43 protein-coding genes (1 of these 43 running past the window's edge) are annotated in these 57,671 nt (G+C 41.5%); 4 read left to right on the forward strand and 39 right to left on the reverse strand.

Annotated features, from left to right (window positions below; genetic code table 11):
- Window positions 1-263: 263 nt before the first annotated feature.
- From DW019_RS11380 to DW019_RS11420, 9 genes are all read right to left on the reverse strand, one after another.
- On the reverse strand, window positions 264-719 hold the full coding sequence (locus DW019_RS11380) for a hypothetical protein (protein WP_118443461.1): 456 nt from the start codon (window positions 717-719) through the stop codon (window positions 264-266).
- Between the two features lie 79 nt (window positions 720-798).
- Window positions 799-1,512, reverse strand: a complete 714-nt coding sequence (locus DW019_RS11385) for a DUF4367 domain-containing protein (RefSeq protein ID WP_118443462.1) — start codon at window positions 1,510-1,512, stop codon at window positions 799-801.
- Entirely contained in the window at window positions 1,505-2,038 is a 534-nt protein-coding gene (locus tag DW019_RS11390) for an RNA polymerase sigma factor (protein WP_182431116.1), read from the reverse strand. Before DW019_RS11390 ends, DW019_RS11385 begins: the two co-directional genes overlap by 8 nt.
- Window positions 2,039-2,127: 89 nt before the next feature.
- Window positions 2,128-3,069: a transketolase family protein gene (locus tag DW019_RS11395; RefSeq protein WP_117479120.1), complete on the reverse strand. Its 942-nt coding sequence runs from the start codon at window positions 3,067-3,069 to the stop codon at window positions 2,128-2,130.
- Window positions 3,057-3,893, reverse strand: coding sequence for a transketolase (locus DW019_RS11400; protein WP_022377161.1), 837 nt, complete (start codon window positions 3,891-3,893; stop codon window positions 3,057-3,059). Before DW019_RS11400 ends, DW019_RS11395 begins: the two co-directional genes overlap by 13 nt.
- Before the next feature lie 29 nt (window positions 3,894-3,922).
- Window positions 3,923-4,579 carry a fructose-6-phosphate aldolase gene (gene fsa / locus DW019_RS11405; protein ID WP_022377160.1) on the reverse strand — a complete coding sequence of 219 codons (657 nt, stop codon included), beginning with the start codon at window positions 4,577-4,579 and terminating at the stop codon, window positions 3,923-3,925.
- Window positions 4,580-4,677: 98 nt separating this feature from the next.
- Window positions 4,678-6,222 carry an aryl-sulfate sulfotransferase N-terminal domain-containing protein gene (locus DW019_RS11410; RefSeq protein ID WP_118443464.1) on the reverse strand — a complete coding sequence of 515 codons (1,545 nt, stop codon included), beginning with the start codon at window positions 6,220-6,222 and terminating at the stop codon, window positions 4,678-4,680.
- Window positions 6,219-7,997 carry an EAL domain-containing protein gene (locus DW019_RS11415; RefSeq protein WP_118443465.1) on the reverse strand — a complete coding sequence of 593 codons (1,779 nt, stop codon included), beginning with the start codon at window positions 7,995-7,997 and terminating at the stop codon, window positions 6,219-6,221. The genes DW019_RS11410 and DW019_RS11415 overlap by 4 nt, the downstream gene beginning before the upstream one ends.
- A gap of 29 nt (window positions 7,998-8,026) precedes the next feature.
- Window positions 8,027-9,634, reverse strand: a complete 1,608-nt coding sequence (locus DW019_RS11420) for an MBL fold metallo-hydrolase (protein ID WP_117479124.1) — start codon at window positions 9,632-9,634, stop codon at window positions 8,027-8,029.
- A gap of 145 nt (window positions 9,635-9,779) precedes the next feature.
- On the opposite strand from DW019_RS11420, the gene DW019_RS11425 reads away from it, so the two are divergent.
- Window positions 9,780-10,466 (forward strand): DNA alkylation repair protein, encoded by a 687-nt coding sequence (locus DW019_RS11425; protein WP_117479125.1) that lies wholly within the window; start codon window positions 9,780-9,782, stop codon window positions 10,464-10,466.
- 47 nt (window positions 10,467-10,513) lie between these two features.
- On the forward strand, window positions 10,514-11,437 hold the full coding sequence (gene arcC, locus DW019_RS11430; RefSeq protein WP_022377154.1) for a carbamate kinase: 924 nt from the start codon (window positions 10,514-10,516) through the stop codon (window positions 11,435-11,437).
- Between the two features lie 501 nt (window positions 11,438-11,938).
- Here arcC and DW019_RS11435 read toward each other — a convergent pair.
- The 17 genes from DW019_RS11435 to DW019_RS11510 form a co-directional block, all read right to left on the reverse strand.
- Complete coding sequence (locus DW019_RS11435) at window positions 11,939-13,162, reverse strand: M15 family metallopeptidase (protein ID WP_118443466.1); 1,224 nt, start codon at window positions 13,160-13,162, stop codon at window positions 11,939-11,941.
- Window positions 13,163-13,192: 30 nt separating this feature from the next.
- The gene (locus tag DW019_RS15145) at window positions 13,193-13,366 is read right to left on the reverse strand and encodes a DUF6472 family protein (protein WP_022377152.1); all 174 of its coding nucleotides are present in this window, start codon (window positions 13,364-13,366) and stop codon (window positions 13,193-13,195) included.
- Window positions 13,356-14,483 (reverse strand): hypothetical protein, encoded by a 1,128-nt coding sequence (locus tag DW019_RS11440; protein ID WP_118443467.1) that lies wholly within the window; start codon window positions 14,481-14,483, stop codon window positions 13,356-13,358. Before DW019_RS11440 ends, DW019_RS15145 begins: the two co-directional genes overlap by 11 nt.
- A complete protein-coding gene (locus tag DW019_RS11445; RefSeq protein ID WP_182431117.1) occupies window positions 14,480-15,706 on the reverse strand; it encodes an ABC transporter permease in 1,227 nt (408 codons plus the stop codon). The genes DW019_RS11440 and DW019_RS11445 overlap by 4 nt, the downstream gene beginning before the upstream one ends.
- Window positions 15,657-17,207, reverse strand: a complete 1,551-nt coding sequence (locus tag DW019_RS11450; protein WP_118443469.1) for a hypothetical protein — start codon at window positions 17,205-17,207, stop codon at window positions 15,657-15,659. The genes DW019_RS11445 and DW019_RS11450 overlap by 50 nt, the downstream gene beginning before the upstream one ends.
- A gap of 57 nt (window positions 17,208-17,264) precedes the next feature.
- Window positions 17,265-17,936 carry an ABC transporter ATP-binding protein gene (locus DW019_RS11455; RefSeq protein WP_182431118.1) on the reverse strand — a complete coding sequence of 224 codons (672 nt, stop codon included), beginning with the start codon at window positions 17,934-17,936 and terminating at the stop codon, window positions 17,265-17,267.
- Complete coding sequence (locus tag DW019_RS11460) at window positions 17,929-18,471, reverse strand: phosphatase PAP2 family protein (RefSeq protein WP_182431119.1); 543 nt, start codon at window positions 18,469-18,471, stop codon at window positions 17,929-17,931. The genes DW019_RS11455 and DW019_RS11460 overlap by 8 nt, the downstream gene beginning before the upstream one ends.
- Window positions 18,472-18,482: 11 nt before the next feature.
- Window positions 18,483-19,757 (reverse strand): family 10 glycosylhydrolase, encoded by a 1,275-nt coding sequence (locus DW019_RS11465; protein WP_118443472.1) that lies wholly within the window; start codon window positions 19,755-19,757, stop codon window positions 18,483-18,485.
- A 1-nt stretch (window position 19,758) separates the two neighbouring features.
- Entirely contained in the window at window positions 19,759-20,628 is an 870-nt protein-coding gene (locus tag DW019_RS11470) for an AraC family transcriptional regulator (RefSeq protein ID WP_118443473.1), read from the reverse strand.
- Window positions 20,629-20,975: 347 nt separating this feature from the next.
- The gene (locus tag DW019_RS11475) at window positions 20,976-22,112 is read right to left on the reverse strand and encodes an ATP-binding protein (RefSeq protein WP_147353028.1); all 1,137 of its coding nucleotides are present in this window, start codon (window positions 22,110-22,112) and stop codon (window positions 20,976-20,978) included.
- 258 nt (window positions 22,113-22,370) lie between these two features.
- A complete protein-coding gene (locus tag DW019_RS11480) occupies window positions 22,371-24,098 on the reverse strand; it encodes a [FeFe] hydrogenase, group A (protein WP_118443475.1) in 1,728 nt (575 codons plus the stop codon).
- A gap of 2 nt (window positions 24,099-24,100) precedes the next feature.
- Window positions 24,101-25,990: an NADH-quinone oxidoreductase subunit NuoF gene (locus DW019_RS11485; RefSeq protein WP_117479136.1), complete on the reverse strand. Its 1,890-nt coding sequence runs from the start codon at window positions 25,988-25,990 to the stop codon at window positions 24,101-24,103.
- Window positions 25,980-26,465 carry an NAD(P)H-dependent oxidoreductase subunit E gene (locus DW019_RS11490; protein WP_022377116.1) on the reverse strand — a complete coding sequence of 162 codons (486 nt, stop codon included), beginning with the start codon at window positions 26,463-26,465 and terminating at the stop codon, window positions 25,980-25,982. Before DW019_RS11490 ends, DW019_RS11485 begins: the two co-directional genes overlap by 11 nt.
- 211 nt (window positions 26,466-26,676) lie before the next feature.
- Window positions 26,677-27,555, reverse strand: a complete 879-nt coding sequence (locus tag DW019_RS11495; protein WP_022377115.1) for a carbohydrate ABC transporter permease — start codon at window positions 27,553-27,555, stop codon at window positions 26,677-26,679.
- A complete protein-coding gene (locus tag DW019_RS11500) occupies window positions 27,556-28,533 on the reverse strand; it encodes a sugar ABC transporter permease (RefSeq protein ID WP_118443476.1) in 978 nt (325 codons plus the stop codon).
- Between the two features lie 87 nt (window positions 28,534-28,620).
- On the reverse strand, window positions 28,621-30,021 hold the full coding sequence (locus tag DW019_RS11505; RefSeq protein WP_117479138.1) for a carbohydrate ABC transporter substrate-binding protein: 1,401 nt from the start codon (window positions 30,019-30,021) through the stop codon (window positions 28,621-28,623).
- A gap of 103 nt (window positions 30,022-30,124) precedes the next feature.
- Window positions 30,125-31,135 carry a LacI family DNA-binding transcriptional regulator gene (locus DW019_RS11510; protein WP_118443478.1) on the reverse strand — a complete coding sequence of 337 codons (1,011 nt, stop codon included), beginning with the start codon at window positions 31,133-31,135 and terminating at the stop codon, window positions 30,125-30,127.
- A 515-nt stretch (window positions 31,136-31,650) separates the two neighbouring features.
- Here DW019_RS11510 and DW019_RS11515 point away from each other — a divergent pair.
- A complete protein-coding gene (locus DW019_RS11515) occupies window positions 31,651-34,089 on the forward strand; it encodes a glycosyl transferase (RefSeq protein ID WP_118443480.1) in 2,439 nt (812 codons plus the stop codon).
- A gap of 56 nt (window positions 34,090-34,145) precedes the next feature.
- On the opposite strand, the gene DW019_RS11520 is transcribed toward DW019_RS11515, so the two are convergent.
- The 8 genes from DW019_RS11520 to DW019_RS11555 all read right to left on the reverse strand — a co-directional run bounded on the left by DW019_RS11520 (window position 34,146) and on the right by DW019_RS11555 (window position 47,554).
- A complete protein-coding gene (locus tag DW019_RS11520; RefSeq protein WP_118443482.1) occupies window positions 34,146-35,879 on the reverse strand; it encodes an ABC transporter ATP-binding protein in 1,734 nt (577 codons plus the stop codon).
- A gap of 2 nt (window positions 35,880-35,881) precedes the next feature.
- Window positions 35,882-37,606, reverse strand: a complete 1,725-nt coding sequence (locus DW019_RS11525) for an ABC transporter ATP-binding protein (protein ID WP_022377109.1) — start codon at window positions 37,604-37,606, stop codon at window positions 35,882-35,884.
- Window positions 37,590-39,809 carry an ABC transporter ATP-binding protein gene (locus DW019_RS11530; protein WP_117479143.1) on the reverse strand — a complete coding sequence of 740 codons (2,220 nt, stop codon included), beginning with the start codon at window positions 39,807-39,809 and terminating at the stop codon, window positions 37,590-37,592. The genes DW019_RS11525 and DW019_RS11530 overlap by 17 nt, the downstream gene beginning before the upstream one ends.
- A gap of 23 nt (window positions 39,810-39,832) precedes the next feature.
- Complete coding sequence (locus DW019_RS11535; RefSeq protein WP_022377107.1) at window positions 39,833-40,375, reverse strand: DUF1854 domain-containing protein; 543 nt, start codon at window positions 40,373-40,375, stop codon at window positions 39,833-39,835.
- Entirely contained in the window at window positions 40,372-42,696 is a 2,325-nt protein-coding gene (locus tag DW019_RS11540) for an ABC transporter transmembrane domain-containing protein (RefSeq protein WP_022377106.1), read from the reverse strand. The genes DW019_RS11535 and DW019_RS11540 overlap by 4 nt, the downstream gene beginning before the upstream one ends.
- Window positions 42,697-42,852: 156 nt before the next feature.
- Complete coding sequence (locus DW019_RS11545) at window positions 42,853-43,455, reverse strand: TetR/AcrR family transcriptional regulator (RefSeq protein WP_022377105.1); 603 nt, start codon at window positions 43,453-43,455, stop codon at window positions 42,853-42,855.
- A gap of 10 nt (window positions 43,456-43,465) precedes the next feature.
- Window positions 43,466-45,457, reverse strand: coding sequence for a hypothetical protein (locus DW019_RS11550; protein WP_182431120.1), 1,992 nt, complete (start codon window positions 45,455-45,457; stop codon window positions 43,466-43,468).
- A gap of 18 nt (window positions 45,458-45,475) precedes the next feature.
- Complete coding sequence (locus tag DW019_RS11555) at window positions 45,476-47,554, reverse strand: efflux RND transporter permease subunit (protein ID WP_117479147.1); 2,079 nt, start codon at window positions 47,552-47,554, stop codon at window positions 45,476-45,478.
- Window positions 47,555-47,735: 181 nt separating this feature from the next.
- Between DW019_RS11555 and DW019_RS11560 the strand changes: the two genes are divergently transcribed.
- Window positions 47,736-48,635, forward strand: coding sequence for a S8 family peptidase (locus DW019_RS11560; protein ID WP_118443486.1), 900 nt, complete (start codon window positions 47,736-47,738; stop codon window positions 48,633-48,635).
- Here DW019_RS11560 and DW019_RS11565 read toward each other — a convergent pair.
- The 5 genes from DW019_RS11565 to DW019_RS11585 all read right to left on the reverse strand — a co-directional run.
- Window positions 48,618-50,882, reverse strand: a complete 2,265-nt coding sequence (locus DW019_RS11565; protein ID WP_118443488.1) for a glycogen/starch/alpha-glucan phosphorylase — start codon at window positions 50,880-50,882, stop codon at window positions 48,618-48,620. The two genes, DW019_RS11560 and DW019_RS11565, sit on opposite strands and share 18 nt — an antisense overlap.
- A 24-nt stretch (window positions 50,883-50,906) precedes the next feature.
- Complete coding sequence (locus DW019_RS11570) at window positions 50,907-52,586, reverse strand: Ig-like domain-containing protein (RefSeq protein ID WP_118443490.1); 1,680 nt, start codon at window positions 52,584-52,586, stop codon at window positions 50,907-50,909.
- A gap of 98 nt (window positions 52,587-52,684) precedes the next feature.
- Window positions 52,685-54,736, reverse strand: a complete 2,052-nt coding sequence (locus tag DW019_RS11575; RefSeq protein WP_117479151.1) for a leucine-rich repeat protein — start codon at window positions 54,734-54,736, stop codon at window positions 52,685-52,687.
- Window positions 54,737-54,761: 25 nt separating this feature from the next.
- Window positions 54,762-55,067: a thioredoxin gene (trxA, locus tag DW019_RS11580; RefSeq protein ID WP_022377098.1), complete on the reverse strand. Its 306-nt coding sequence runs from the start codon at window positions 55,065-55,067 to the stop codon at window positions 54,762-54,764.
- Between the two features lie 18 nt (window positions 55,068-55,085).
- On the reverse strand, window positions 55,086-57,671 hold the 3' portion of the coding sequence (locus DW019_RS11585) for a TetM/TetW/TetO/TetS family tetracycline resistance ribosomal protection protein (protein WP_118443491.1). The gene runs 45 nt beyond the window's last position; only the last 2,586 of its 2,631 coding nucleotides appear in the window; the start codon falls outside the window, past its right edge — the gene reads right to left on this strand; its stop codon occupies window positions 55,086-55,088.

A 57,671-nucleotide genomic window follows, 5' to 3' on the forward strand; every position in this document is an offset into this window, starting at 1 on the left:
CAAGTATAATTTTTTTCAAAAACCTCTTGACTATTTATAGTTTGTCACCTCCTCCTAACTTTATTAATTTGTCTCTTTTAATTGCTCCTATTAATAATAACGTTCCAAGAAGCAAAAATCTGACAAATATTTTTCACATTCAATTTTCACGTTCCCATTTGCAATCATAACACAAAATACATCGCATAAAACATAAAAGTCATGAACGGTCGTTTTTGGGGTATGAACGGTCATTTTAACCCATATTTTCACAACACATGATATTACTTATACTGTTTTTTACCAGTTGTTTTCGTAATAGTTTCCTTTTTCCCACTCTTAGTGAATACAGCAGTGCATTTGCATCGATAAGTACCTTTTGCTGATAACTTATAACTATCTGCAAACAACAAATTTGATGCATTTTTTGTCTTTTTCCATGTTTTTACTGTTTTCCACTTTTTGGTGCTTGAAGTATATTTTTGCAAATTAAGTTCTACATCTATTTTTGATGTCGCACCTTTAGCCATTGACCTCACTTCAACATTTGCCGTGCCACTTGAAGAAATTGAAAACGAAGGTTGCAAAATGGCAGCATTTTCACTTTGCAAAATTGGTCCAATCTCCAATGCCGGTTCACTAATCTCAGCAGCTTTTGCTTGCATATTTACTGCAAATAATGCACTCATTCCCAGCAAACATACCATTCTTTTTGTGTCTCTTTTGATTTTCGTAATCATAAAAAATCCTCCTTATATATCGTTATACTAATAATAACGATACAAAAGGAGGAAATCTGACAAAAAATTTTAATTTTTTTTATTTCTGGTACAAACTATTTGCCATTTTCAATAATTCTGCCTTATAATTTCCTTTCTTAATAAGCAGAATCATATAGTTATATTCCTTATCATCCCACATAATCCATTCTTCATTTCCTTTTATATAATAATATGCCTGATACCCCATAACACTTGTTTTAATTTTTTGTTCATATTCAGAATCTGTGTAAATTTGGTCTCCTTCCCTAACTTTACCACGGCTATACTGTAATGTATTCTCTTTTCCATCTCTCCATTCATCATAAAGTGCATTTCCCGACGAAAGTTCATCATGGGAATAATACCGAAATCCCTTCGGCACAAATGTAGGTTTCTCATGAATGACGTCCGGCAGGCTCTCCTTCGTTTTTTCATCCTGATTCTGACCAACATACTCCCTTACTTCCAATTTGTCCTTTGAATCATACGAAAGCAGATATTTCCATGCATTAAAACCAAACACCTTCGCACTGACTTGATTAGCAGCAGCTAAGGAAAGAATCACAATCACTACGGCTGCCGCTTTACGGACGGTATACGCCAGACGCAGATGGCTGCCAAAATATTTTTCGCTCCAATTTAAACGTTTCCATCGTTTCATGAATTTTTTTGAAAATTCATGATTATAATCTTCGTCTTGCGATGGATGAAATGAATTCATCTCCTGATATACACAGGTCGTCAAAAATCTCTTGATACTCTCCTCATTCATTACCGAGCCACTCCTTTCGAATGATTGCAATGCCTCTTGCAATCCTCTTAGACACCGTGTTCTGCTTGATATTAAGAAGTTCAGCAATCTCACTTACCCCTAATTCGTTGACATAACGAAGAATCAGAACCTCCGCATACAGTTTGGGAATCTTGTGAAACACTTCCATCATCTCGCTTTCGCCGTAACCACTTTCGTGCTTACAAAAAAACGGGCTGGTTTCAAACTCATCCATCTCCTGCACCTTTTGATTTTTCCTTTGGTTTTTCCGATATAGGTCAATTGCCGTCCTCTCAACTATAATAACGAGGAAACTCTTCGTTTTCTGACAATCTATTTTATCAATTTTATCTAAATTTTTTATAACCTTTTCCCACGACGTCAAACAGGCGTCTTCTGCATCCTGCGGATGATGCAAAACACGCATTGCTACGACGTACATAAGCCGGTTGTATTTTTCATACAATAACTCCAGTTTTCTTTTGTCCTGCGGTGAGTCCACCGAGGCTAGAAGTATACATAACATATCTCTACCCATTCCTTTGAAAAAAGGCAACAAACCGGCGCATCCGCTGATTTATTGCCTTTCTATCATCTCACATATAGCACACTTTCTTATTTACAAAATGCTTTTACTTTTTCATAAATGCTGTCTGCATCCAAGCCATATTTCTTAACAAGCTCTACTGCCGGACCAGATTCACCAAATACATCATTAACACCGATTTTGCAAACCTTTGTCGGACATTTTTCAGCTAATGCATCGCATACAGCACTTCCCAGACCACCGATAACAGAATGTTCTTCTACCGTTACCACTTTGCCGGTTTCTTTGGCTGCTGCCACGATTAACTCCTCATCCAAAGGTTTAATTGTATGAATGTTAATCACTTTGGCATCAATGCCGTCTGCGGCCAGTTTCTCTGCTGCTTCCAGACAATTGGATACCGGAAGTCCGGTTGCAACAATCGTTACATCCTTACCTTCACGAAGTACAACACCTTTGCCAAGTTCAAATTTATAATCCGGCTTATCGTTAATTACCGGCACAGCCAGACGTCCAAAACGAAGATAACATGGACCGTCATGCTCATAGGCAGCACGAACGGCTGCTTTTGCTTCTACATCATCCGATGGAACAATTACTGTCATACCGGGAATCGTACGCATCAGTGCAATATCTTCATTACACTGGTGTGTCGCACCATCTTCACCTACGGAAATACCGGCATGTGTTGCGCCGATTTTCACATTCAGATGCGGATAACCAATGGAGTTACGAACCTGCTCAAATGCACGTCCCGCAGCAAACATCGCAAAAGAACTTGCAAATGGAACTTTGCCTGTCGTTGCCAGTCCTGCCGCAATTCCCATCATGTTACACTCAGCGATACCACAGTCAATATGGCGTTCCGGGAAAGCCTTTTTGAAAATACCGGTCTTTGTGGCAGCCGCAAGGTCTGCATCCAGTACAACAAGGTTATCAAATTCTGCGCCAAGTTCTGCTAATGCATTACCATAACTCTCACGAGTAGCAATCTTTTTTACTTCTGACATAAAGACTCACCTGCTTTCTCTAATTCTTCCATAGCCTGTGCATACTGCTCATCATTTGGTGCAGTACCATGCCAGCTACACTGATTTTCCATGAAGGAAACTCCTTTTCCTTTAACGGTTTTTGCAATAATAGCCGTAGGCTGTCCTTTGGTCTGTTTTGCTTCATCAAAAGCTGCCTTTAAGGCATCGAAGTCATGACCATCCACTTCAATTACATGGAAACCAAATGCTTTGAATTTCTCATCAATCGGATATGGTGAACATACATCATCAACTGCACCGTCAATCTGTAAGCCGTTATTATCCACGATGGCAACAAAATTATCCAGTTTTCTGTGGCTGGCAAACATTGCTGCCTCCCAAACCTGTCCTTCCTGAATTTCACCATCACCAAGAAGTGTGTAAACACGATAATCATCATTACTTAATTTAGCGGACAACGCCATTCCGACTGCTGCCGAAATTCCCTGTCCCAAAGAACCGCTCGACATATCCACACCAGGAATATGCTTTTTATCCGGATGTCCCTGTAAATAGGAACCAACGTGGCGAAGTGTCGTCAAATCCTCAACCGGGAAAAATCCACGGTTTGCCAGTGCTGCATAGTAGCCGGGAGCCGTATGTCCTTTACTAAGCACGAAACGGTCGCGGTCTGCTTTGTCCGGATTTTTAGGGTCAATATTCAATTCTTCAAAGAAAAGATAAGTAAAAATGTCTGCTGCTGACAAGGAGCCGCCCGGGTGGCCTGATTTTGCACTATGAACCCCAGTTACAATCCCCTTACGAACTTCAACAGCCATTTTCTGAAGTTCTAACTTATTCATAATCAATCTCCTTTTTATTACTCACCAAATTATTCACCAAAAACAGCAATATAATCTTTCTGGAATTTCTCAATACCGATATCAGTCAACGGATGTTTTGTCATCTGCTCAATAACACCATATGGTACCGTAGCAATATCAGCACCTGCCAATGCACAATCCGTAACATGAATTGGATTTCTTACGCTTGCTGCGATGATTTCTGTCTCGATTCCATGTACGGAAAAGATTTCAGCGATGTCACGAATCAAATCGATACCAGGCTGGGAAATATCATCCAGACGTCCTAAGAATGGAGATACATAAGCAGCTCCTGCTCTTGCTGCCAAAAGTGCCTGATTGGCACTGAAAATCAATGTAACATTACATTTAATTCCCTCCGAAGCAAGTACCTTTGTTGCTTTCAATCCTTCTACTGTCATTGGGATTTTAACTACCATGTTCTCATGAAGTTTTGCAATTTCTCTACCTTCTGCAATCATACCCTCTGCATCTACGGTTGTTGCTTTTACCTCACCACTGATTGGACCATCAACAATGGATGCGATTTCTTTCAATACATCTTCCTGACTTCTTCCGCCCTCTTTGGCAATCAGGGATGGATTTGTAGTAACACCACAAATAACCCCCATCTCATTTGCTTTTTTGATGTCCTCAATTTTCGCTGTGTCAACAAAAAATTTCATTGCGTATACCCTCCTAAAAGTAATTTTATATCATATGCCCATTATACATCTTTTGCGCATATAATCTCAACCATTTTTTATTCCTATGGACAACTTTTTTAGATTCCATAGAAATACATACCGGAAAGCGTCAGTTTCTGAACCGAATCCAGTCCGCTTCCATAGTTATACCGGCGAATCGCTTTACCGTCGGACCCCATTTCCAAATAGGTTCCTGCCGTACCGCAAACAATCACATAATTATTTCCGCACTTTTGTAACAAGCTTCCGCTTTTTGCCTCAACTGCCGTGGCCGACGCTTTTTTCTGCACCGTCTTCTTTGCCACATCCGCCTGCCACTCAACGGCAAGATACTGATTTCCTTCCTGCACTAACATCGCAGGTATTGTTTCGTTTTCCTGCGATAAAAGCATAGATTCTTTTGTATTCCAACCGGTAAATTTCTTATTATCATTTATCTTTTTCTTTGCTGTTACCTTTTTCCATGCCGCCTTTTTTCCGACAACAAAAGAAATCTTAGGTTTTGCCGCCGTAATGGCATCCAAATAAATTACCCCGGAAGGATTCTTTGCCACCACGCCAATCGAACCACTTTGCGGCACAGTTAATGAACCGGTCTGAATATCTTTCTTAAACCGGTACACAACCCGTGTTTTCCCTGTCTGGAAAGATGTTGCCAGTAAATACTCATTTTTTTTCTTCTTTCCAAGCCAGTATACTTCATTATATCCGTCGTAAGAAAAATCACGGATTTTCCCATAGCCTTTCATCTGAACGACGCCCGTCACCCTGCCAAGAGCAGATACTTTCGCCACCTTATCTTCTGAAATCTGATAAAGAATGCAATCATCCGAAGCCGTTATGCGGTGACCATGAAATGACTCTGTCGGAATCAAATCACGCAGAATTCCTTTATTATCATAAGCTGCAATCCACGGTGTCCCGGATGGAAAAACATAATACATACCGTTTGCTAACGTAGATTTGGAATAGCCATCACTTACCGTAATCTTTTGTGGTATGCCGGATGGACTGCCTGCTGTTGTGTACTGATAGTTTTTTGTCTCTCTCGTATTTCCGGTTGAATCAACTAATTCCATCACAATAAAATTCGTTTTCCCCGGAAGCAGACCTTCCACCAGAAATTCATGTTCTTTGGCTAAATTATTTTCCTGTCCGTTATTGACATAACGGATATGGTCTGAAATCGTCTCATCTTCAACCGTGATGGTATACCGTACCATACAGCGGAATGAAGTGTGAAAATAAAAATAAAAACTATTTTCCATCGTACCAAATGGATTTTTCGCTATAATCGGATTATCAAAATCCGCATCGGTGCGCTTAATCAACCGGTCTAAACGTGCTCTTGCTTCATTGGAGTTTGAAACCTGATACACGGAATTTGACTCAAAATTAAGAACATTTTTGTCTTCGCCGTCCGTTGCTAAAACCGTAGCTTTATCCGGCATGTCATACTGATAAGCGCGATCCGTCTGATTATCACTTTGCTCTTTTGCCATACGTTTTTTAAATTCGTTTGACGGACCTCCTTCGCGTCCTTTGAGAAAAAAATACGCTCCGGCCGTCAATCCGGACAAGATAAGCAACGTCACAATAATTAATTTTCCTGCCTTTTTCATCCGTATATCTCCTTATCCAGCAATTTTTCAAACTCTTCCATCGGCATTGGTTTTGCATACAAATATCCCTGCGCCATGTCACAGCGGATGCCTCGAAGATAATCTGCCTGATTTTCTGTTTCAACCCCTTCACAGACAACGGTTTTATCCAGTTCCTGTGTCAGTTCCACCGTTTTTCTAATAATAATTTTACTCGTCTCGGAACTCTCTGTCTCATCTAAAAACGACTTGTCAATTTTAATGATGTCAACCGGTAACTCCTTCAATAAATTAAGAGAAGAATACCCCGTTCCAAAATCATCAATGGACCAGCGGATGCCAAGATTCCGAAGCTCTCCCATCATCTTCGCCAAATCTGTCAAATCATCCCTAAAAATCCGTTCCGTCAACTCTAACTCAATATAACGAGGCGGCGTATCATATTTTTTCAAAATGTCCGCCACTCGCTTCACATAATCTTTTTCCTGTAATAAGACACGCGACTGGTTAATCGAAATCGGCACACAATGTCTTTTTTCCTGAAGCCGTCTCTGAATCATGCGACACACTTCACTAAGGATAAAAAAGTCCAATTCAACAATAAAACCATTTTTTTCAAAAATCGGAATAAAATCATCCGGGTAAATCATTGAGCCGTCTTCCCGAATCCAGCGTACTAATGCCTCAGCACCTACAATCTGTCCGGTTTCCAAATTATATTTGGGCTGTATAAATGCCTTAAATTCATGTTGCGCCATCGCATTTTTCATGCTCTGCTCAATTTTCCCTGCACGAATCAATTGTGTGTACACTCTCTCGTCATACACAGCAATATGAGAAGTCGTATTCGTCCGCAGACTTTTTCTGGCAAGATTGGCATACTCCACCATCTTCTGAATCGGCGGATGTTCCTTGTCAATGCGGTAAACACCAATACCAAGCCGCGGATAGGCATCCGAATATTCGTTTCCGATTTCCACTACAAAACGATTGCATAACTCATTGAGCATATTGCGGAATGTAGAAAAATCCTGATAACAGGCAAGTGCTACAAAATGGTCTGCCACACTGCGGCAGCAAAGCAATATACATTTGCTCGATGCCATAATCATCTTCGCCGTATCCGCCAAAAGTTTATCCGCCTTCTGCATACCATACAAATTATTTACCCGTTCAAAATTACAAATATCCGTACAAATAAGTGCATAGTTTTTTTCTTTTGAAATATCTTCTAACTGTCTGGCAGCTCGCTCTTTAAATGCTCCTAATTGAAGCACACCTGTTACCGGATCCTGTATATTCTCTCCGCCTTCTTCTGAAAATTGTTTCTGCCTCTCTTTTAGTACCTGTGTGTCATCCCACAAAGCAGTCTTTCTAATCGCGGATGTATGTATTGATACAATGGAAAACTTTCCATCCTCTTTGCAAATCATCATGGAAAAACGCAAATTCGTATAATAAACATTATCCTGCACCGGCAGACGCAGTTCCAATTCTCCGGTCACCTGATAACAATTTCCGGAAACCTGACTGACATCTGCCGATATCACTTTCATAACACATTGCTTTGGTACTTTTTTTATTTCTCTCTCCAGAAGGTTTTCAAACTCCTGACGGTTGTGTGCCACAAAATTAGATTGCGAACCAAGCCACGTTACATCCTCACCGACATACGCCAGCATGTCTGACATATTATGTCTGACATAATAAGAATAAAAATGACATAAAGCAATCTGCTTTACCTTTTCTGCATTGAGCCGTTTAATCTCTTGTTCACGACTTTCCTGTGTGGTCACAACCTCACCTCCTCTTCTTCTTTTTCTAATTACGGACGGTCCCACTTATCACAAAGTGCCTGAATCTGGTCTGTGAACTTCGCCGTATCCTTATTACTCAATCCCTCATTCTTACGAATTACCGAAATCAGACGCTGTCCTGCCGTCAATAGACGCTGGAACATATCGCCGGAACGTTTCTTCGCTGCCGCTTTCTTCTTCACAGCAACCGGAAGTGCTTCTTTTACAAACTCGCCCTGTATCAAGTCAAAAACTGTACCACTGTACGGTGCCACAGCGTTATAACCGGAATCGGTAAGTGTTCTCGCAAATTCATCGCATACCTTATCCTCTCCATGAACGACAAATACACGTTTTGGCGGTTTATCCGTAAAACTGTTAATCCATTTTAATAATCCATTTTTATCTGCATGCCCGCTGATGCCGGCAATTTTCGTAATCTCTGCTTTGACCTCAATCACTTCACCAAACAGTTTTACTTCTTTTGCCCCCTCAAGCAGTGCACGTCCTAATGTACCTCTGGTCTGATAACCAACAAACACAATCGTACTCTCCGGACGCCATAAGTTATGTTTTAAATGATGGCGGATTCGACCTGCCTCACACATACCGGATGCCGACAAAATAACTTTTGGCTGCTGGTCAAAATTAATTGCCTTACTGTCATCGCTTGTTATAGACAATTTCAAGCCCGGAAATCCAATTGGGTTAATTCCCTTTTCTACAAGTGCTTTTGCTTCTTCATCAAAACACTGCTGAACATTTTTACCGAAAATATTCGTTGCTTCCACAGCGAGCGGACTATCCACATACACTTCAAAATCCGGATGCGTCTTCACTAACTGCTGCTCCTTAATCTGACGTAAGAAATATAACATCTCCTGTGTTCTGCCGACTGCAAAGGATGGCACTACCACATTACCGCCACGGCGGAAAGTGTTTTCAATAATTGCTGCCAGCTCTCCAACATAATCCGGTGCTTCTTCCCCATGCAGTCTGTCACCGTATGTAGATTCCATAACAACATAATCTGCCGCTTTTGTATAAATCGGGTCTCTGAGAATCGGCTTATGTGTGTTTCCAAGATCTCCGGAAAAGACAACCGTTCGTTCTTCTTCGCCCTCTTTTGCAAATACTTCAATGGAAGAAGAACCAAGCAAATGTCCCACATCGGTAAATCGAATGGTAACCTCATCGCAAATCGTAACTTTTTTATCATACTCACACGGAACCAGCAGTCGAATTGCACCTAAGGCATCTTCCATCGTATACAAAGGTTCATAAATTTCACCGCCGGAACGTCTTGCTTTCCGGTTCCGCCACTCTGCCTCAAACTGCTGGATATGAGCACTGTCACGAAGCATAATCTGGCTCAAATCCACTGTCGCTTTTGTTGCGTATACCTGACCGCGGAATCCTCTGGCAAACAACATGGGAAGAAGACCCGTGTGGTCTATGTGTGCGTGTGTCAGCAAAATAAAATCAATCTCTGATGGATTTACCGGAATCTCCTGATTTTCAAACAAATCCTGCCCCTGCTCCATACCAATATCCACGCAGAATTTTTTATCTCCAACTTCCATGTAATGACAGCTTCCCGTAACTTCATGGTCAGCCCCAATAAATACTAATTTCATAATATCACCCCGTCCTTTCCGACCATCTTAATAATGTATTTATTATAAATCATTTTGCCCTTTCCGTCAACAATCCATGAACGAATCGTTAATGCTTTACGAACCCTTATTTATGCGTTAAAATACTGCTTATGGAGGTAGAAAAATGAACGAATTACAGAAACAATTATTTACCCTGCAGGACCCTTCTTATTTAGATTTTCACAGTAAACTGATTCCAACGATTGAAAAAAACAGAATCATCGGCATCCGCACCCCTGCACTGCGCTCGTTTGCCAAAGATTTTAAAGGTACTAAAGAGGCAGAAAGCTTTCTAAAAGAACTGCCCCACCATTATTATGAAGAAAACAATCTTCATATGATGTTAATTTCAGCGGAAAAAGATTATGAAACCTGTGTGTGGGAAATCAACCGTTTTCTTCCCTATATCAACAACTGGGCAACGTGTGATTTACCGGCACCCGGCGTATTCAAAAAACATAAATCGGAACTGTATGGGGAAGTTCTAAAATGGATTTCTTCAAATGACACATACACCATTCGATACGGCATCGGAATTTTGCTGCGGCTATATCTGGACGCCGATTTCTCAGAGAAGCATTTGGCACTTGTTGCGAAAATCCGCTCGGAAGAATATTACGTCAATATGATGATTGCGTGGTATTTTGCCACTGCTCTTGCCAAGCAGTGGGATGCTGCCATTCCTTATTTGGAAAAGAAAAAGCTTTCTGACTGGGTTCACAAAAAAACGATTCAGAAGGCTGTAGAAAGCTACCGCATTACAAAGGAGCAGAAAGAATATTTACGAACCATGAAAAAAATGGTATACTAGTTACATCTTTAATTGTGATAAAAAATACCGGATGGAGGTTACGATTCATGAAAGAAAAAAGAATTGTTGTTGCTCTCGGACGAAATGCCTTTGGTGAGACATTTCCGGAGCAGAAAAAAAACGTAAAAAAGGCAGCTCAGGCAATTGCCGATTTAGTAGAGCAGAAATATCAGATTGTAATTACCCACAGTAACGGGCCTCAGGTCGGCATGATTCAGACCGCTATGACTGAATTTGCCCGTTTGGATAACGATAAAAATTATACCGTTGCACCAATGTCTCTCTGCGGTGCTATGAGTGAGGGTTATATCGGATACGATTTGCAGAACGCCATTCGTACCGAATTGTTAGACCGCGGTATTTTCAAACCGGTTTCTACGATTATTACACAGGTTCGTGTGGATCCGTTTGACAAGGCATTTAACCACCCGACCAAAGTAATTGGACGTGTTATGACGCGTGAAGAAGCCGATGCCGAAGAAGAAAAGGGAAATCATGTCGTACCGGAAGGAGACGGTTTCCGACGTATCATCGCTTCTCCAAAACCAGTTGATATTTATGAAATCGATGCAATTGAAGCGCTTTTAGATGCCGGACAGATTGTCATTGCAGCCGGCGGCGGTGGAATCCCGGTTATGGAACAGGGAACTACATTAAAAGGCGCCAGTGCCGTCATTGAAAAAGACTATACTGCTGCAAAACTTGCTGATATGGTAGATGCTTCCCATCTTATGATTCTGACTTCCAAAGAACAGATGGAAACCGCTGACGGCCAGGCAATTGGTAAAATCAGTGTAAGCGATGCTATTTCCTTAATTGATGAAAATCACTTTGATGCCATCACTACCCTGCCAAAAGTTGATGCCAGCGTATCTTTCGTTTCCTCCGGTGAGGGACGAACCGCTATTATTACAAAGCTTGAGAACGCTTATCAGGGAATTAAGGAGAGAATCGGGACGATTATTAAGTAGTTTGAATGAAACAACATTAAGTTTTTTAGTTGCCATAAAACAACAGAAACATTTGCTTTTCGTGGGCACTTTCGTTTGTTGAGTTGCGTAGCAGCAGGGGTACTGAAACTACCAGTACCGCCTGCTGACGCGCTCAAACCCACTCACCGCAAATGTTTCTGTTGTTTTATTTGTATCTAAAAATTTTATTCTCTGTTTCACTCAAATTACTTAACCCGCACCACCACCAGCTCCCCACAACTTAATAATCTCAATAATTCGATTGATAAGAACACTAAAACTTTGTGCAATTGCGTAACATGAAATGTTTGTTAGTTTTCTATTTAAGATTCCAGTAATTCAACAAAAGAACTTTGTGACTCGTGGGTTTTGAGTACGTCGGTATGTGGCGCTGGTGTTTTCAGTGCCCATACCGCTACGCACTCAATGAGCAAAAGCGCCCACGAGACGCAAAGTTCTTTTGTTAAATTACGGAAACTAAAATACTAACAAACATTTCATCTACTTCATATAAAAGTGCTGGTAATCTTTACAATCTTCCCAGTCACCGCCCCACAAAAAGCCATTTCTCTTAAAGATTTTATATGCCATGTCCTTTTTGTGAATCATTTTATCTTTATGCTCTCCCTTACACAAGGTTATATCACGTTCGAGATACTCGGTTGCATTTTTCGGGAAATAGCCATCCTCTCTGACATAGGGATTCATCAGCGGATTGATATCAATTGCCATACCAAGGGCGTGTTTTGACAGTTCATCGCGCCCCTCAACCGTGCGGTAATTGAATGCCGATGTGTTATTTTCCTCCATGGACGCTTCATCGTCTCCGTCAAAATCATCCACAAGGCGCACCCGCTCAATCGGATATTCCCATTTGTAAAGCTGGTAAAATGCCCGCATGACAGGATATGCAATTTTCTGATTTACCACCAGTTCACCTTCCTGAATCTGTCCCTTGAAATCATAATGGATAATTCGCACATAACGAAGCTCATCCAGCGAAATATCGGGATTTTCACGGTACGAAACTCCTATCATTTTTTCCTTTACATATTCCGGCAAAACGGCACTGTTAAAGCCCTCTTTGTAGACTTTGTAAGTTCCCACATATTTACGGGTCTGCACTAATTGATACAGATAAAATACCGTAAACAATAAAACAACAGCCTCGTAAACATGGCGAACCGAGCCAATTCCGACAAATGTCAAAAGGAAAATAAAAATTCTTGCAAATACGGTAACCCACCAGCCAAACTGCATTCTCCGGTTGGTACTTACATTTGCCATGTCATCCGAAACATTTACCGTCACGTAAATCATGATATATTCCATCCAGATTTCAAATACAAATGCTAAGAAATATAAACTGAGGGCAGATAAAATCAAGGCTCCACCATTCACATAAAACGGAATGACGCGAAGGGCAACGGAACACCCTCCTGCCAGAATGGCTAACAGTGCACCAAACCAAAATTTTTTGTTATGCTTCACGAACATAAATGCACCAATCAGCACAAGTAAACAACCAATAACGTCAGGCAGTATGTCCACCTGTAAATTATGTCCTAAAATATTCTGCGTTACATACTGCTGTATTCTTGGGTGGATATCAATTCCATGATAAAGCCCTGTCGGTTGTATAAAATCCGGATATGAAATACCGCTGCCCACCATAAAATCAACGCCGGTAAACAACAATCCAATTGCGATTAATACGATTGCCATAGTTACGCCTCCTAACAATTCATTTACCAATTAATTCTGCTTTCTCACTATTTTGTATTCATCATCCGTCTGATAATATGGACAGGATTGATACGATGAACCTAGAAATCTTGCCATTTCATCTTCGTCCAAATTGACATCACATTCTGCATAGCCATCATCGTCATAAACGTAAAAGGCACAAAACTCACAATTAGTAACCATAACAATCTCTCCTTCTTCTCCATATATTAACTAAAAAAAGCAAGGTGCCGGCAAAAATCAATTCAAAAATCTGCCACACGCCGCCATACGCTGCATTCAAAAAGTAATACGGCAGACAAAAATATGACAATACATGCGCCCACGGAATCAGCACCGACAAATTCAAAAATACCGGTGTAAACAATACGCTGATACACAAGTAAAACAACGCAAAGAGCCAAATGACACCTTCTTTTACCCGAATTGCAGATAGTAAATCACAAAACAGTACCACTATTATATCATAAATCAGTAGAGAAGCAATTTCTTTTATTGTTAAAAACGAAACTCCGCATAAAAGCTCGGACAAAATTCCTGATATTGTCATCAGAGCCACCGGCACCGCAATCGAAAAAAGCGACATCTCTCTGCGCCATTTTCCAGTAACTGCAAAAGGAATCTGTCTCCCACAATCTTTTCGATAAAGAGCAAGCCCACAGAATCCGGCAAGCAGAATCAAAAAAGCCACACCACCATGTAACGGTGCCAAAAGATAGTCTCCCATCTGTTTTTTTGCAAAGTTCTGCTTGTTTATTTCCATCGTAAATGTTTGCTGCTTTTCCAAATTATCCTTATATTTTTGCGAAATCTCCCCTTTTTGAATCTCATGTGATTCAAAAAGCCCGGATTGTGCGATGTAATCCTCCAGCATCTGTCTACCGTACACACGGAATACACTACTTATCACCGCCTCTCTCGCAATCAAATAAAATGCATTTCCTCCACAGCGGTATTGCGTAATGCATTTTTCATACCGTCCATTTTCATATTGTTTTTTAAGTGTATCCGGAAACACATAACCACACGTCAAATCTCCCTTTCGGATTTTTTGAATCATGTCCTTCTCGGAAGATATTTCACAAAACGTAATCATACCGGTTTTACTAAGAAGTTCCTCCTGAATTTCCCGAACAAACACATTGTCTTTGTCTGCCACAATTCCCACTTTAACTTTTGTAGACTTTTGATGTACCGCATAGGAATATAAATAAGTAAAAAAAGGCAGGGCAATCAGCAGAAACAAAAAGAATTTCTGGCACAAAAAGCGTTTGGTATATTTTTTCATCCACATTCTCATGCGATGCCACCCCTCTTTCTCTTCATGCGCCACAAGGCAAGACAAAAGAAGCAGACTCCATACATAAGTACATAAATAAGCGATGATGAAAAAATCTGTCCTTTCATTTCTGCATGCAGCAAATCAACAAAAACTCCTCCCGGCAGTATTTTCCCAATGCTTACAAGAATTTTGGGCAGCATGTAGTCCGGAAATGCACCGCCAAGCAACACAAACTGCACCACAGCAAATACAAAGAGAAACAGTATCTGTCCGGCATTTGCCCTGCCGCACGGAACGACACAGGCAAGCAGACAAGCCGCGCAAAAACTACCAAAGACAATCCCGCACATATTAAGCATTGTCACCTTTACCCCTAAAAGGGCTGCAAATCCGTAAAATCCGGCAGTCATACAGAGAAACAAAACACCGCCATTTAACAAAACATCAAAAAAAAGCGTATCCACCGTGTTTATTTTCTTTCCTTTCAATAAGCCAAGCAATAACGCTGTCGGACGCTCCCGCAGAGAAATCAAAATCGCCCCCAAAAGGACAAAAAGTGTCACCATAATTCCAAGAAAAATACGCGTAGTATCGTTCATTCCGGAAGCTGATTTTATTGTTTTCTCGTGAAACAAAGTTTCCTGCCGCAGCACAAAACGAATATAATTGCGGTTCATATCCATCGCCACAGTCTTCATACTTCCCTGTCTGCCATACTTTGCGTATAACTGATATGCTGCATAGTCACCGGCTTTTGCTGTCAACACAAAAGAAACTGCCGAATCCACCAGTTCCTCCATCAATGCACTTTCAATTGTTGGCGTTTTAGCCGTTGTCATATGGACGGAGGTTTTTTCGTTCCGATATATTTTTTCTAATAAATTTTCCGGCAGCGTAACATAAGCCGCCACCTTTCCTTCATCCAACTGCTCTTTTGCCTCTGTCTCACTCAGTTCCCGGAACTCACATAAGGTTTTCGTATCTGCCATATTGCTGACATATTCAAGTAACCCTCGCTCCATAAACCCTTTTTCCGGCACAACAACTCCAATATGTATTTTACTGTTTTCTGAAATTGCAGACAAGCAAACAAAAAATACAGTCAAAAGAACCGCCATAGACAAGAAAATGACAGGGAGGACCATAACGGTCCTCTTTGCCATTTTCTTAAGATAACATATTTTGTATGAATTACAAAGTGTCATTTTCATCCTCATAACTGTCTGTATAACTGTCATCATCGCTACCATCATAACTGTCGGTAGTTAAAGAAGTATCCGCATCACTCAATCCTAATGGATCTGATGAAGATGGACTGAACAAGGAACTGATATCACTAATTCCCCATTTACCTAAAATGTTCTGTAAATTAGTCATCACATCACTCTGATACTGAGTCAACGTTGACTGTAAGGTGTCGGCTGTCACAACCTGTTCTTCACCGGCAGGCATTTTTACTTCACCGTCAAGAGCAGCAAATGAGTATTCCATCCCAAAGGTATTCGTGCCTGTTTCGCTCTGGTCAACCGATACATCTTTAAAATCAAGGGTAATACTCTTACCTTTTTCTAAGTTTTTCACACTTCCGCTGCATGACATTTTCACCTCATCGGAATTATACGATTTTACGGAAGCAGACATTGTAAGTGCATTATTATTCTTCGTGTCAAGGGATTCTTTTACTTCTGTTGAAGCAATTTCCGTCCCCATGCTCGAAACAACCATTTTAATTGTATCTTCGCATACATCACCTTTTTTACCCTGAAGGTTATACGTAACTGTTCCAATAGAAGAACCATTCTGTGCCAAGGACAACTCAACATTTGCTGTATTCTGGGCATCGTTATCTACAAATGCACCATGAATATCTAATTTAACTCCGGCAACCGTCACAGAGGTTTTAAATCCTGTCAAGTTACCGTCCGTGCCCTCTACCGTCACAATAATATCCTGTGTGTAAGATGTAATCTGTGGAACAATCATACCAACGCCACTGGCAATCGTTCCTTTGGACATACCAAGTTTTTCTTCAATCTTACCGAGTGTCTCTGACTGGCTGCTTACATAATCACGGAATTTATTTACAAACTCATCCAGTGAAACTTTTGTAATCTTAATCTGATAACCATTATCTGCCTTTTCACATTCTGTGCTGTCATACAAGGCATCTCCCTGCTCCTCTAAGAAATCAGAAAATGTTTCCTGCAAATCCGGAAGCACTGCTAAAACAGCTGAAATACTATTCAGGGCTTCCTGGCTCTCATTATCAGATGCTGTAATGCTGAATGTTTTGTTTGGAATCAGCTCCGGCAGAGAAAATGCTGCTTTCTTTTCCTCTAATGAACCATAGGCTTCTGCTGATAACTGGCTTCCGTCTTTGGAAAGGGCAATCTTTGCGGATGCTTTTTTGTTATTTACATCCAGTGATAAACCGGCACCCATTTCCATACCGGACAAATCAACGGAAGAATCTGATGACTGGATATCTTTTATTTTGTAGTTGATATCCATTCCTTTTTCTAACATAGCCTTTGACAATTCATCAAGACCAAGCTGCTTGCTCACTGCTGACTGTGTCATCTTTTCCGGCGCCTGTTTCAAAAGGTCAAATGCCTTCTTCTTTGTCGAACCAAATAGTGTACCGGTAGCTGCCAGCACAATTCCGGTTGCCACGACTCCGACAACAACAACGATTGCAATAATTAACGCAATCAGTTTCCCCTTACTCTTCTTCTTTTCCATTTTTTCCTCCATTTTCCTACATAGGTAGGCTCCTTTTTTGAATTGTTTCTATGATAATCAGCCTTGAATCCATTCCGTGAGTTCAAAACCGTTTATCTCTTTATCCAATGTGACAGTACAACCATCACGGATTCCATATAAAGAATGGCAAAACGTGATTTCGGACATCTCATGAGATGTTATTATAACACTTTTTCCTTTCCTTGTAAAATTCTTTATCAATCGAAGGATTTCGTTCTTCGCCATTAAATCCAATGCTGCTCCCGGTTCATCCATTACTAAAACATCCGGGTCACCAGCCAGTGCACAACAGATACTGAGTCTTTTTTTCATGCCTCCGGATAACTTTTTAACCGGTTTTTTATAGATTTTATGCATACCAAAATAAAATAACCACCCATCTTCCAAATCTTTCTGCAAACGTGCTTTATCATTTGCATACCATAATTCCAAATTGTCTTTTACTGTTAAATCTTCAAATAACGGATTTTCCTGTGGCACATAACCGACATGCTCCGAAAGAAACGTTCCATCCACCGCTTTTCCATTCCACAAAATAGTTCCTGCATCCGGCTTCAATGCACCAACTATAATTTTTAAAAGCGTCGATTTTCCGGCTCCATTGGCACCCACAAAGCATACACTCTCTCCATCTTTTACAGTAATTGAAACATCTTGTAAAACTTCATTTTTTCGATAAGATTTTTGTAATTTTTCCAGTTCAAGCACAGCTTCTTTCCTCCCATTTTTTTCTGCCTTTTGTGGCAATCCAATAAGCCAAAAAGCCAAGAATCAGACCAAAGAGCATCCCCGCCAGTACATCTGTTGGATAATGCACATAAAAATATAATCTTGTGCAGCCCATGATAAAAGCAAACAAAAGTGCTGCCACACCCATTTTTCGATGATTCATAAAGATTGCCATTGCCGCCGCAAAGGAAGAAAGGGAGTGCCCGGATGGAAACGAATAATCTTTTGGATTTTGAATCAGCAGATTAACCAACGGATTCCGCCAGCACGGTCTCGGTCTTGCCACCAATGGTTTTAAAGTCACATTTCCAACAAGAAGGGAAAATAACAACGCAAGTAAAACCGATATGCCAATCCATCGCGTCTTTTTATAAGCAACGAGACAAAGCCCCAAAGCAATCCAGATTAAACCGCCCTCTCCAAGGAATGTGATTGCCTTGAACAAAACAGTTAAAAACTCATTCTGTATTGACTGAAACCAATTAAGAATTACGCTGTCAAACCAAGCTACCAAAATGCTCTCCTTTACTTTCTTTTCTTCCTCACAATAATTTTACACGATTTTTTCATCGTGCCATAAGTCGCATAAATGCGGACTGTTCCTTTTTTCTTTGCCTTTACAACCCCCTTTTTCGATACACTGGCAATCTTTTTATTGGATGATTTCCACTTGATTTTACCATGTAGGTTTGCCGGCCAGAACGACGCCTTTAACCGATATTTTTTACCGGTGCGAAGTTTTTTCTTTTTCTTATTCAGTGATATTTTGCCGATTTTCTTGTAATATTTTTTTAATTCTTTTGCTGCCCCCGAACGAATCAAGTCCTTGTAAGCAAAAAATACATACCCTTCTGTATTACCACTTCGAATCTGGCGAATCTGTGAGGCAATGTTGCCGGATGATTTCTTCCAGCCCGGATCTTCTTTTAATGAATAGCCGGTCTTATAAAGGGCAAGCCCCACATACATTGGTACGTCACGTTTGTTAATTTCACGCCACTTTGCCAGACGCTCATTAAACAATGCTGTTTTTTTACCGCTCATAATATAGTTATTCGACCAATAAATCTGCGGAATTATATAATCCACATACCCACTTTGAGACAACCATGTCCTGACATCCGCCCCGATTTTTTCACAATATGTAATATCACCGGCAGGGCTGATACCAAACTTCAACGATTTCTTTTTCTGCTTTACCGTCTGATAAACTTTCCGAACCATCACATTTACATTTTGACGCCGTGTTGCAGCCGGCACCTTCTTGTATTTTTTTATATTGGTCGGATAAAAATAATCATCAAAGTGAATGCCATCCACTGCATACCGGTTAATAATTTCCTTTACCTGGTTGACAATTCGTACTGTTGTCGTTTCACTTGCCGGGTCAAGAATTTTCGTCGACGAAACACGGTACGGATTCATCCATGCATGAATTTTTAACTTGTGTGAATGTGCAAGAGAAACCAATATTTTCAAAGGGTCATACCCCGGTGCTTTTCCATCCGAAGATATGTACTTACTAAATCCTGCCACAGAAGACGGATAGATTGCATCATCATAAGCCCTTACATGAAAATAAACGGTATTGCATCCGTTCGCCCGAATTGTTGCAAATATTTTATTCGCATTGGCACGAAACTGTGCCTCTGTTTTATCTTTCAGTCCAAGTTCCTCAAACTCAAAGCAGGACACCCAGACACCTCTAGTCTGCAAAGAACCTGCCTGCGCTTTGTTTCCATTTCCCAAACTTAAACAAAGTGCCATAAACAAAATAAGCAGAAAACTATAATGTTTCACGTTATTTTATCTCCTTTCCACTCTCTTTTTGCGCCTGTCTTTTGTAGTAAACAGGGGCAATTCCATAATATTTCTTAAATAATTTACTAAAATAATACACATCTTCATATCCCACAGCCAGCGATACATTGCGCACACTTCCGCAATTTTCTTTTTCTAATATTTCCTTTGCCTTTTCCAGCCGGATTTTTATCAAATACCGAATCGGCGACTCTCCCGTCTCTTCTTTGAAAATCTTTGAAATATATACCGGACTCAGATACATATTCGCCGCAATCTGGTCAAGTGAAATATGAGAAGCATAGTTCTCATTCATGTACGCAATAATTCGTTTTACCACATAGCCCTTACTGCGGGATTCAAAAACAAATCCATGATTTTCCTGCTTTTCTTCACCATGTATCTGCCTGAGAATCAATACTAACATCTGCACCATATAGGCTTTTATCATGAAATACTGCCCATTCTGCTGGATTTTGGTTTCGGAAATCATTGTCTGCACCAACTGGTTTAAGTCCTGCTTCAACTCTGCCCCACATCGCAGCACCGGTGCTCCATCCGGCAAAATTAACGACTGTGGCGGCATATCCTGGAAATGAAAATTACTTAATCCGATATACACTTCAATGGGCGGTTTTTCCCCTTTTCGCAGTTCAAAACGATGCACAAGCCCCGGATTTCCCACTAACAAATCCCCCGGCTGCAATAAATATTCTTTTCCTTCTATGTAGTATCTTGCCTTCCCCGACAAAATATAAGTCAGTTCCAAATAGTCATGGCTATGGTCCTCCCCACTGACCTCCGGCACCTTTTTCCCAATATATAAAAGATGGGGATTAAAATCTCCATACGACAGATGGTCAAACTGCATCTTAAATCTCCTTCTCTCCTAGAGTGCTTTTATGCAAAATATTTTACTATGTTTGCCTGGAAAAGTAAAGGGGAAGGGGGGTGGTGTTAATTTTTTTGGTTCCATAAATAAGTAGAAAGGCTTCGCGTCTCGTGGGCACTCCCGTTCATTGAGTGCGTAACGGTATGGGCACTGAAACTACCAGCGCCACATACCGACGTACTCAAAACCCACGAGTCACAAAGTCTTTCTACTGATTTACTGGAATCCTAAAAGATTAGCAACTGTCCTCATCCCACCACACCTGACAAAAGTGTTCGATATTGACCAGTAAATGACCACTTTTTTATAAAATGACCAGTAAATGGTCACTTTTTGACCACTTTTTCACCGCAAATACTATATCGAACACTTGCTCCTTTTCCGTTTTTCACGATATAGCCCTTCTCTACCATCTCATCAATCACCTTTCTAGCGGAAGTTCTTGACTTATATCCACACACTTCTGCCGCCTTTCCTGTACTTATGCTGCCACGTTCAAAAATATAGTGCAGAATGGCTTCTTCTTTTTCACTCAACAATGACATTTTTTGTTCTAACGTTTGTTCTTCCACGCGCAAATCTGCTGCCCCCGGAATATATACAACCTGTCCAACTTCTAACTTTAAAGTGACACGGTCTGCGCGAACCGAAAAATCAAATTCAGGTTTTTTCCAGTTCTGCTCTTTCCATGCAGTCATAATCTTATCAACTCCACTGCCGGCACGCTCACCAACATTGACAAACCCAAACATTTTCAAAATATTCGGGTTTCTAGGATCGCTATTTCCTCCCGCATAAAATTCCTCTTTTGTGATTCGTATGGTTCCCGGATTTGAAATCGTTATCTCTTTTCCCTTTTTAACGACAACCACACCTCGTCTTTCGTAATAGTTGGAATGCGCCAAAGCATTTGCCACAGCCTCTCCTAATGCCGCGTGCACATCTACACGATCCACCCGGTATCCATCCTTTCGGTTTACAAAAGGCACTGCAATATCATCATCAATCCGATTAATTACTTTATAGTAAAAATCATAAAGATTACCGCTCCAATCTCCTTCATCAGAATGTGTCCGGAACAACCATCTAACAGATTTATCCTCACTTTCTTCGCGATAGTCTAAAAAATAATTTGGAAATACTTCTGTTATCCGATAAGCATCTCCAAAAAACAACAAGCCTGCGATAGTCGGAGACAGTTCCCCTTTATTATTCTTGGCAACGGCCCGCAGTTTCATTAAAAATTCATCATTTTCAAGTAAATTCCACGGATGTCCTTGATGCAATTGTTCAAATACAATCCGATACCCCTTAATGGTATCTGTATTCAACGCATCCAATCCCATATTATCTAATACTTCCGTATCTGTTCCACCATCTCGCTGATCTGCAAACATAGCTCGAACTGCTTCCTCTGAACACAGAAAATCCCCCTCGTAGTCCCTGCGATAAGTTCCTTTCATCGGATCAACACCAATATACACCGGCTTATCATGCCGGTCTGCTGCCGGAACATCAATTCTAAGAATCGTTTTCCCCTTATATCTTTACCAATAAATCCGCTCATAAAACCATCTTAGTAATTCAAATAATAAATTTACAATATGCTATTATACTACCACATAACAAAATGTGAATCAACGACAAAAAGCCCATCCGCAAGAGACAAACATTATCCTCTCTCAAGACGAATGGGCTTTTTCTATTTCCTTACTTTTTCCTTACTCTTCCGCTTTCAAATAATTTACATGCAGAAGTTCGTGGCTTCTTCCTTTCAAGACTCCATTTTCGTAGAGCTGGCTCACGACCGGATTTTCGCCGGAGCGTTTAATAATCGCAGATTTGTCTGCTTTATACATTCCGGTAGAGCGTTCCTGTTTGACGGACTGATAGCCAAATGGCTGACCGGCACCGCCGATACATCCATATGGACACGCCATAACCTCGACAAAATCAAAATGTTCTTCACCGGAACGAATCTTTTCAAGCAGATTATCCGCATTTCCAAGACCATTTACAACGCCGATTCGCAGTGTTTTTTCGCCGATTTCAACCTCTGCCACTTTGACACCTTCGAGACCACGGATACCGGTATACTCTAACTGGCGCATCGTCTCATTGTCCTGTGCCGCCACATGACGGAGTGCTGCTTCTGTCACACCACCGGTTACGCCGAAAATAACGCCTGCTCCGGAGTAAATGCTAAACGGCATATCCGGTGCACTCGGCTCAATTTCATCAAACTGGATTCCCAATTCTTTAATCATAAGAATCAGTTCTTTGGTTGTGATTACATAATCCACATCCGGCACATCATTTCGCTTAAATTCGTCTCTGGCTGCCTCGTATTTCTTTGCTACACACGGCATAACCGCAACCGATACCGTTTCTAAGCCGGCTTCTTTATCTGCCGGTTTGTAGTATTCTTTAATTACCGCCCCAAACATTTCCATTGGCGATTTGCACGTAGAAACGTAAGGAAGCATGTCACGGTGTTTTGTCTCTACAAAGCGAACCCAGCCCGGACAGCAGGAAGTAAATAATGGATATTTATTTCCGTTTGGATATGTATTTTCGCCATTTTCCAATTTGCGTACAAGCTCTGCTGCCTCTTCCACAATTGTTAAATCAGCTGCTACACTTGTGTCGAACACAGTATCAAATCCACACATACGAAGTGCGGTATAAATTTTACCAATTGAGTTTTTGCCTGGTTTTAAGCCAAACTCTTCGCCAATCGCAACACGAACCGCTGGTGCAACCTGTGCAACAACACGCTTATTCGGAGCATACAAAGCCTGCCAAACTTGTTTTAAATCTTTCTTTATGGTAATTGCCGCCGTCGGACAAACGGCTGCACACTGTCCGCAGTTGACACAATCTGTCTCAGCAATTTTTCGGTTAAATGCCGGTGTGACAACCATATTGGCACCACGGTTTGCAAAATCAATTGCTCCCACATGCTGCACTTCGTTACACATACGCACACAGTCACCACATAAAATACATTTGCTTGGGTCGCGCACAATTGAAAGCGAAGAATCGTCAATCATCCGCTCCGGATGCGTATTCGGAAATCTCACATCCGTCAGACGGAAGCGGGCAGCTAACATCTGCAAACGGCAGTTTCCATTTTTCTCACATACGGTACAATCTCTGCAATGAGATGCCAGTAAAAGTTCCAGAATCATCTTACGGTAATCATGCAGACGACCGGTATTTGTTTTAATTACCATTTTATTTTTCGGCGGCGTCGAACAGGAAGCAATAATACCTCCTCTCTCATCTTCTACCACACACATACGGCAGGCACCATAAATGGACATATCCGAATAGTAACAAAAAGTCGGTACATGAATCCCCACTTTATGAATGACCTGCAAAATATTTTTTTCATCCGTAAACTCGGCACGAATGCCGTCAATTATCATATATTTTTTCTCAGCCATTGTTACACCTCCTTCACTGCACCAAAGTTACATCCATCTTTACATGCGCCGCATTTAATACATTTTGTCGTGTCAATCACATGCGGCTCTTTTACGTTTCCGGAAATTGCACCTACCGGACACATTCTTGCACATTTGGTACAGCCCTTACAAAGTTCAGGGTCAATCTGAAGGCTTGTCAATGCTTTACACTGGCCTGCCGGACATTTTTTATCCACTACATGAGCAATGTATTCGTCACGAAAATACTTAAGCGTTGATACAACCGGTGAAGCGGCTGTTTTACCAAGACCACAAAGTGCCGTTGCCGAAACGGTCTCCGCCAATGTTTCCAACAACTCTATATGCTCCATCGTTCCGCGCCCCTCGGTGATATCCGTAAGCAGTTCAAGCATACGCTTTGTTCCCTCACGGCACGGCACACATTTACCACAAGATTCATTCTGGGTAAAATTCATAAAGAAACGTGCCACTTCAACCATGCAGCTCTTATCATTCATAACAACAAGGCCACCGGAACCAATCATGGCACCTACTTTTTTCAGCGAATCAAAATCCAGTTTCATATCCAAATGATCTTCTGTCGCACTGATACACAGACATCCGCCGGATGGTCCGCCAATCTGAACCGCTTTAAAAGCACCACCTTTGACACCGCCGCCAATATCAAAAATAACTTCACGCAGCGTCGTTCCCATCGGTACCTCAATCAACCCAGTATTCTGTACATTGCCGGTAAGGGCAAATGCTTTCGTGCCATGGTTGTTTGCCGGACCATAGCCCTGATACCATTTCGCACCATTTAACAGAATCGGCGGTACATTACAAAATGTTTCAACATTATTTAAAACTGTTGGCTTGTCAAACAAACCATGCTCTACCGTTCTTGGTGGTTTCACGCGCGGCATACCGCGGTTTCCTTCAATTGATGTTGTCAGCGCACTTCCCTCACCACAGACAAATGCACCGGCTCCCTGGCTGATATGTAAATCAAAATCAAAACCGGAACCCAAAATATCTTTTCCTAACAGTCCGCGGTCCATTGCCTTATCAATAGCTGTCTGAAGTCTCTCAACGGCAAGCGGATACTCTGCACGCACATAAATGTAGCCGTGATGCGCACCCGTCGCAATCGCAGCAATCAGCATACCTTCAATCACACGATGCGGCTCACCTTCCATCATGGAACGATCCATAAAGGCCCCCGGGTCACCCTCGTCACCGTTACAAACAATATATTTTTCTTCTTCCTTCTGGTCTAACACCTGCTGCCATTTTCTTCCTGCAGGGAATCCACCGCCTCCGCGTCCACGCAGGCAGGACTCCGTAATCTCATCGACAATGCCCTGAGGCGTCATATCAAATAAAGCTTTTGCCACGGCACTATAGCCGCCAAGAGCCAAATACTCAGCAATACTTTCCGCATTAATATGTCCGCAGTACTCAAGCGCAATACGAGTCTGCTGCTTGTAAAACGGAATATCCTCCTGTTTCACATATGGATTTCCCTCCTGGTCTTTGTACACCAAACGGTCAATAACTTCGTCTCCAATAATGGATTTTTCGATAATTTCTTCGCAATCATCAAGACTCACTTTTATGTACAGCCATCCCATCGGCTCGATACGAAGAAGCGGTCCCATCTCACAAAAACCGTGACAGCCGCTCTTTTTTAATCCAATGCTGTCTCCATGCGGATCTTTTTCCAGAACAAGAGCACATTTCAATCCTTTGCCCTCAATGATATCTTTCATTTTTGCGTAAATCTCTAATGAGCCTCCGGCTACGCAGCCGGTTCCGGCACAAATCAGGATTTGTTTTCTCTGACTATTTAAAGAAGCACGATATTCCTCTTGCTTCGCAATCAGTTCCTCACGATTCTTAATTTTCATTCGCTGCCTCCTCCTTTAACTGCTTAATAAGTTCCCGCGCCTTTTCGGGTGTCATGGATGGATGCACATGGTCATTTACCGTACATACCGGTGCCAGACCACAGGCTCCCAGACAAGATACTGTTTCAACAGTAAAAAGCATATCATCAGAAGTTGGCTTTTCTTGTGTAACCCCAAGCGTTTTACGAAACTCTTCCAAAATCGGCACTGATTTTCGTACATGGCATGCTGTACCGTCACATATTTTAATGACAAATTTACCCTTTGGTTCCAAAGAAAAGTTCTCATAAAATGTCGCTACCCCATAAATCTTCGCCTCACTCATCTTCAACTCTTTGGCAATATAACATAATGCCTCTTCCGGAAGATAGTGATACTCTTTCTGAACGTCCTGCATAATCGCAATCACAAGATTGCTTTTATACTCATGTTTTTTCAGAATTTCGTCCAGTTTTTGTTGCTGCTGTTCGTTCACATTCCTTCTCCTTTCGGCTAAAAAAAATTGTTGGTATTCTCATTTCCCAATAATTATACCTACTGATAAATTTTATCATTCTTTAACAAAATAGTAAAGTTTTTTATCATAAAATAAAATCGATGCGATACAGAGAACTCATACAAAAATTCTGTATCGCACCGATCCTACTTTTATTTCTACGCAAGCACTTTTTGTTTTCTGATTGTCATCAACCCTTTACAGAGCCAAGGGCAACACCACGAATAATAAATTTTGACAGACACAAGTATACAACAATCAACGGAATAATTGCGAAACCAAGTATCATATAAATCTCGCCCAAATCCGTCAGATAAGCTTCTGCCTGCAAACTTGCCACAACCAATGGAAGTGTAGCATTTTCACTACTGTTATCCATCAATAACTGTGGCAGGAAATAGTTATTCCAAGAAGCAACAAATTGGAAAATCATCTGCACCGCCAATGCCGGTTTCAAAATCGGCATAACGACAAAGTTAAAGATGTAAAATTCATGTCCACCGTCAATTCGACCGGCTTCCACAATTTCAAGTGGCAGTGAACTCTCCATATACTGTTTGATAAAGAAGAATACTGCCGGAGATGCCAAGGTAGGGAAAATCAAAGGAATAAATGAATCTTTAATTCCCCATGCATCCATCATTTCCACAAAACCGAGTGCAGAAACCTGTGTCGGCACCATAAGGATAACCATGATGAACACAAATGCTGCCTTTTTTAAGCGGAAATTGTAAGCATATAATCCGTAAGCAGTAAGTGTCGCAATATACACACTGGTAACACATGAAATCACTGCTACAATTAATGAGTTAAACATCGAATGCAGGACCGCTACTTTTGTCTCGTTAATTGCATTCGTAAAGTTTCTGACAAAATCACCGCCCGGAAGCAGGCTAAATGTCGTTTTTAATGTCGATGTATCTTTTGTTGTATTTACCAAGAGCATAACAAACGGAAAGATACAGATAATACATACCAATATCAAAACAATATAGGCAACCGTTCGACGAAAGACAAGCATACGGTGACCGCGGATTTCGTCCGCTGACAAATTTGCATATTTTGCCATTTACTGCACCCCCTTTGCCTGTTTTCTGGCTTTTCGTTCTGCTTTTTTATGAGCCTTTATTTCCTTATCCTCATCACTTTGCATGATACGGAACATAAAGATTCCAATCAGACCGGCAGCCAAGAACAATACAACGGATTCAGCACCGGCAACACCCATGTCACCCTGTGATGAGTTGATTCTCGTACTGATATCCATAACAACAGTCGAAGCCACGCCATTTGTACCACCACGGTTTACAATCAGGTTCGGAATATCGAACAACTGCAAACCACCAATCATGGAAGTAATCATAACGTACAACATAATTGGTTTCAGCATCGGCATGGTAATCCGTCGAAACTGCTGTTTCGCACTCGCACCATCAATTGCAGACGCTTCATAAAGAGCTGGGTCAATTCCCATAATACCTGCCATCAGAAGGATGGTCGTATTACCCGTCCACATCAGGAAGTTGATAAAGGCAATGATTAAACGAATGCCCCACTCATTTTCCAAAAAGTGAATGGACGTTCCTAATATATGATTGATTGGTCCGGTTACTGCAAATAGTTTACCAAACAATACTGCTATGGATGAGGCCATCAGCATATTCGGTAAATACAAAATAACCTTAACCGCACCAGTACCTTTCAATTTTAATCGAATGTCAGTAAACCAAGATGCAAAAAGCAATGATACAATAATCTGCGGAATAAATCCAAGCAGCCACAATAACATCGTATTACCAAAATATTTTACAATATCATATTTGGTAAAAAGGTCGATATAATTTTCAAACCCGGCAAACTCAAATACACTATTTAGGAAAATATCCGTTTTGTCATGAAAAAAGCTTCGATAAAATGTTGCAATCAACGGATATAACTGAAATATACCATAGCAAATGAAAAACGGAAGGATAAAAATCAGGCCCCATTTGCCATACTTTAATTTGTGCGGACGTTTATACGCCGTCACATCTTTCTTTCCAGCCATAAAATCCCCCTTACCTTTTGATAAAAATGGCGGGACAGGGGCACCCCGTCCCGCCAGAAAACTAATTCGTTTCTAAGCTGTTACCCATTATTTTTTCAAATCCGGATAACTCTTGATTACCTCGTTCTTGAAGTTGTCAATTGCTTTCTCTTTGCTTACTTTACCCTGATAGTAATCTTTCATCTTAGCCATCAAGCTTTCGATGTACATCTGGTCATAAGGAGATACGTTGCTGCAATTGATGTTGTCAGCTGCTGAACTTAAAGCTTTTACAAGAGACTGTCCACCAAGGAAGTCAGATGTTACATTTTCCTCTTCCAGCTTTTTGTTTGCTGCCTTGTTGTTTACGAAGTCTGAAGTGTCTTTGCTGATGTTGAACATGATGTCTTTGTCACAGCAGAGTTTCTTCATGATGTCTGCAACCAATTTTGCATTATCTGTTCCAGCTGCTCCACAGATGAAGGAACCGCCCCAGTTGAATGACTGTGGTCCGGTTACTACAGCCCAGTCACCGTAACTTCCGCCCGGTGTAAAGGTACCGTCATCATTTTTCTTAGCACCGGATCCTTCTGCCATGGAGAAGTTAATGCCCCATGCAGGCATGAAGTAACCAAATACTTTACTATCTTTGCCCATGTCAGCAGTCCACTCTTCAGCCCAAAGGCTTGTTCCGTTGTTGTAACCTTTGTCAGTATACTCTTTTGTTGTGTCAATCCATTTTTCGATGGATGGGTCAATCTGGATAACACCTTCATCATTTACACATTTCTGGCTTACGTTGTTTGAGTATACACGAAGTGCATCATCATAACCGGAAAGCATCTTGTATCCTTTGCCCTTCAAAGTCTCAGCTGCTGCTGCGAACTTATCCCAGTCAGATACCTGCTCCTGAATCTTTTCGATATCATCTGTTCCAAATACTTCTTTTGCGATAGAACGACGATAAACAAATCCACCAGGGCAGCCCTGCCATGAAACAGCACGAAGAGTACCATCACTCTTTGTAGCAGCCTGTTTTGTGTAATCATACATCTGGCTCAAATCATCATCGGTAAGTCCAAGTGATTTAATATCAAGAGCCATGTCTGTATTCGTGTACTTGTTTACATAATCCATCTCGCAGAGGAACATATCAATTTTGTCATCTGCACTTGCGCTGTCCTGTTTTTTCAAAGCAGCATCCAGTTTCTTCTGATAAACACCACCTTCGTTTGTGTTTGTCACGAATTTAACTTTTACATCACCGATACTCTGTGTATCTTTGTTGTAATCCGGATAATACTTTTCAAAACGCTCTTTGAACTCTGTGTTCCAAACATAAATGTTAAGAACTTTTCCGCCACCATCAGCTACGGTTTCCACTTTTGCTGAATCGTTGCTCTTTGATGAATTACTTGCATCCTTGTTGCTGTCACTTCCGCCACATCCGGTAATTGAACCAACTACCATAGCCATAGACAATGCCAGCGCTAACCATTTTTTCCTCATAAATCAATACCCTCCTAAAATAATGATTTTTTTAATTCTTCCACAAATTTCTTCATGAAAGTTGTGAACAGTTTCGTGTCATTCCTTTAAGGAATAACTTTTATTATTTCATCGAAAGAACTGAACATCCTCGTATTAATTCTCCTTGTACATCAAGTCTTTCAACAAGTGCCAGTTCCGGCTGTTCAATCAGCTCTACCAACTTTGCTGCTGCGACTTTTCCGATTTGTTCTGTATTCTGCCGGTAAGTCGTTATCTTCGGCTCAATCACGTGGGCAATTCTTTGTCCGTCATAACCGGCTACTGAGATATCATTAGGAATCGAAAGTCCTTTGCTTCGAATCACATTAATACCTCCGATACAAGAAAAATCATCCGGATAAACAATACAAGTAGGTCTATCTTCCAATGATAATAATTCGTGAGTAATTTTTGCCGATACATCCGGTGCGTGGTAAATACCTTCCCGAATATATCTGTCTTCGGTTTCTATCCCATACCTTTTCATCGTCCGCAAAAAACTTCCGATACGGCTTCTAGTAACAAAAGAATCCGCGCCGTGGATATAAGCAATTTTCTTATGTCCACATTGTATAATGTAAGAAACCAATTGTTCCATTCCTCTAATGTTGTCCGACATAACACATGCCTTGTCATTAAATATATAATCGATTGTCACAACCGGTATACCACTTTGAAGCAATTCTTTTACTTCTTCCGCTTCAAAATCCACACAAGCAACAATCACACCATCGACTCCGCGATATTTGCTATGTTCACTATAGGACAATTCACTCTTTCCCACATGCCTTCCCAAAAAGGTTATATCATATCCCTTTTCTTCCACTCCCTGTCGGAAGCTGTCAAGTACTGGAGAAAAATAGGAATGGGTCAAACCACTTCGCGCTTCATCCGCAAATAGCACTCCAATGTTATAGGTACGGTTTGTCTTCAGTGCACGAGCGGATGAGTTTGGTACATAGCCCATCTTCTTAGCCACCTCAAGCACCCGTTCTTTTGTCGAAGTACTTATATCAGTGCGTCCATTCAATGCTTTGCTTACTGTCGCAATCGATACACCGCATGTCTCTGAGATGTCTTTCATTGATACCATGAGCATTCCTCGTTTTCCGTAATCGTTTTCGTAAGTCTACTGTACCACACTTTTCACAAAGAGTCAATACTAATTTAATTTTTTTTGTTGGAATTGCACAAATATCCCGCTTGCATTTCCCTTTGACTTCCTATATAATGAAATTATCACGAAATCGTTTTCGTAACGCCCCAGATTACCAAAGTCAACGATTTTTCGTGCTTGCACGGAAAAGACGTTGACCTTGGTAACCGCCTAATATGAGGAAGAAGCGATTTGTGCAACAAATCTGCGGATTCCGAATATTTTCGGATTGCGAAAGCGGCTTTGCCGCGGAGCAATCCGCCTGGGGCGTTCGCCCCTAGCTTGCAAAGTCAACGATTTTTCGTGCTTGCACGAAAGAAACGTTGACCTTGATAACCGCAAAATATGAGGAAGAAGCGATTTGTGCAACAAAGCTGCGGAGCACTCCGCCTGGGGACATTATGCTAATACTATTATAAGGATGCTTTGCAAAGCATCGGAATGGAGGTTCTATGAAATTCGGAAAATTTGATGACGCCAATCGTGAATATGTGATTACAACCCCCAAAACACCACTGCCTTGGATTAACTATTTAGGCAGCACGGATTTCTTTTCTTTGATTTCCAACACCGGTGGCGGGTACAGTTTCTATAAAGATGCAAAGTTGTTGCGCTTGACACGTTACCGCTACAACAACATTCCAAACGATGAGGGTGGCCGTTACTTCTATATAAAAGACGGTGATACCGTATGGAATCCCGGTTGGATGCCGGTCAAAACAGATTTGGATTCCTATGAATGCCACCACGGCATGGGTTACACCCGCTTTATATCTGAGAAAGATGGAATCAATGCAAATCTTTTGACTTTTGTTCCGGTTCACGACAATTGTGAAATCAATGAAATCACAATTACCAACACAACAGATTGCGAGCGCACCATAACTTTATTTTCCTATATTGAGTTCTGTCTCTGGAATGCAATGGATGATATGACAAACTTCCAGCGAAACTTAAATACCGGAGAAGTAGAGATTATCGGCTCCCGCATTTACCACAAAACAGAATACCGCGAGCGCCGCAACCATTATGCGGTCTTTGCCGTAAATCATGATATTGACGGATTTGATACAAGCCGCGACGCCTTTCTTGGTGCATACCGCAGTGCTGCAGCCCCTCTTGCCATCGAACAGGGAAATGCTACCAATTCGATCGCAAGCGGCTGGTATCCGATTGGTTCACACCAGATTAATCTGACATTGAAACCGGGTGAATGTGAGACACTTGTATTCGTTCTCGGCTACTGCGAAAATGACCCGGATGATAAATTTGAAGCACCAAATGTAATTAACAAAAAACCGGCAGACGAACTGCTTAACAAATACCAAACGAAAGAGCAGGTAAGCGATGCCTTCCACGAATTGAATGAGCATTGGAACCGTCTCCTCTCCCACTATACGGTGAAGTCAGGGGATGAAAAATTAAACCGCATGGTAAATATCTGGAACCAGTATCAGTGCATGGTTACCTTTAATATGTCGCGTTCCGCTTCTTATTATGAGTCCGGAATCGGACGAGGTATGGGATTCCGTGATTCCTGTCAGGATTTGCTTGGCTTTGTCCACCTGATTCCGGACCGCGCCAGAGAGCGAATCATCGATATCGCATCCACACAGTTTGCTGACGGCAGTGCTTACCACCAGTATCAGCCATTAACAAAAAAAGGAAACAGTGATATCGGTAGCGGATTCAACGATGATCCATTGTGGCTGATTGCCGGAACTTCCGCTTACATCCGTGAAACCGGTGATTTCTCCATTTTGGACGAAACCGTTCCTTATGATAATGATTTTAGCGTGGCAACAAGTTTGTTTGAACATCTGACACGCTCCTTTAACTACACAGTCAACCACAAAGGACCGCACAATCTCCCATTGATTGGACGCGCCGACTGGAACGACTGCCTGAACTTGAACTGCTTCTCCAAAGAACCGGGCGAATCCTTCCAGACCTTTGGCCCAAGCGAAGGACCGGTTGCTGAATCGGTATTTATTGCCGGTATGTTTGTCAAATACGGTAAAGAATACGCTGACCTCTGCGACGCAATTAATAAACCGGAAGAAGCCAAAAGAGCCAGAGAAGAAGTTGAAAAAATGGTCGCAGCCATTGAAGAAAGCGGTTGGGACGGCGAATGGTTCTTACGTGCTTACGACGCAGACGGCAACAAAGTCGGTTCCAAAGAATGCGAAGAGGGACAGATTTACATTGAACCTCAGGGCTTCTGTGTACTGGCAGGTGTCGGCGTAGAAAACGGCCTTGCTAAAAAAGCATTAGATTCCGTAAAAGAAAAACTGGATACCAAATATGGTATTGTACTTTTGCAGCCACCATATACAAGATACTATGTAAACCTTGGCGAAATTTCTTCTTATCCACCGGGATACAAAGAAAATGCCGGTATCTTCTGTCACAATAACCCTTGGATTTCCGCTGCTGAAACACAGATTGGACGCGGTGACAGAGCTTTTGAAATTTACCGCAAAACCTGCCCGGCTTATTTAGAAGAAATCAGTGAAATCCATCGCACCGAACCGTATGTCTATTCCCAGATGATTGCCGGAAAAGATGCTAAGACATTTGGTGAAGCGAAAAACAGCTGGCTCACAGGAACTGCCGCCTGGACCTTCTTAAATGTATCCCAATTCATTTTAGGTGTTGAGCCAACATTAAAAGGATTGAGCGTAAACCCATGTATTCCGAAAAACTTTGGTGACTTTACAATTACCCGTACATTCCGCGGTGTTGAATACAACATTGAAGTAAAGAATCCGGATAATGTTGAAAAGGGTGTAAAGGAATTAATTGTTGACGGACAAAGTCTTGGACAGACAACCGTAATTCCGTATGACGCATCCAAAAAACAAGTTTCTGTAACCGTACAAATGGGTTAATAAAAAAGAAAAGACCTGCCGTGCAGTAAACCACACGGCAGGTCTTTTTTATTCTTTTAGCTCCACTGAGCATCAAACAAATTCTTATAAAATCCATTTGCAGCTAACAGTTCTTCATGATTTCCCTGCTCCACGATTTTTCCATCCCGCATCACAAGAATCACATCTGCTTCCTGAATGGTTGACAAACGATGCGCCACCAGAAAACTCGTTCTACCCTGCATCATCGTAGCAAACGCCTTCTGAATCCTCATCTCGGTGCGCGTATCAATGGATGAAGTTGCCTCATCCAAAATCAGCATTGGCGGCAGACAAAGCATTACTCTCGTAATACATAACAACTGTTTTTGTCCTGCCGACAAACTTCCGCCATCTTCACCAATCACGGTATCGTAACCGTTTGGAAGTCTCTTAATAAAACTGTGTGCGTGACTTGCCTTTGCCGCTGCTAGCACTTCATCGTCCGTCGCATTCTCACGCCCCATCACGATATTCTCCCGGATGGTTCCCTGCTTTAACCACGTTTCCTGAAGCACCATACCATAATTAGCACGAAGACTCTCTCTCGTCACTTTCCGGATATCTTTTTCACTTACTTTAATTGCACCGGAATTTACATCATAAAACCGCATCAAGAGATTAATTAACGTCGTTTTACCACAGCCGGTAGGACCAACAATTGCTACACGCTGTCCGGGCTTTACCTGTAAATTAAAATGCTCAATCAATTTCTGATTCGGCTCATAAGAAAAATACACATCTTCAATTTCCACTTTTCCATCTGCTTTGCCAAGCTTTATGGCATCTTCTGAATCCGGAATCTCCGGTGTTTCTTCAATCAACTCAAGCACTCGTCCGGCACAGGCAATCGCATTTTGAAGTTCTGTCACGACACCTGAAATTTCGTTAAACGGTTTTGTATACTGGTTTGCGTAACTTAAGAAACAGGAAAGCTGCCCAACCGAAATACCGCCCTGAATCGCGAAAAAAGCACCAAACACACCAACTGCCGCATACACAAGCGCATTGACAAAACGAGTGGACGGATTGGTAATGGATGAGAAAAAGGTTCCCTGAAGCGAATACTTAGAAAGACGGTCATTAATTTCATCAAAACGGTCTCCTACTTCATTCTCCTGTCCAAATGCCTGAACTACTTTCTGGTTGCCAATCATTTCTTCAATCAGCGCCGTCTGCTCCCCTCTGGTCTCTGACTGCATACGAAACATCTGATATGTTCTTTTCGCAATAAACGCTGCCACAAACAGAGATACCGGTGTCAAAACCACAACGACTAATGCAATCGGTACACTGACACTAAGCATAAAGCCAAGCGTTCCTAAAATCGTAATTACACCGGTAAACAACTGGGTAAATCCCATCAACAATCCGTCGGCAAACTGGTCGGCATCCGCAATAACACGGCTCACAATTCCACCATAAGAATGACTGTCAATGTAACTAAGCGGAAGTATCTGAATTTTCTCAAAAGCATCCGTACGGATATCACGCACAACACTGTAAGTGATTTTGTTATTGGCAACATTCATCACCCATTGTGCCGCCATCGTAAGCAAAATAGCAATTCCGATTTTCACACAAATGTGATAAACACCGGCAAAATCAACTTGTCCTTTTCCTACAATCAAATCCACTGCTTGTCCGGTAAGAATCGGCACGTAAAGGGTAAGCACAACCGTAATCAGCGCCAGTACAAGAGAAACAATCAGGAAAAACCGGTAGCGGCGGATATAATGCAGCACCTTTTTTATCGTTTCCTTCTGCGTCATGACTATCTTGCCCCCTTTCCGTATTGGGATTCATAAATTTCCCGGTAGACCTCACAGGAATCAATCAGCGTATCATGCGTTCCCATTCCTACAATCACGCCATCATCAAGCACAACAATCTTATCTGCATTTCGCACCGAAGCCGCACGCTGGGAAACAATAAAAAGTGTCATATCTTTTAATTCTTCGCGAATTGCCTTTCTAAGAGCGGCATCCGTTGCATAATCAAGTGCCGAGGCACTATCATCCATAATCAATATTTCCGGTCTTCTCACCAATGCTCTGGCAATTGTCAGACGCTGTTTCTGTCCGCCGGAGAAATTTCGCCCTCCCTGCTCCACAACCGAATCCAGTCCATCCGGTTTTCCAAGAACAACTTCTTTTGCCTGAGCAATTTCAAGCGCCTTCCACATTTCCTCTTCCGTTGCATCTTTTTTGCCCCATTGCAGGTTGGAGCGGATGGTTCCTTCAAACAAAACGGCTTTCTGAAGCACAACACCAATCCGGTTTCTCAACAAGGCAAGTGACTGCTTATGAACCTCTACGCCATCAACGAGTAATTTACCGGATGTAATATCATAAAATCTCGGAATCAAATGAACTAACGATGTTTTTCCGGAACCGGTACCACCGATAACGCCAACGGTCTCTCCCTTTTTCACGGAAAAATGAATATCGGTAAGGGATTCCGTATGGGTTCCCGGATAGACAAGACCGACATGTTCAAATGAAACAGCAATGTCGCCATCCCCCGGCTTTGTCTCCTCATTCGGCGTAGAAAGTCCCGGTTCTCTCTCAAAGACTTCCTGCACACGGTCACCACAGGCAATCGCTTTATTTACCATAACAATCATGTTCGCCAGTTTGATTAATTCTACCAAAATCTGTGCCGTATAATTAACTAACGCAACTACCTGTCCCTGAGACAAATAACCGGCATCTACTTTCAGCGCACCAATCCAGATTAACGCAATTACTCCGACATTGATAATCAGATAGGTAATCGGGTTTGTAAGTGCGGAAACTCTTCCCACTACCATCTGGAACTTATTTAATGCCTGATTTTCTTCCGCAAATTTTTCCTTCTCCTGTTCCTGCTTATTAAAAGCACGCTGCACACGGACACCGGACAAATTCTCACGGGTTCTTCCTAACAGTTTATCAAGTGCCTCCTGCACACGGCGGTACATCGGAATACTGACAAACATCACACCGAAAATAACGATTGATAATAATGGAATGACAACTACAAAAACAAGCGCAGCCTTGACATCAATTGTAAACGCCATAACCATCGCACCGAGCACTACAAACGGCGAACGCAGAAACAAACGAAGTGCCATATTAACAGCTGCCTGTAACTGGTTCGTATCACTTGTCAAACGGGTAATCAATGTAGAACTTCCTACCTGGTCAACATCTCCAAACGATAAGGACTGAATATGACGGAACAACGCCTGTCTCAGTCCGGCGGCAAATCCCACAGCTGCTTTCGCCGCAAAATACTGCGCCACAAGAGCAGCGGTCAAACCAACCGCTGCCAAAAGAACCAATATACCTCCCATCCATCCAATAAAACCATAATCTCTGCTTCCGATTCCATGGTCAATAATTGCTGCCATAACAAGCGGTACAAATAATTCTAACGTCGCCTCAAACAATTTAAACAACGGGGCGAAAATACACTCTTTTTTGTATGAACTTAAAAACTTAAATAACTGCTTCACACTTTCCTCCTAGTGGTAAATTTTCGTCTCCCTGCATTGCTAACTGTGCTTTTACAAGTCGATAATAAATACCTCTCTTTGCAATCAATTCTTCATGAGACCCCACTTCCGCAACACGATGTCCGTCAATTACAACAAGTCTGTCTGCATGTTTTAACGTCGAAAGACGATGCGCAATCGCAAAGGTAGTACGCCCCTTGGTCAAACGCTCCAATGCTTGTTGTATCATAAATTCACTCTCCGTGTCAAGACTTGCCGTTGCTTCATCTAAAATTAACAGTCTAGGTTCATTCAAAATTGCTCTTGCAATCGCAATCCGCTGTCTCTCTCCACCGGACAAACTGTGTCCTTTTTCTCCCACATATGTATTATAGCCATCCGGCGTCTGTGATATAAATTCATGTGCATTTGCCGTTTTTGCCGCCATTATCACTTCTTCTAATGAGGCATCCGGTCTGGCAAAACGGATATTTTCAAGAATTGTCCCAGAGAATAAAAATGTCTCCTGTAACACCACACCAATTTGTGAATGAAAATAATCCGACTGGATTTCCTTTATATTATGCCCATCGACCAACAATTTACCATCATCCACCTCATAAAGACGCATAATCAGATTGATAATCGTAGACTTTCCGGTTCCGGATGCGCCTACAATACCAATCATTTCCCCTTTCTTTATCGTAAGATTCAAATCTTCCAAAACCGGCTGATACGATTTGTAACCAAACGAGGCATGCTCAAACCGGATTTCTCCTTCCACATCAAGGCGAATCGGCTTTTGCACATCCTCAATAAAAGGTTCCTGTGTCAAAACATCATTGATTCTTTCCATACTGCTAATCAGATTCATCAGTTCTCTCGGCATATTTGTCATCCAATTTAGGTACATATATAAAAGCTGTGTATATGTTACAAACTGTAGCAGTTCACCGGTCGTCATCCTGCCGCCTAATACATCCAATCCACCAAAATAAATCACAAGGAACACACCAGCTCCCATCAAAAGGCTTACCATCGGCATAAACACAGCCCAAAACACTTCATTTTTTGTCTGTACACGACAGAACTCATCCGTAAGCATATTGAATTTATCTCGCTCATTTTCTTCTTTTCCATAGGATTTCACCACGCGCATACCGGATATCACATCCTGCAAACTGCTGTTTACCTCATCGCTCTTCTTAAACTGCAAATGAAACCGTCTGTGAATATTCTTTCGGAACGCATACGTCACAAATACTGCCGCCGGAATGAAAACAAACGCAAGCAGTGCAAGTTTTACATTGAGTAACACCATAAAAATAATGTCACAGGCAAAAATAAAACAGACCGTAAACATATTACAGAAAGTTCGCTCCATAAATTCACGAATCTTTCCCGTATCAAAAACAATTCGGTTCATCAATTCGCCCGGCCTTCTGTCATTGATAAAATTCAGCGATAAAATCTGAATGTGGGAAAACATCCGCTGCCGCAAATCTTTTGAAATAGTTGCGCCTAAAACCGTACAGTAATACGTTTTTAAAATGTTAATCACAACAATTCCGACACTTAACAAAAACATGATGCCAAGGCAGATAAAAGCGGTTGAAATTCCACCCTCTCTGCGTTTCAAAACATCGTCCACCAAATGCTTTTGTATTTCCGGATTCAAGAGTGTCACAACGGCAGCCAGAATCATTAACACAATGATCCCCGCAAACTTTCTCTTATACGGTGCTGCCATTTTCAAAAAGCCTTTCCAGAATCCGCCCTCTTTGGAGCAGTGCGGACAATATTTCGTACCCGGTATCGCATGGTGGCATTTCGGACATATTTTCTCGTATTCCGTACTGACTACCTCTTCCTCTCTGCCGGATGCCAGAATATGGATTCCTCTGGCAATGTAAGCATAACGCGATAAATGTCTCGCCGAATAATGAACAATGTGCTTTGGCACACCGTCAAAATTGATTACTAAAAGTCCGCCACCGATTTTTGCCTCTGCTTTTACATCGATACATTTGGAAACATCGTATTCCTGTTTGATACTGCCCTTTTCCACAACAAAAAGTCTGCGGTTTGTGACAATAAAATAGGAGTCTTCCAAAAAATTTCCGGCATCATCAATATCGACCGGAACCGCATAGTAAATGCGTTCGTTGTCCGTAAGCGAAATAACCTGCTCTGCCTCTTTTGGCAGTTCATATCTTAAAATCATACTGCTACCTCAAACTTTCTATCCTACAAGAACAAATCCAGTTTTCTTTGTTCCTTCTGCGAAAGAGCAAATACATCCCGTATCTCAAACCGGTTTTCATCCAAATCAGTGATGAGAAGACGGCAGTCACTTAACCGCACCACCGCATTACTTCCCATGTTAATCGTAAAGCGACACTCCCCACGGTCGGTCATAACATGAAAATAGGCATAACCATACTCATCCTTGATATCCAGAATCTTCTGAATTATCGGGGTAAAATAATGAAGATTTAACTGCTCCAAAAGCATTTTTCTCGTTTTCTTATCTACCTCTTTGATATTTTTTATTACCCCAATTTCATGGGAGCGTTCTTCTACCGTCCGAATCGAAAGAAAAGAATCCGGCTCAGTAAATGGAAACAGACGAATCACCTGAATCCTGTCCCACTTCTTTCCCTCGTAAGAAAGAGATAAAAAGCCGCCCTCTGTTCTCTCAAAAACAGCATTGTCCTGATTCAGATAGTGAATTGCCGTCATTTCCTCGACTTCATTTTCCATATTTGTGATGACTTGATTTTCACTCATAACGATTCCCCTTTCAAAGCCAGTGATTTCGTCTGTAACTCCATCAGCTTATAATAAATTCCCTGTTTCTTTTCCAATTCCTTATGCGTACCCTCTTCGACGATTTTTCCACCATCAATTACAACTAAATGGTTTGCGTCCCGCAGTGTGGAAAGGCGGTGTGCAATGGACAATGTCGTCCTTCCCTTCACCAGATAATTAAGTGAATTTTGGATTGCTTTCTCGGTTTCCGTATCCACACTTGCCGTCGCTTCATCTAAAATCAAAATTTTCGGATTTGCTAAAATTGCTCTGGCAATCGAAATCCTCTGTTTTTCACCGCCCGACAAGTCTTTACCCGATGCTCCAATCACGGTATCATAACCATCCGGCATATTGGCGATAAATTCATGCGCACTTGCTAAAATTGCAGCCTGCACTACGTCTTCTCTCGTCGCCTCCGGATTCGCATAAGCGATGTTGTCCGCCACCGTTCCCATAAAAATATAAGTGTCCTGTGATACCATCGCCACATTTTTCCGTAAATCATGAAAAGCTAATTCCTTTACCGGAATACCATCCAGATAAATTTCTCCCTCATCCACATCATAAAGACGCGAAATCAAATTTACAAGCGTCGTTTTTCCGGCACCAGAACGCCCCACAATACCAAGCATTTCACCGGGATTTACATGAAGGCTGATATCTTTCAGAACCGGATGATTTGTCTCGTAGCCAAAACTCACATGAGAAAGTGTAATTTCTCCCTTTGGATTTTTAATCTGCTTCGGATTTTCCACTTCTTCAATCTCTGGAATGGCATCCATAATTTCAAACATGCGTTGGGCAGCATTGATACTGTCCGACCACATCTGAAATACACGGGAGAAGAAATTCATCGGTCCGTTTAACTGCCCCACATAGCCAACAAACGTAATCAAAACACCAAGTTCCACGGTATGCGTATTCAGAAGCAGAATCACACCGACAATCCAAACCCAGATATTTGAAATCTCCTGCACTAAATTATATAAAATCGTAAATTTATTATTGTATTTTACAATGCGTATTTCCGCCTCTTTCAGACGCTCATTTGGCGCTTTGAAACGCTCTTTTTCCTGCTTTTGCTGTCCGAAAGCTTTTACCACACGAGAACCGGTCAAATTGTCATTGACACGGTTATTTACCGCACGCTCTGCCCGGTGGCGTCTGCCAAACAAACTCCACAATTTCGGCTTTAATTTCACGCTCATAAAAACTAACAGTGGCAGCAGAATACAGGCTACCAGTGCCATCTGCCAATTCAAACGGAACATAACCGTAAACGTAGCAAGAATGGTAAAGCCATGCACAAATATGTACGGAAATCCATCTAAGAAAAAGTCGGTCACACGGTTTGCATCACTTAACACACGTGTCATAAGTCCACCGGTCTGCTTGCTTGTAAAAAATCCAAGTGACAATCTTCCCATATTGGAAAATACATCCTGCTTCATGTCACGCACAGTCGCTGCAACCACCTGTGCCATCAAGGTTCCCTGTACAAGCTGGACGCCCTGCTGTACAAGTTTTGACAATACCATTACAAGCACAAGCATCAAAAGAGCAAAACCATACCGCCCGATTTCACTTTGTGAAACTTTTCCCGGCAGAATCTCATCATACAATACCGTACCGCTTAAATAAGGCCATACAAGATTCAATCCGGCCGCCAGAAAATAGCAGGCAAAAATAATAATAACCTTAAAACGGTACTGAAGAAAATATTTCATCGTTCTTCCAAAAATCGAACGTTTATTCATGCACTTCGGACAGATTTTTCTTTTTGGATCCGGGTACATCGTTCCACACTTTGGACAATACTGTGCTTTCTGCTCCTGAATATCCGCAGACGCTTCCACTTCTTCTGCTTCCTCTGGATATTTTTTTATCTTATTATAACTTTTACGAAACAAATTCATCTGTTCAAAATACAGATTTGTCAGCGCCGCTAATAAAAGTGGTTTGCCCTTATAATCAATTGTGACTAGATTTGTCGCGAGCTGCTTTTCCACTCTCATATGCGAAGTATCCGCCAAATCAAACCATTCCAGCATATATTCTTTTTCATCCTCTGCATACTGCATATCTGCCGTCTTCGTTCCACGGAAATAGCGAACCGTCATCTGTTCATGGCGGCTCTTGGCAACGCCGATTTTCGTACTTGTCAAGAACAAATATCCACTGATATATTCCGAATCAAAAGATAAATCAAACGGACAAACATCTAAAATATCATCGGATTTTATTTGATATGCCAAAAGCGTATTTAATACCTGCTTTGGCAGTTGATTTTTCTTCATGATAATTCCCCCTGCTTTCATTAACTACTCTTTTGGCTATTGTAAAACAAGGAAACAATTCTTGCAATAGATTATTCTAAACAAACCATGTATCTTTTGCAAAATAAAACCGTGCCTGCCGGCTTACGAAACACCGACAGACACGGTCTGACTTTTTTATCGAATTTCCTGCCTATGAATGATATCACAAATCACACCGGCAAGCTCCGGTTTTAATTCTTCTAACGTCACCGGCTGTTGCTGCAAAATTACACTATGACAAGTTGAATTAACAAACTCCACAATCATATACAGCATCAAATCCGGATTACGAAACATCCTTCCTGACTGATCCAAAAGCAAATAATATCTTTGATAAAAACTGTCACCATCTTCATTATTCTCCAGCAAAAGTGCCTTCTGAAAAACTCCCCAGCTTAAATTTTTTGAAATAAATTTCAATAAATTTTTGTTCTGGTTCAATTGATTAATAACAGAATTAATCAAAAAGATTACATGGTCTTCCAATGAATCCAGCTGCACCCGGTTCATCTCCTCTAATGCACGGCAAAATACCTGTCTTGCCTTATCTGCAATCAATTTGTCGCGGATATCAAATTTATCTTTGAAATAAAGATAAAATGTTCCTTTTGCCATATTTGCCTTTTTAGCTATATCGGAAATGGATGTGTCATTTATTCCCTTCTGCGTAAATAGAGCAAATGCTGCCATCAGCAGAGAATCTCTCTTTTGCTTTTTCTTATCATCCAATTTTCCCATACAAAATCACCTAGTCCTCTTTTTCAATGGCTGCTGTCTCAATGACAAATTTCACTTCACCATTCATAGAACCGTGAATACCACTGAAGCTCTTATAATCTTTTCCAACTTCACAAACGGCTTTCAGACGGTCAATCAAACCTTTGACATCATCTTCATATGTGTCATTGATTTTTTCAATACCATCCTTATTAAACTCGCTCATTCCGTCGGCTAATTTCTTGCTTCCATCTTTCAGCTTACCACTCGCTGTATCCAGTTTACCAACACCTGTTGACAATTTTCCGGCAGCACTCTTTAAGGATTTGCTTCCCTTGTCTAACTTCTTCACACCGCTGCCTACCGTTTTAATGCTCTTTTTCAATGTCTTTCCGGATTTCACAAGTTTCTTTGACGCACTCTTTAACTTCTTATTGTTCTTCGCCAGTGTATCGCCACCCTCTTTCAGTGTTTTCACGCTGGAAACTAATGTCGGCATGCTGGTTTTCAATTTTGTAGAAGCTTCTGTCAAAGTTGAGGAGTTTGCAGACAATTTATCCAAACTGTCCATTACTGTTGCTACGCTGCCGGATACTTTTTCAGCACCAACTTTTAAATCACCGGTTGTGGAAGTTGCCTGTTTCATTGCCTGAATTGCCTGTTTCTGTCCGGCAAGTACCTGCTCTAACGTTGCAACTGTTGTTGCATCTGCACCGGTCGCTTTCAATTTCTTTAACAGTAAATCCGTAGTCTCATACGTTTTTTCTAAACTTGCCAGATTGGTATTTAACGATGTCACACCATCACTAACCGCTTTTGCTCCGGATTTCAATGCCGTAACATTCTGTTTTGAACCAAGTTTGTCGACACTGCCGGTGTAGGTCTTCAGTCCGGTATCAAAACTCTGAATCTGAGTTGGAATATCCTTTACGGATTTGTAAAGTAAGGCACATCCATTTGTAATTTTTGCTGCACCATCTACATAACTTGCGGTTCCTTTCGCAAATGTTGTTACACCATTTGCATAATCGGTAACGCCTTTTACTAATGTCGGAGCACCTTTTGCCAGTGTGCTGATTCCATTTGCCAACTGGTTTACGCCCTCTTTCTGGAATTTCTTCACAGAAGTGTTAAGCTCGCCCATTTTGCTGTCAAACAATTTCAAATTATCAGACAAATCATCAGAGCCATCAACTAATTTGTCAGAAGCATCGGTCAAATCATTCAGTTTTTCTTCCAAATCATCTAACTCATCCACATCGTCTAAATCCAAATCATTCAAAAGACTGGCACTTCCGTAGGTAAATGTATTACCAATTGTAAAATCTTTTGTATCAGCAGTTACCGTAAAATCCGAAGGGATTTTATCTGCCATATCATCACTCAAATCTAAGTTCTCAGCCATTCCCGGAACACCCATGCCGATAATCATCTGATTATCACCATCATTGACTACTCTTGCATTATCCACTTCGACATTTTCAAAATGGTCAGAAGAAAGAACCATTGCGGTCACCATAACAAATGGTGTATAAATTGTTGTTTCTTTACCATCAATTTTTTTCTTCCGGCTGGACTTATTCGTATAGGCAACATGGATTTCCACTTTTCCACTCTTGCCAAGCATATCTTTGGCTGCAATTTCTTTACCATCCAATTTGTAAGTAATCTTCATATCAACCGGAAGTTTTTCATCCGATTCACCCTGATAATAAATATCTTTTCCGGCGCCGCTCCAGTCAACGTCCTTACCATTCTGTTTGAATGTCTCATCTCCTTTGACATTTGAGATGTTTTTCAAATCGGAAATATCATTAATGGTTCCGGTTGTTTCATTTGCACCCTTCAGCCAGTCCGATACAGTAATCTTGGATACTGAACCATCTGCTGCCGCGTTGACATAAACAGATTCCTGTTTTTTGATTTTTTTCGCTTCTACAAAGGAGCTGTTGCACACTACCATGCCAAGACTAAGCACAGCACACATTGTACATTGTAAAGTTTTTTTCAATTTCTTATTCATAGTCATCGTCCCTCCAAACTAATAATCGATTTTCCGCATATCCCATGTGGTCTTGCAAATCCATTTATCAAACACTGTCAGCATCGCCGGCAGAACAAGAATAACAACGATTGTACTAATCACTGCCCCACGGGACAACAACGTACAAATTGACTTAATCATATCAATACTTGACGACATTGTTACGCCAAATGTTGAAGCAAACAAACACATACCACTTATCATAATGGACTTAATTGAAGTTTTATGTGCAATATCGATTGCTTCCTTCTTACTCTTTCTTCGTACCACACGCTCTTTATGATAACGGCTCGTCATCAAAATTGCGTAATCCACAGTCGCACCGAGCTGAATCGTACCGATTACGATACTTGCCACAAACGGCAGCGACTCGTGTGTATAAAATGGCACTGACATATTTAAGAATATCGCAAACTCAATTACCATAACCAAAATGACCGGAATCAAAATGGACTTAAAGGTAATGAGAATTATAAGGAATATCGCAGCAACCGAAACATAGTTTACATTTACTAAGTCGATATCGGTTACATCCTGCAAATCCTTCGTCAATGGTGCCTCACCAATTACCATCGAATCTTTGCTGTATTTCTTAACAATCTTATTTATATCAGCAATCTGTGAATTTACCTCGTCTGTTGCTGCTTTATAGTCGGAGCAGACAAAGGCAATCTCATAGTTATCACTCTTTAGTTTAGATTCCAATTTCTTCGGAATCATACTGCTTGGAATGCTGACCCCCTTAAAGGAATCAATTCCGAGTGCCCATTTAACACCTTTCACATCCTCAATTTTCTTTAACATTTCACTCTTTTCTTTGGATGCCATACCATTTTTCATCAATACGATATGGGTGCTGTTCATATTAAATTTCTCTTCGAGTTTTTTATTTGCAACGGCAGAATCCAGTGACTGTGGAAGTGCCCCCGCAATATCATAGTAAATTTCGTAATTGCTGTTTCCGTACATCGCAGGTCCCAGTAAAACTAAAAATAATACTAAGACAACCGGCCATCCCTTTACAATCTTTTTCGATAAACCATCCAGATTTGGAATTAGATTCTTATGGGTAGTTTTGTCGATTGCTTTATCAAAGCAGAGAATCAATGCCGGCAAAACAGTCAGACATACGATAACGCCGATGATAACACCTTTTGCCATAACAAGACCTAAGTCCATACCTAACTTAAAGGTCATGAAGCAAAGTGCGGCGAATCCGGCAATCGTTGTTACCGAACTACTGGTAACGGAAGTAAATGTATTGGAAATCGCATGTGCCATTGCACGGTTTTTATCCCCGTCATACCTGACTTTATTGGCTTCATAACTTTCCAAAAGGAAAATGGAATAATCCATCGTTACACCAAGCTGTAAAATCGCTGTCAGCGCCTGAGTAATATAGGAAATTTCTCCAAATACCATATTCGTTCCCATGTTATAGACAATCGCCATACCGATACCAAGCAAAAAGATAAATGGTGTTACCAGGGAATCCATCGTCAGTAACAAAATGAGAAGCGAAAGCACCGCTGCTACAACAACATAAATCGGCATCTCTGCCATCGCCAGATTTTTAATATCGGTAACGACACCGCTCATACCACTGATAAATGCCTGTTTCTTTACAATACCACGCATTTCGGTAATCGCATCCATCGTTGAATCTGCCGATGTTGTATTGTCAAACAGGGCAATCATCATCGTTGCGTTCCCATTAAACAAGCCCTCTCTAAGTTTATCCGGGAGCATCTCTGTCGGAACTGTAATATCCATTGCGTCATCATACCAGATAACGTCCTCCACATGATTCACTTTTTTTAATTTTTCTTTGAGAGCCACAATGTCCTTCTTCTCCATGTCTTCTACGACAATCATGGAAAAGGCTCCCATCCCGAATTCATCTACCATCGTATCCTGTCCGGATACTGTCTCAAGGGAATTCGGAAGATAACTTAACAAGTCATAGTTAATTCGCGTTGACACATAACCAATTGTCGCAGGGATTAACAATAAAAATGCGATAATCAGGACAACTGCTTTGTGTCTGGTAAGCCATTTACCAAACTTAATTACCATCGTGCACGCCTCCTACTTTTTGATAAATAATTTCAAAAATGACCATCAGTCACTTTAACTATATGCAGTGTAACACAAAAATGACCAACGGTCAACCATTAATTTGAAAAATTTTTGAATTGACACGATTCGTCACAAAATGCATATATTACCAATATACAGTTACGGGGGAAGTCAGCAGATGAATCGAGTTCGTAAAGCGGTTTTTTCAGAAGCAGTGCATAAACAAGGAATTTTAGGAAAGGGCATCGGGGTTGCGATTGTTGACACCGGGCTTTTTCCGCATCCGGATTACCGCTCACGCATCACCGGATGGTACGATGCTCTCTATCAAAAGCCTGCGCCTTATGACGACAACGGCCACGGAAGCCACGTTGCAGGGATTGCCGCCGGAGCAGGAACCTTTTCTCATGGAAAATACAAAGGCATCGCACCGCAGGCAAATCTAATTGGGGTTAAAGTGTTAAACAGTAAGGGCAACGGCACCATTCATGACATCATGAATGGGCTTCAGTGGATTCTTAAAAATCAGGAGTGCTTAAAAATCCGCATTGTAAATATTTCCATTGGCACCAATGACCGACATGCCTATCCCGAAGACAGTGCTTTTGTCCGCAAAGTTAATCAGCTTTGGGATGCCGGTATTATCGTGGTTGCTGCGGCCGGTAATCAGGGACCTGACCCACAGACTATTAGTGCACCCGGAAACTCCCGAAAAATTATCACCGTTGGCTCGTATGATTTTGCCGAAAGAACCGATGTAATTCCTTCCTCTCACTCCGGCGCAGGTCCTACGTTTTCCTGCATCAAAAAACCGGACGTCGTTGCGCCCGGTTCTCATATTATCAGTTGCTGCCCTCCCGACAAAACAAACGGCTCTTTCTACTCAAAGAAAAGCGGCACCTCCATGTCCACACCAATTGTGAGCGGTGCCATTGCCCTGCTTTTAAGTAAATATCCTTCCATGAGCCCAAGAGAGACAAAAATCCGGCTGAAAAACTCCAGCACGGATCTTGCTCTCCCCCACACACGCCAGGGATGGGGTTATTTAAGTATTCCTTCCTTACTTAGTACCTTCTGACAGGTGCCAGATTTCATCATTGTATTGCGAAATCGTGCGGTCAGAGGAAAAGAAACCTGCTTTTGAAATGTTGACAAGCATTTTCTTTGCCCATTCTTCCCTGTTTTCATAATCCGCATAGGCTTTTTCTTTGGCTGCCACATACGCTCTGTAATCTGGGAATGTCATAAACCAGTCTTTATTCAATAACTCGTTATAAAGTCTTGTAAGCATCGTCTTGTCACCAAGTTTCTGCATTTTCTTGCTGACAATAAAATCAACGGCTTCTTTTAACTCCGAATCTTTTTCATAATAATCTTTTGAGCAGTAATCTCCACGCTCATAGCGGGCAATTACCGTATCACTGTCCTCTCCGAAAACATAAATATTATCATCGCCGACAAGCTCATGAATTTCCACATTGGCACCATCCTCGGTTCCCAAAGTAATTGCACCATTTAACATAAACTTCATGTTGCCGGTACCACTTGCTTCTTTCGAGGCAAGCGAAATCTGCTCCGAAATATCACATGCCGGAATCAGTTTTTCAGCCTTTGTGACGTTGTAGTTTTCTACCATAACAACCTGCAGATGTTTTCTCACCTTACGGTCTTTTTCAATCAGACGCTGCAAGCACAATATCAAATGAATAATATCTTTGGCAATGACGTACGCCGGTGCTGCCTTTGCGCCAAATAAAAGAACAATCGGACGCTTTGGAATCTTACCTGCCTTAATTTCCAAATATTTGTGAATTGCATACAACGCATTTAACTGCTGTCTCTTGTACTCATGCAGTCTCTTAATCTGGATATCATAAATCGCATTGTCTAACAATTTGATTCCCTGTGTCTGTTTCAAATAAGAAGCAAGTGCTTTTTTATTTGCATCTTTAATTTCTAATAATCTCCGGCAAACTGCTTTGTCATCACGGTAATCCAAAAGTGCATTTAATTTTTCCGCATCTTTCTTATATCCATCTCCAATCGTTTCCGATAAGAAGGAAGAAAGCAGTGGATTTGCATGAAGCAGCCAGCGGCGGAATGTAATACCGTTAGTTTTGTTATTGAATTTTTCCGGATACAAGGTATAAAAATTATGCAGTTCCGTATTTTTCAAAATTTCCGTATGAAGATAAGCAACGCCGTTGACACTGTGTGAAAAATGAATATCCATATGTGCCATATGAACACGATTTTCACCATCAATAATTGCTACTTTTTCATCGTGATACTGTGCGTTTATTTTCTCATTTAATTTCTGAATAATCGGAACAATTGCCGGTGCCACTTCATCAATAAACGACATTGGCCATTTTTCCAGTGCCTCTGCCAAAATCGTATGATTCGTGTAGGCGCAGGTATCTGTTACAATTTCTGCTGCTTCATCAAACGGGATTCCCTCCTTTGTCAAAAGACGAATCAGTTCCGGAATCACCATGGATGGATGCGTGTCATTAATCTGAATTGCCGCATAATCTGCAAGGTCATGCAGATTACAGCCTCTATCCTTTGCTTCAGAAAGAATCAGCTGTGCACCGCAGCTTACCATAAAATACTGCTGGTACACGCGCAAAAGACGGCCTTTGTCATCAGAATCATCCGGATACAAAAATAAGGTCAGATTTTTTCGTATATCTTCCTTGTCAAATTCAATTCCATCATGAACAATCGTTTCATCCACAGAATCCAAATCAAACAAGTGAAGGCGGTTCGTCCGGCTCTCGTAGCCGGTCACCAAAATATCATACAACGATGCTTTCACATCGAAACCGCCAAAAGAAACCGTAAAAGATTTGTCACTGCGAATCAGCCAGCTGTCCTTATTCATCCATGGATTTGGCTCTTCCATCTGTTTTCTGTTCTTAAATTCCTGACGGAACAGACCGTAGTGATAATTTAATCCGACACCATCACCCGGCAGAGAAAGCGTCGCAATGGAATCTAAAAAGCAGGCTGCCAGTCTTCCTAAACCACCGTTGCCAAGTGATGGTTCCGGCTCGTATTCCTCTAAATCTGTAAGATTTTTACCGGCATCGGAAAGTTCTTTTTTTACTTCCTCATAAATCCCAAGGTTAATCAGGTTATTACTTAGCAGTTTTCCAATCAAAAACTCTGCTGATATGTAATACAGTTTCTTCTTTCCTGTATTCTCTTCCTTTTCCCCTGCCTTTTTCTGCACCAGCGTAAGCAGAGCATGATAAAGTTCTTCCTTCCCGCATTCACTGATTTCTTTGCCATAACATTCTCTTACGATTTTTGCAAGCATAAAATAATTCCTTTCTACTACAATTTATTGTAATGTAAAATTAAGCTCTCTTCCGCCGGAGCCAATTGTAAACCGGTATACGGCATCTTTTCTTTCGCCGAGTGAAGCTGTAATCTGATAGGTTCCCTCGCCGACATTTACAACATAATTTCCTTTTTCATCCGTTGTCGAAGTAAAAATGCTGCCATCTGTCAAATTCTCGCAGACGATAGAAACACCTTTTACCGGCGCTCCTTTCTCATCTACTACAAGACCGGCAACTCTTCTTTGGTCAACCACCCGGATAAGAGCAGAAGTTTCAACCATGCGGTTTGTATTTTTCTCATCACTTACCGTAATCTGCACACGGTATTCGCCAACACCGGACACTTTACCACTAAGCGTTCCTGTTTCCGCATCCATCTTCAAACCTGCCGGCAGAGAAATTGCAGAATAGCTGTAAGAACCGCTGCCGCCAAGAACCTCAAGAAATGGAACTGCATCTAACTGGGTACCGGTCACAACCGTCATATCCTCTGCTTTCGCCACGATAGCAGATTCGTTTCCAATATACACATGAATCACTTTTGTGAACTTCGTACCCATTTCATCGGTTGCCTTAATGGTAATATCCGTTCCCACGGTCACAGTTGTCAATGTCCCGGAAAATGTGATTTCATTATTTTTAATTTTACGGGTAATTCCCGGAATCTCACCCGTAATCTGATAGGAAAGATTTCCACAGCCGTACTCGCTTAAATCCACTGTTTTGTTCCACTCATCGCCAACGACGCCAAGCCATTTTTCTTCTTTTGGCTCGCTTAATTTGGTAAACAACGCCTGTGCTTCCATTGTTTTTACGCCATTACCCGGCAAATCCGAGATTGTGACACGGACATAGGAATCTTTTTCTACATTATAATCATCCGTCAGCTTAATATCATAGGTACGATTATCATAGTTACGAATACTTGCCACGGAATAGGTGCGGTTATATGTTCCATAAGAATAGCGCTTTCCTTCTATTTTAAATTGTTTGTTTGTCAATGCCTTCGCTTTATCCAGAGATACCCGGACAACATCGTTGCTAAGCACCTCCACAGAGGCAATGCCGACACTGTTGGTTGCCATCACAGTCATTTTCAAACTTGCTGTTTTTTTACTTCCCTCCACAGAAGTTGCTTTGATTGTGACGTTTCCCGCTTTGATTCCTTTTACCACACCGGCTTTTGTAACTGTCGCAATCTTTTTGTCCGAAGATGACCAAGTTACCTTTTTATAGCTTCCACTTGCCGGTTTTACAGTCGCTTTCAGAGTCAGACTGTTTCCTACATATAACTGATTTTTCGGCTTTTCAATCGCAACGGATGTTACTTTCTTTACGACCGTTACCGTAATTTTTGCTTTCTTCTTTTTATTCTTTTTGGATGTCACGGTAATTTTACATTTTCCGGTTTTGATTCCTTTCACATATCCTGATGATGAAACCGTTGCAATCTTTTTATTGGAAGATTTATAGGAAACTTTTTTATTTGCCGACTTATTCGGTGATACTTTCACAGTCGTTGTAAGTTTCACTTTTTTTCCAACCGCAACATGGACACTACTTCCATAATTACTCTTTACCGTTACCTTTTTTACTTTTACCTTTGCCTGTGCCTGCGGTGCCTGCATAAGCATAAGTGCTGCTGCCGCAAAGACAATTCCCTTTACCAATTGTTTCATTTCTTTTTTTCCTCCATTCTATCTTATACTGCCCAGGGTCTAAAATTCAAAATTTGATTATCCCCCAACATTCTATTATAGTTTAATTCTTTGTTTTGTCAAAAAGTTGTAATATATCTTTTCAGCGTATCACTTGACATTAAAAAATGTTTTTTTAATGCCCGAAGCATCTTTCGCTCTAGTCCCTTTTTTACACGGATTTCAAACTCATCACCCAGGTTTATATCGCATTCTCCTGTAAATTCCGGAACTTTATCGCCAAGAAACACTACTCGTCCGGTTAAATCTGAGAAAATTCCTTCAACATTAACCTTCTTTAACGATTTCGGAAGAATTACCTTCTCATAAGTTGAAAGGTTTGCCATTCCCCAAATTTCCTTAACACCTTCCGGCACTTTCACTACAATACAATTCTTTTTATATTTCTCGTAATATTCATTAGGTAGTTTTTCAAAATCACCCGATGCCATCTCCATCTTTTTTAATCTCGAATTATATTGTATCACATTTGTTGTGCAAAGGACACTGCCATCTTTGGAACGAATCCACTGTCCAAATGTTTTTTCCTGTTTGAATTTATTTAATCCACTTTTATATACAAATTGCTGTACACTGCCTCCAAAAATTGCATCATCCTCTAAAATCTCCAAATCATCTGGCAGATACAGTTTATCCAAAGTATCCAACAGATAAATGGTATGAGATTTTAGTTTTTTCAACGAGACGGGCAGCGCAAGCTTACTATCGGAATCATAACCCGAACTATACAGCTGAACCGTATAATTAGTCCCCAGATAGGTTAGTCCTGGTGGAAGTCCATCCATATCAATTCCCCAAAACGCATTATCTCCTATATATGTAAGTGTAAATTCTCTCATTATCTTTAAGGTATTTATACGTACCGGTATTCTCTCAGAATCCCAGGAATATATCTGCCAGAATCTGCGCAGTTTGTCTGTGGACTCTCCCAAAGCAAACGCTCCCTCTTCCACCACTTCAAGGGAAGAAGGCAGATTTACCTCTACCCACTTAACTTTTTTCATCATGGACTCTTCTGAAACCATATGGGCAAACGCTTTTTTCGTTATTTTCGTCGTTCCCTCTGCAATCGTTATCGTAAGAGAACCACAATTTGCAAACGCATCCTCTTCAACAAATACTTTTTTGGGAATCGTAATGTTCCTTGTATATTTCCGCTTTTCATTGAGTGAATACCCATATTCTCCTGCATCAAAAGCATGCGAAGAAATCCGGTTACATTTTGCCGGTATCGTAATTTTTATTCCGCCAGTATAATCCCCGGCAAACCGGTACAAAGTATTTCCTTTCAGAATAAATTCCCCTTCTCTCTTTGCCCCGGGCAGGTTCTTAAGCTGACAATCCATTTCTATTATAACACCAAATTCATTGGTTACAATGGTGCTGACATACTTGTCATTTTCATACTGCCTCCGCATTCCTTTCCAGACAAGTGCCTGCTCAGATATCATCTTTCCAAGTGCCCTCTTACACTCAGACAATGTTGAATTCATGGTAATTCCCAATATATTCGTTTTAAAATATTCCCCTGTTTCGTCGAGCAGCGTATGCACCCGCCATATCGTGCCATCCTCTAACCGGCTAAACGAGCAATACCGATTCAATGCTCTCGCTGGCTCCTTTTTTGTTCCCAAATAACCGGAAAGTGAATAAGCCTTTTGATTCACCAATGACGTTTTTTTCGTCAGCATGCCATTAAATCTTGGCGGTTTCTGTTTTTTCATTCCTCCACCCGGGAAATTTAATCTGACCTTTTTGTCTAACAACTGAATTGTCAGCTTATTTTCCGTTCCCGGCCGGATTGACATCCGATACATGTTCCCCGTCGAATTATAAGTGAATTCATAGGTTTCATTCCCAACTGCTCTTCCAGAAAACAGTCGATTGTTTTTTTCATCTAAAGAAAAGAAAATAGCCTCACTTGTCACCCGCTGTATCTCAAGAGATATCGTCTTATCCTTATCTGTCCAAATCCCAGCGAATTCACTGCATCTTTCTGCGTATTCTTTTTTATTATCTGATATTGCCCCCTCCCCTATCAACACCGCAATAAGTGCACACAAACAGACGCCAAGCACCATGAAAAGCAATCGTTTCTTTTTCGCTGTCATTTTTTTACTCCCCCTTCTTTTGCTTTTACAGCATTGCTAAAATTTCGCTTTTCGAGGCAGCCCCAACAATTCGGTTTACCTCTTCTCCACCCTTCATAACAACCAATGTCGGAATCGACACGACACGAAACTGCATCGTAAGTTCACCCTGTTCATCCACATTCACTTTACCGACGCGGATCGAATCATTTTCCTCACCAATCTGCTCAATTACCGGTGATACCATCTGGCATGGTCCACACCAGGATGCCCAAAAATCTAACAGTACCGGTTTGTCCGACTGTAATACTTCTGCTTCATAATTTTCCTTCGTTATTTCAATTGCTGCCATTTGTCATTCCTCCAATTCTTATTGTTCTTTTAAAATTTCCCGTATCGCCTGCTCCGAGCGTTTCACATCCGATTCAAAATCTCTGGCAGACAAAAGCCTGCACCCGGCTCCGCGAATGATAATCTGCTCCAACCCATCGGATGTCGCAACGGTGATACGATATTTTTTACCATTTTCGTGAGCAAACTTTTCAATGTACTGGTCTGCGGTTTCCGCCTCTTTTGTGTATACCACATGAATGTTATGATAATCCAAAATTTCTGTTTTGTGGTTTGCCACACGGTACGCATCAAACACTAAAATCAACTCACATTTATGAAAACCCTGATAATTACACAGGATATCCATCAGTTTTCCTCTTGCCGCCGCAATGTCGGTTTGCGCCAGCACTTTCAATTCTTCCCATGCAAAGATAATATTATACCCATCAACCAGCAGGTAATTAACATCCGGCATCTGTTTTTTTCTTGGCTTTGACAAACCAACCGGCTTTTCTTTGACAGAACTTACCCGCTTTGCAGAAATTCCTTTGTGTGAAACAACCCCCTGCTTACGATTGGCAAAAGAACTTCTTTCCAAAATGGAATCAATCTCCGACACATCCAGCCATTCCTCTCCCTGCTTTTTCGTCTCTTTTTTCTCTGTCACGTCATTTTCCATTTCAGAAGAATCTCTGTTTGCCCGTTTTGACGTGTCAATATGCATATAGTCAAACACCTGATTCCATGGAACAAAAAATCCGGCACCATGTGCACAGAATACCGAACCACTTGGATTTTTCACATCATGGTCGGCATCGTACTGTTTTGCGGCAATTACTTCATCTGCATTGTGGCATGGACGATATCCTAAAAGCGAGCAGAACAACTGTCCATGTCCTTTTGTGTAGGCAGTGACTTCCTGCGTATAATCCCGCATGGTACTGACAGGAGCTTCTCCGGTAAGAACTGCCATCGGTTGTGCCCCTTCGCCATTTGTCTGCGGTAAATTCTGCTGCAGGGTAAAGCTTCCCGCCATGCGCTCAATATCTGTCATTGCCCGTCCAATTGACGTTTCCGGCACGATAAGTCGGTATTCATAATACGGCTCTAACAAAACCGATTTCGTCTGCATCAGTCCCTGGCGCACGGCACGATAAGTCGCCTCACGGAAATCTCCGCCCTCGGTATGTTTATTATGCGCTCTGCCGGCAATTAATGTAAGTTTTACATCGGTAAGTCCGGCTCCCGTAAGCACACCTTTGTGTTCTTTTTCTGCCAAATGCGTCAAAATCAGCCGCTGCCAGTTTTTGTCCAGCTTATCTTCACTGCAGTCTGTCGAAATCTGAACACCGCTCCCCACGGCAAGCGGCTCCATCCACAAGTGAACTTCCGCATAGTGCCGTAATGGCTCATAATGACCGACACCCTCGACCGGCTCGCAAATCGTCTCTTTGTAAACAATGTTGCCGGTTCCAAATGTAACAGAAACACCATACCGCTCCAAAATCCACCGCTTAATAATTTCAATCTGCACTTCTCCCATCACCTGCGCATGAATTTCCTGTAATTCTTCATTCCAGACAATGTGAAGTGCCGGTTCCTCTTCCTCAATCTCACGAAGTTTTGGAAGCATTTTTGCCGGTTCTTCTCCATCCGGAAATAAAATGCGGTAAGTCAGTACCGGCTCCAATACCGGTGCACCGCTGTCAAACTCTGCACCAAGTCCCTCCCCGGGATACGTCTTTGTGAGCCCCGTCAGCGCACAAATCATACCCGGAACTGCTTGTGCCACAGTCTCAAAACGGCTTCCGGAGTACACACGGATTTGATTAATTTTTTCTGTCCACTCACCCTTTTTATCGGACAGTTCCATACGAGGTTTTAACTGCCCTCCGGTCACTTTAACATAAGTGAGTCTGGCTCCCTTATCATCACGCATTATTTTAAACACTTTTGCCCCAAACACCTCATCGTAAGATGGCTCCAAAAGGAGTGTCTGCATTACCTCCAGTAAATGCTTAACGCCTTCCATCCGCAGTGCCGACCCAAACACACACGGGAAAATCTTTCTCTCGCTGATTTTTTCTGCGATCTGCGAAACTTCCACTTCTCCCTGTTCTAAATACTGATTCAGCATTTCTTCTTCGCAAAGAGAAACCTGCTCATAAAATTCTTCACTTTGTAAATCTGAAAAATCTGTCACCGAAGAATTTAGTTTTGCCTGAAGTTCTCCTAAAATAAATTCTTTTTCCGTTCCCGGCTGATCCATTTTATTTACAAAAATAAAAACCGGAATCTGATATTTTTCCAAAAGTTTCCACAGTGTCTGTGTGTGCCCCTGCACCCCATCCGGTCCGCTAATTACTAACACGGCATAATCAAGAACCTGTAATGTCCTCTCCATCTCCGCTGAAAAATCAATATGCCCCGGCGTATCCAACAACGTCACCTGCATATCCTCCCACGAAAAAACTGCCTGCTTGGAAAAAATCGTGATTCCTCTCTCTTTTTCCATCGCAAATGTATCTAAGTAGGCATCCCCCTTGTCCACACGTCCCGGATTTTTCAACACTCCCGCCTGATACAAAAGGGCTTCTGACAACGTTGTTTTTCCTGCGTCCAC

It is taken from the genome of Clostridium sp. AF37-5 (genome assembly GCF_003477605.1).
GTDB lineage: Bacteria > Bacillota > Clostridia > Lachnospirales > Lachnospiraceae > Eubacterium_F.

What these genes read in the sequence shown, in the direction of transcription:
- fsa (WP_022377160.1), bottom strand. Translation starts at nt 4,579, where the DNA reads ATGAAATTTTTTGTTGACACAGCGAAAATTGAGGACATCAAAAAAGCA.
- DW019_RS11560 (WP_118443486.1), top strand. Translation starts at nt 47,736, where the DNA reads ATGAATCGAGTTCGTAAAGCGGTTTTTTCAGAAGCAGTGCATAAACAA.
- DW019_RS11475 (WP_147353028.1), bottom strand. Translation starts at nt 22,112, where the DNA reads ATGAAAGGAACTTATCGCAGGGACTACGAGGGGGATTTTCTGTGTTCA.
- DW019_RS11395 (WP_117479120.1), bottom strand. Translation starts at nt 3,069, where the DNA reads ATGTCAGAAGTAAAAAAGATTGCTACTCGTGAGAGTTATGGTAATGCA.
- DW019_RS11425 (WP_117479125.1), top strand. Translation starts at nt 9,780, where the DNA reads ATGAACGAATTACAGAAACAATTATTTACCCTGCAGGACCCTTCTTAT.
- DW019_RS11380 (WP_118443461.1), bottom strand. Translation starts at nt 719, where the DNA reads ATGATTACGAAAATCAAAAGAGACACAAAAAGAATGGTATGTTTGCTG.
- DW019_RS11390 (WP_182431116.1), bottom strand. Translation starts at nt 2,038, where the DNA reads ATGTTATGTATACTTCTAGCCTCGGTGGACTCACCGCAGGACAAAAGA.
- DW019_RS11480 (WP_118443475.1), bottom strand. Translation starts at nt 24,098, where the DNA reads ATGGCTGAGAAAAAATATATGATAATTGACGGCATTCGTGCCGAGTTT.
- DW019_RS11420 (WP_117479124.1), bottom strand. Translation starts at nt 9,634, where the DNA reads ATGAAATTAGTATTTATTGGGGCTGACCATGAAGTTACGGGAAGCTGT.
- DW019_RS11565 (WP_118443488.1), bottom strand. Translation starts at nt 50,882, where the DNA reads ATGCTTGCAAAAATCGTAAGAGAATGTTATGGCAAAGAAATCAGTGAA.
- DW019_RS11510 (WP_118443478.1), bottom strand. Translation starts at nt 31,135, where the DNA reads ATGGTATCAATGAAAGACATCTCAGAGACATGCGGTGTATCGATTGCG.
- DW019_RS11410 (WP_118443464.1), bottom strand. Translation starts at nt 6,222, where the DNA reads ATGAAAAAGGCAGGAAAATTAATTATTGTGACGTTGCTTATCTTGTCC.
- DW019_RS11440 (WP_118443467.1), bottom strand. Translation starts at nt 14,483, where the DNA reads ATGAGAATGTGGATGAAAAAATATACCAAACGCTTTTTGTGCCAGAAA.
- DW019_RS11400 (WP_022377161.1), bottom strand. Translation starts at nt 3,893, where the DNA reads ATGAATAAGTTAGAACTTCAGAAAATGGCTGTTGAAGTTCGTAAGGGG.
- DW019_RS11505 (WP_117479138.1), bottom strand. Translation starts at nt 30,021, where the DNA reads ATGAGGAAAAAATGGTTAGCGCTGGCATTGTCTATGGCTATGGTAGTT.
- DW019_RS11530 (WP_117479143.1), bottom strand. Translation starts at nt 39,809, where the DNA reads ATGATTTTAAGATATGAACTGCCAAAAGAGGCAGAGCAGGTTATTTCG.
- DW019_RS11385 (WP_118443462.1), bottom strand. Translation starts at nt 1,512, where the DNA reads ATGAATGAGGAGAGTATCAAGAGATTTTTGACGACCTGTGTATATCAG.
- DW019_RS15145 (WP_022377152.1), bottom strand. Translation starts at nt 13,366, where the DNA reads ATGGTTACTAATTGTGAGTTTTGTGCCTTTTACGTTTATGACGATGAT.
- DW019_RS11520 (WP_118443482.1), bottom strand. Translation starts at nt 35,879, where the DNA reads ATGACGCAGAAGGAAACGATAAAAAAGGTGCTGCATTATATCCGCCGC.
- DW019_RS11515 (WP_118443480.1), top strand. Translation starts at nt 31,651, where the DNA reads ATGAAATTCGGAAAATTTGATGACGCCAATCGTGAATATGTGATTACA.
- DW019_RS11575 (WP_117479151.1), bottom strand. Translation starts at nt 54,736, where the DNA reads ATGACAGCGAAAAAGAAACGATTGCTTTTCATGGTGCTTGGCGTCTGT.
- DW019_RS11555 (WP_117479147.1), bottom strand. Translation starts at nt 47,554, where the DNA reads ATGGTAATTAAGTTTGGTAAATGGCTTACCAGACACAAAGCAGTTGTC.
- DW019_RS11495 (WP_022377115.1), bottom strand. Translation starts at nt 27,555, where the DNA reads ATGGCAAAATATGCAAATTTGTCAGCGGACGAAATCCGCGGTCACCGT.
- arcC (WP_022377154.1), top strand. Translation starts at nt 10,514, where the DNA reads ATGAAAGAAAAAAGAATTGTTGTTGCTCTCGGACGAAATGCCTTTGGT.
- DW019_RS11450 (WP_118443469.1), bottom strand. Translation starts at nt 17,207, where the DNA reads ATGGAAAAGAAGAAGAGTAAGGGGAAACTGATTGCGTTAATTATTGCA.
- DW019_RS11570 (WP_118443490.1), bottom strand. Translation starts at nt 52,586, where the DNA reads ATGAAACAATTGGTAAAGGGAATTGTCTTTGCGGCAGCAGCACTTATG.
- DW019_RS11485 (WP_117479136.1), bottom strand. Translation starts at nt 25,990, where the DNA reads ATGAAAATTAAGAATCGTGAGGAACTGATTGCGAAGCAAGAGGAATAT.
- DW019_RS11545 (WP_022377105.1), bottom strand. Translation starts at nt 43,455, where the DNA reads ATGGGAAAATTGGATGATAAGAAAAAGCAAAAGAGAGATTCTCTGCTG.
- DW019_RS11435 (WP_118443466.1), bottom strand. Translation starts at nt 13,162, where the DNA reads ATGGCAATCGTATTAATCGCAATTGGATTGTTGTTTACCGGCGTTGAT.
- trxA (WP_022377098.1), bottom strand. Translation starts at nt 55,067, where the DNA reads ATGGCAGCAATTGAAATAACGAAGGAAAATTATGAAGCAGAAGTATTA.
- DW019_RS11470 (WP_118443473.1), bottom strand. Translation starts at nt 20,628, where the DNA reads ATGCAGTTTGACCATCTGTCGTATGGAGATTTTAATCCCCATCTTTTA.
- DW019_RS11550 (WP_182431120.1), bottom strand. Translation starts at nt 45,457, where the DNA reads ATGAATAAGAAATTGAAAAAAACTTTACAATGTACAATGTGTGCTGTG.
- DW019_RS11540 (WP_022377106.1), bottom strand. Translation starts at nt 42,696, where the DNA reads ATGAAGAAAAATCAACTGCCAAAGCAGGTATTAAATACGCTTTTGGCA.
- DW019_RS11535 (WP_022377107.1), bottom strand. Translation starts at nt 40,375, where the DNA reads ATGAGTGAAAATCAAGTCATCACAAATATGGAAAATGAAGTCGAGGAA.
- DW019_RS11500 (WP_118443476.1), bottom strand. Translation starts at nt 28,533, where the DNA reads ATGGCTGGAAAGAAAGATGTGACGGCGTATAAACGTCCGCACAAATTA.
- DW019_RS11445 (WP_182431117.1), bottom strand. Translation starts at nt 15,706, where the DNA reads ATGATGACAGTTATACAGACAGTTATGAGGATGAAAATGACACTTTGT.